The organism is Streptomyces sp. NPDC019937 (assembly GCF_040631655.1).
Taxonomy (GTDB): Bacteria; Actinomycetota; Actinomycetes; order Streptomycetales; family Streptomycetaceae; genus Streptomyces.
In genome coordinates, this window is sequence record NZ_JBEYAL010000018.1 from 111,656 (window position 1) to 167,709 (window position 56,054).

Consider the following 56,054-nt stretch of genomic DNA (forward strand, 5'->3'; position numbering starts at 1 on the left):
CGCCGAGAGCCCGTACGTCACCCGGCTGGTCCTGGCCGCCTTCCTGCCCACCGATCAGACGCGGCCTCAGACGCGGTCGAACGGCTCGGCGTAGGCGAACGGCCCCTTGAGGGTGGGCTGATACGCGGTCAGGGGGCGGACCTGGAAGTAGTCGCCCCAGGCCGGGTCCGGGGCGCTGATGCCGTACGCGGCCGCCGGGCGGAAGCCGAAGCGGCCGTAGTACGCGGGGCTGCCGAGGAGGGCCACCAGGGACTCGCCGAACGCGTCGGCCGCACCCAGGACCGCGTGCATCAGCGCCAGGCCCACGCCCCGGTGCTGGTGGGCGGGGTGGACGCTGAGGGGGCCGAGCCCGAGAGCGAGATCCGGGCCGACGTGGCCGCGGGTGCACACCACATGGCCGACCACCTCACCGCGATCGTCGGCCGCGACGAACGACAGGGCCGGTAACCAGGCGTCGCAGGTGCGGAGTTCATCGAGGAGGGTGACCTCGACCGGGACCGCGGCCTCCGATTTGCCGAACGCCGCCGCCGTGACGTCGCGGATACCGGCGATGTCGGAGGGGGTTTCTCGTCGGATCAGCATCGGCACAGGATGCGTGTCCATCGGTGGTCGGGGCAAGCACATTTGTGCGGTGCGGAACTTCCCCGGGCATCTCAGCTCGCCCGGGCGCGGGCGTCGAGGGCGCGTTCGGCCCGGACGTACGTCACGTCGTGATCGGCGAGGACGTTCGCGGCGACGCCGGGGCGGGCGAGGAGGGCGAGCAGCAGGTGTTCGTCGCCGATGTGCTTGTCGCCGCGGCCGAGCGCGATCCGCAGCGACCGTTCGAGCACCGACTTGGCCTCGGGGTCGAAACGGCCGCGGGAGCGGCGGCGGCGCGGGGCGGCGGCCAGGGCGCCGACGCCGTGTTCCTCCTCCACGCGGGAGACGATCGCGTCCACATCGATGCCGAGCCCCGCCAGCGCCTCCGCGTCGGCCTGCGAGATGCCGCCGCGGCGGCGGACGTCGGCGAGGGCGCGTTCGATCGAGGCGCGCCGCGCGGTGGCGCCCAGGGTGGCCAGGACGTCGGCGGCCGGGCTGTCCGTACGGTCCGCGCGCTCCGTACGGTCCAGGAGTGCGAGCAGCAGCTCGGGCTCGCCGACCGTGGCGCCGCCCGTCGCGTCCGCCCGCCGTACGGCTCCGCGGACGACCTCGCGGGCACTGGTGGTGAGCCTCTCGAACATCAACGCCTCCCATGCTTCTTGTGAACCGCCTGGCGGCTGACGCCCAGTTCGGCCGCGATCTCCTGCCACGACCAGCCCTTGGCGCGGGCGCTGCGCACCTGTACGGCCTCCAGCTGCTCCAGCAGCCGGCGCAGCGCGGCGACGGCGCGCAGTCCGACGCGGGGGTCCCGGTCGCCGGCGCGTGCGGCGAGATCCGTTGCTTCGGTCATGCCGTCAATGTATGTTGACACTCGGATGGCGTCAACCCTGATTGACAACCGTGGCGGTAATTGGTTCGACGCGGCATCGGCGGCTCCGGCAACCTCTCGCCATGGACCCCCACCACTGGCCCCTCTACGGGCTCCGCCTCCGCACCCCGCGCCTCGAACTGCGACTTCCCGACATCCCCCGCACCGACGAGCTGGCCGCCGTCGCCGCGAGCGGGGTGCACGATCCGGCGGAGATGCCGTTCAGCGTGCCGTGGTCCGACGCCGCCCCGGAGGAGCGCGGGCGGGCGACGTTCCAGCATGTGCTGCGCACGATCGCCGAGTGGCGGCCGGAGGACTGGACGCTGAGCCTCGCCGTGCTGCACGAGGGCACGGTGATCGGACGGCAGGACCTGCTCGCGGCCGACTTCGCGGTGACGCGGGAAGCGGAGACCGGCTCCTGGCTCGGCACCGCCCACCAGGGGCGGGGCTTCGGGACGGAGATGCGGGCGGCGGTGGCGCACCTGGCGTTCGCCGGGCTGGGGGCGCGCAGCCTCACCTCGGGCGCGTTCGTGGAGAACGGGCGCTCGCTCGGCGTCTCGCGCCGCCTCGGCTACCGCCCTGACGGCCTGCGGACGCTCGCCGTACGGGGCGAGGCCCGGACGCTCCAGCGGCTGCGGCTGGACCGCGCGGCCTGGGAGGAGCGGCGCACCGTGCCCGTCGAGGTGCGGGGGCTGGAGCCGTGCCGGGAGATGTTCGGCGCGGCCCCAGCCCCCGAGCGCCCCTGATGCGATGATGCATGGCCCGATTTACGGTGGTTCGAGGGGGCCGCGACGACCCGTGGAGGTGGCATCACATGGCGGGCAAGTTCGAAATCTATGAGGACAAGCGCGGCAAGCACCGCTTCCGTCTGAAAGCGGGCAACGGCGAGATCATCGCGGTCGGCGAATCGTATGACTCCAGGTCCGCGGCCCAGAAAGGCGTCGAGTCGGTCAAGAAGAACGCGCCCTCGGCCGAGGTCAAGGAGATCCCGACCGAAAAGGCGTAGGACCGTGCGCACGGCCCGCGAAGCCGCGGGAAGCGCGGCGGGGCCGCGGTAGCCGCGCCGTACGGCCGACGGCGTCCGTACGGCGCTCGCTACGCTCCCGTGCGTGACCGAACCCCCGATATCCCAGGCTTGGACGGCGGCTCGCGCCCGGCTCCGGCGGGTCCGCACCGCAACCGCGCGCTCCTGGTCGCATCCCCGGCTGAGGTGGCCCAAGCGCGTCGTGGCGGCCCTCGCGGGGTGTCTGCTGCTGTCCCTGCTCGCCGCCGGGATCGCGCTGCGGGTGAACTACGCGGGCGATCCGGAGCCCGGCACCCGCACCCGCGGCCGGGACGCGGTGTGGCTCGGCCACGCCTGGGTGGACGGCCGCAACGGCGACGCCGAACTGGCCTCCCTGGCCCGGCGGATACGCGGCACCGGCATCCGCGACCTCTACGTCCACACGGGCCCGCTACGGCACGACGGCGCCCTGCCCGCGCAGCGCTACCCGCGCGCCGGGTGGCTGCTGAAGGCCGTCCACCGCGAACTGCCCGGCGTCCGCGTACAGGCGTGGCTCGGCGACGTCCTGGCCACCGAGGGCCCGACCGGGCTGCGGCTCACCGACCCGCACAGCCGGGCCCACGTGGTGCGCTCCGCCCGCCAGGTGCTCGACGCGGGCTTCGACGGCGTCCACTTCGACTTGGAGCCGCTGCACTCCGGCGACCGCGACTACCTCACCCTCCTCGACGACCTCCACGCCCTCACCCGCGCTCGCCGCGCCCCGCTCTCCGTCGCCGCCCACCAGATCGACCCGCTGCCCGCCCTGCACTCGGTGGCGGGCTTCTTCACCGGCCACCCCAAGTGGTGGTCACAGGCGTTCTTCGGACAGGTGGCGCGGCGGGTCGACCAGATCGCGGTCATGTCGTACGACACGTCGACGCCGCTGGAGAGCCTGTACGGCGGCTACGTGGCCCAGCAGACGGAACTCGCCCTCCAGGCCACCCCACCGGGAACCGACCTCCTGATGGGCCTGCCCGGCTACCACACCAACAACTGGACCCACCACGCCTGGGCCGAAACCGTCCCCGCCGCCCTCCGCGGCACCCGCCTCGGCCTCGGCCGCGAGGACCGCCGGCGGCAGCGGTTCGGGGTGGCCCTGTACGTGGACTTCGCCGCCACCCCCGCGGACTGGGCGGCGTACCGCGAGGATTGGGGCACGCCGGAGGCGGACTGAGGGCCCTAGAACGCCGCCCGGGTGGCGGCCAGGAGGCGGGACGTGTCGTCGGGGCAGATCATGAGGGCGCGGCCGACCGTTTCGAGGACCGCGCGCTCGGCGGGGCGGTAGGGGCCGTCGGCCACGGCGATGCGGGCGCCCTGGAGGAGGATCGCCTCGCGGCCGGTGGGGGCGAGGTGGGGGGCCAGGGGTTCCAGGGCCTCGTGCAGTTCGATGGCCAGCGTCGTACCGCAGGGGTCGAGGCCGTCGCGCTCGCCGGTGGCGGCGCCGGGCAGGCGGCCAGTGTCGGCGGCGAGCGCCTCGATGAGCGCGAGGAGCTGGCCCTCGTCGCAGTCGGCGAACCCTGCGGCGCGCACGGCGGAGACCGCCACCTGCCGCACCGCCGTGGCCTCGGTGCCGCCCGCGGCGAGGACCGCGAGGGCGACGGTGTGCACGGCGTCGCGCAGCATCGCGGAGAAGCGGGTGGTGGTGGGGTGGTCCAGGGCTTCGGTGCCGAACCGGGTCGCGCAGGCGGCGCATTCGACGACCGGCGCGACCGCCCCTCGGGGCAGCAGCGGCAGGCCGAGCACCACGATGCGGCGGCGGCCGGTGCGGCGGCGGTAGTTGCGGTCGCCTCCGCAGTCGGGACAGAAGAACTCACCATCGCCGACCGTCCGCCACAGGGTGCGGACGCCTACCACACACCGGTCCCGGTCACGGTGGGCTCGCGCGTGCACCACGTCACACCTCCATAACGCTTCGGCCACGTTGCCGCGTTGACGTGATGCTAGCCACATCCATGATGTGCCGTCAGTACCCCGAACGGAGACAACAGGCCAAACACGAGGCCCCGCCCACCTCTCGCGGCGAACGGGGCCCCTTGTGGGTGACAGGGTCAGTGGGTGTTCACCGCCGTGCGCGGTTGACCGCCGAGACGACGGCCTTGAGGGAGGCGCGCACGATGTTGGCGTCGACGCCAACGCCCCACAGCACCTTGCCGTCGATCGCGCATTCGATGTACGCGGCGGCCTGGGCGGCCGCGCCCTCGCTCAGGGTGTGCTCGGAGTAGTCCAGCAGCCGTACGTCGATGTCGATGGCGGCCAGCGCGTTGAAGAAGGCGGCCAGCGGGCCGTTGCCCGTGCCGGTCAGGACGGTCTCGGCGCCGTCCACGACGGCCTCGACGGTGAGCGCGTCGGTGCCCTCGCTGGTGGTGGAGGTCTGGGCGGTGCGCAGCGCGATCCGGCCCCACTGGTTGTCTTCCGTCGGCAGGTACTCGTCCTGGAAGGTCGCCCAGATCTGGGCCGGGGTGACCTCGCCGCCGTCGGCGTCGGTCTTGGCCTGAATCGTCTTGGAGAACTCGATCTGCATGCGGCGCGGCAGATCCAGGTTGTGGTCGTTCCGCAGGACATAGGCGATACCGCCCTTGCCGGACTGCGAGTTGACCCGGATGACGGCCTCGTAGGAGCGGCCGACGTCCTTGGGGTCGATGGGCAGGTACGGGACGGCCCATTCGATGTCGTCGACCGTCTTGCCCTGCTCGGCCGCGCCGGCCTCCATCGCCTCGAACCCCTTCTTGATGGCGTCCTGGTGGGAGCCGGAGAAGGCGGTGTAGACCAGGTCGCCCGCGTAGGGGTGGCGCGGGTGGATCTGCATCTGGTTGCAGTACTCGGCGGTGCGGCGGATCTCGTCGATCTGCGAGAAGTCGATCTGCGGGTCGACGCCCTGGGAGAACAGGTTCATGCCCAGGGTCACCAGGTCGACGTTGCCGGTGCGCTCGCCCTGCCCGAACAGGCAGCCCTCGATGCGGTCCGCCCCGGCCATGATCGCCAGTTCGGCGGCGGCGACGGCCGTGCCGCGGTCGTTGTGCGGGTGCACGGACAGGCAGATGTGCTCGCGGCGGGACAGGTTCCGCGACATCCACTCGAACCGGTCGGCGTGGGTGGAGGGCGTCGAGCGCTCGACGGTCGCGGGCAGGTTGAGGATGATCTCGCGGCCGGCCTCGGGCTGCCAGACGTCCATGACGCCCTCGCAGACCTCCAGCGCGAAGTCCAGCTCGGTGTCGGTGAAGATCTCCGGGCTGTACTGGTAGCCGAAGACCGTGTCGTCGCCCAGGATCTTGTCGGCGTACTCGACCACCAGCCGGGTGCCGTCCACCGCGATCTGCTTGACCTGCTCACGCGTGCCGCGGAAGACGACGCGGCGGAAGGTGGGCGCGGTGGCGTTGTACAGGTGCACGGTGGCCTTGTGCGCGCCGCGCAGCGACTCGACGGTGCGCTCGATCAGCTCTTCGCGGGCCTGGGTGAGGACGGAGATCGTCACGTCCTCGGGGATCGCGCCCTCCTCGATGATCGACCGCACGAAGTCGAAGTCGGTCTGCCCGGAGGAGGGGAAGCCGACCTCGATCTCCTTGTACCCCATGCGGACCAGCAGGTCGAACATCTCGCGCTTGCGCACCGGGGACATCGGGTCGATCAGCGCCTGGTTGCCGTCCCGCAGGTCGGTGGACAGCCAGCGCGGCGCGGCGGTGATGCGGTTGTCCGGCCAGGTGCGGTCGGGGATGTCGACGGCCTCGTACGGGCCGTACTTGTGGATCGGCATGCCCGAGGGCCGCTGGGTGACGGTCGCGGCGGTGATGGGGGTGGGACGGCCTACGGCGCGCTGACCGGGATTGTCGGACGTGCTCATGATGCGTGGGCTCCTCTGATGTCCGCTCGGACGAAAGTCCATGGGGCGGCCGACGGGGCGTAATCACCGCAACACCGAACTCCGCGGGGAGGGGGTCGGCCTACGACTACAGGCCCTCGCCGCGGCAGCTAAGAAGAAGCAGCCCGAAACGCATGATGTCCAGAAGCGTAACCGAGACGCGCGCGGCGTGAGGCCCCGTATCACTATGCGGACCACGGCATCCCGCGCGGAGGAATGGCCATCAACCACTCGATTTCATCAATCATGACCGCAAGGCGTGACAAGCAGTGGACACAGTGCGACATTGCCTGGATGGATGTCAACGCGAACTCCCGCAGCCGCGGTGTCTTCTGCACGATCGTGCCGCCGCATGTCCTCGACAAGCTGTCCCAGGCCGAGGACTCCGCCCTCGCCGACCCCGCCCGCCGCACCCTGGAGCGGGACGCCCTGGAGCGCACGCGCCGCCGGATCACCACCGTCCGCGGGATCGCCGCCCCCACCCTGGAGGGCGCGCCCTCCGACCGGCCCCAGCGCACGATCTACGACTCCCAGCACCAGGACGCGCTGCCGGGCAAGAAGGTGCGCGGCGAGGGCGACACGGCCACCTCGGACGACTCGGTGACCCGCGCCTACAACGGGCTGGGCGCGACCTTCGAGCTGTTCCTCAAGGCCTACGGCCGCCACTCGATCGACGACGCGGGCCTCGCGCTGGACGCGAGCGTCCACTACAGCGAGGACTACAACAACGCCTTCTGGAACGGCGAGCAGATGGTCTTCGGCGACGGTGACGGCGAGGTCTTCCTCGACTTCACCATCCCCGTGGACGTCATGGCCCACGAGCTGACCCACGGCGTCACCCAGTACACCGCCAACCTGGAGTACTTCGGCCAGTCCGGGGCGCTCAACGAGTCGATGTCCGACGTCTTCGGCTCGCTCGTCAAGCAGCACGTGCTGGGCCAGAGCGCCGACGAGGCCGACTGGCTGATCGGGGCCGGGCTGCTGGCGGAGCGGGTCACCGGGGTGGCCCTGCGCTCGATGAAGGCCCCCGGCACGGCGTACGACGACGACGTCCTCGGCAAGGACCCGCAGCCGGCCACGATGGACGACTACGTGCGCACCTCACGTGACAACGGCGGCGTCCACATCAACTCCGGCATCCCCAACCACGCCTTCTACCTCGCCGCCACGGCACTCGGCGGCAACGCGTGGGAGAAGGCCGGGCGGATCTGGTACGACGTGCTGACCGGCGGCGAGCTGTCGCAGGAGGCGCAGTTCGCCGACTTCGCCCGGCTCACGGTGGCCGCGGCGCAGGCCCGCTACGGCGACGGCGAGGAGCGGGACGCGGTGCGGGGGGCCTGGGAAGGCGTCGGAATCACCGATCTGGACGCGCGCTGATCCTCACCCTCGGGGTACTGATGGACCTATGCGTATCTCCGTGACCCGCTCCGGCGGATTCGCCGGAATCGAGCGCCGGGCCGATCTGGACACCACCGGACGGCCCGACGCCACCCATCTGTCCGCCCTGGCCCACCAGGCCGTCGAATCCGGCGCCCCGGAGGCCACGCGCGGTGTCCCGGACGGCTTCCACTACGAGATCACGGTGGACGGCCGCACGGTCCACGCCGCGGACCCTCACCTCAGCGACGCCCAGCGCGAGCTGGTGCGGACGGTGCTGAAGGAGGGCACGTAGCGCGCGGGCCCTTGAAGCCCCGCTCTCAGAAGCCCAGCCGTCGCAGCTGCTTCGGGTCGCGCTGCCAGTCCTTGGCGACCTTCACATGAAGGTCCAGGAAGACCGGCGTCCCGAGCAGGGCCTCGATGTGCTTGCGGGACTTGGAGCCGACGTCCTTCAGGCGGCGGCCCTTCGGGCCGATGATGATGCCCTTCTGGCTGGGGCGCTCGATGTAGAGGTTGGCGTGGATGTCCAGCAGCGGCTTGTCCGCCGGGCGGTCCTCGCGCGGCAGCATCTCCTCCACCACCACCGCGATGGAGTGCGGCAGCTCGTCCCGTACGCCCTCCAGCGCCGCCTCGCGGATCAGCTCGGCGACCATCACCTGCTCCGGCTCGTCGGTGAGGTCGCCCTCGGGGTAGAGCGCCGGGCCCTCGGGGAGCAGCGGGACGAGCAGATCGGCCAGCAGGCCCACTTGGCCGGCCCCTCTCCCACCACCACCCTCATCCGAGGGACTGCGTCCCGCCCTCTCTTTTTCCGCGCCCACGGCCGAGACCGGGACGATCTCGGCCCACTCGATGCCCAGTTCCTTGCCGAGCCGGTCGATGGCCAGGAGCTGCTGGGCCAGTTGCTCGGACTCGACCAGGTCGGTCTTGGTGACGATCGCGACCTTGGGCGTCTTCTTGATCCCGGCCAGCTCGGCGGCGATGAAGCGGTCGCCGGGGCCCAGCTTCTGGTCGGCGGGCAGGCAGAAGCCGATGACGTCGACCTCGGCCCAGGTGGTCCGTACGACGTCGTTCAGCCGCTCGCCGAGCAGGGTGCGCGGCTTGTGCAGACCGGGGGTGTCCACGAGCACCAGCTGTGCGTCGGGGCGGTGCACGATGCCGCGCACGGTGTGCCGGGTGGTCTGCGGGCGGTTGGAGGTGATCGCGACCTTCGTCCCCACCAGCGCGTTGGTCAGGGTCGACTTGCCCGCGTTGGGGCGGCCGACGAAGCAGGCGAAACCCGAGCGGTGCGGGGTCTCCCGCTGCTCGGTCGGGGACGGAGTACCGGCAGTCATGGCCACCATTCTCCCCGATGCCCCGCCCCGCTCCGACCAGCAGTCCGCCCGCCCCGCCCCCGGGCCGGTGCATCAGACGGGCAGCGTGGTGCGCAGGGTGCCGTCGGTGCCCGCCAGCAGGAGGGGGGTGCCGGCCCCGCCGAGGTCGCGTACGGCCGCGCGGTCCTCGTCCGAGGCGGTCTCCGCCTCGGTCACCACGGCCGCGGCCTCCAGCGACTTCGCGCCGCTGGCGACCGCCATCGCGACGGCGGTGCGCACCGCGCTGAGGCGGAGCGAGTCGAGGGCGACGGTGCCGGCGACGTACGTACGACCCGTCTCGTCGCGTACGGCGGCGCCCTCCGCGACGCCGTTGCGGGCCCGCGCGGAGCGGGCCAGCGTGATGATCTTGCGGTCTTCGGGGTCCAGCTGCGCTGCATCGCTCATACGGATGAGCATAGGACGGGGCGCTGACAGTGCGCTGACCGGGCGTGACACCGGTTGTGCGGCTCGCGGGCGCGCATGGGCCCGCGCCGGGCCGCAGTGGCGACGGCCCGGCGCGGGGGTACGGGTTCCGCTACGGGAGCAGCGGCACCGGCTGGAACGTCAGCGAGGCCGACGCCGTGGCCGGGCTGAGGCCGGGGGCGCCCGCGAACGAGGCGGTGTAGGTGTTGGCGGTCAGCACCGTCGGCGGGACGGTGACGTTGGTCAGCGTCGCCGTGCCGGAGGCGTTGGTGACGGCGCTGCCCAGGGTGATCGGGCCGAGCGCGGTGTTGGCCCTGAAGGTGATGGTCTGGCCGGGGACGGGGTTGTTGAACTGGTCCTTGAGAGTGGCGCTGAGGGTCGGGATGACGAGCTGGCCGTTGAACCGCAGCCGGATGACCGCCGGGGTGGCGGTCAGGGTCGTGGTCGCCCCGCCGGACACGGTCTGGGTGAGCGACCCCGTCGACGGGCTGTAGCAGCCGTCACCGCTGTAGGTGGCGGTGACGGTGTGCGAGCCGGTGGTGAGCGCGTTGGTGGTCACGGTCGCCTGTCCGGCCCCGTTGAGCGTTCCGGTCAGGGTCGGGCCGCCGCTGATCACGAACGTGACGGTGCCGGTCGGGGTGCCGGTCCCCGGCGCCACCGGGGCCACGGTGGCGGTGAAGGCCACCGTCTGGCCAGGGGCGGAGGGGTTGGGGGTGGAGGTGACCGTGGTGGTGGTGCTGGTCGTGTTCACCGTGGCCGTACCGGTGGCCGTCGACCCCGCGACGCCGGTGCTTCCCGCGTACGTGGCGGTGACCGTGTGCGTCCCCACGCCGAGCCCGGTGGTGGTCACACAGGCCTGACCGCTCGCGTTGAGTGTTCCGGTCAGGGTGGGGCCACCGCTGATCGCGAAGGTGACGGTGCCGGTCGGGGTGCAGGTGCCCGGGGACGCGACCGTCACCTGGGCGCAGAGCGTCACCGACTGGGCGCACACGGCCGGGTTGGGCGTGATCGTCAACGCCGTCGAGGAGGTGGCCTGGTTGACGGTGACCGAGCCGGTGCCCGTGGAGGGCGCGACGCCGCCGCCTCCCCCGTAGGTCGCCGTCACGGTGTGGGTGCCGACGGGGATGGCGCTGGTGGAGACGCAGGCCTGGCCGGTGGCGCCGACCGTGGCCGTGAGGGTCGGGCCGCCCGAGATCACGAAGGTCACCGTGCCGGTCGGGGCGCAGGTGCCCGGCGGCACGGTCGCCACCTGGGCGCAGATCGTCACCGGCTGACCGCAGACCGAGGGGGAGGGCGTCACGGACACCGTGGTGGTGGACGACGCCGGGTTCACCGTGACCGGGGTCGAGGCGGTCGAGCCCGCGACGCCGGAGTCCCCCGCGTAGGTGGCCGTGACCGTGTGCGTGCCGACCGGGATGGCGCCGGTGGTCACGCAGGCCATGCCGGTGCCGTCCAGGGTCGCCGTGAGCGTCGGACCGCCCGAGATCACGAACGTCACGGTCCCGGTCGGGACGCACGTGCTGGGCGGAGCCACCGTCACCTGGGCGCAGATGGTGACCGCCTCACCGCATACGGACGGGCTCGGCGACACCGACAGCGACAGCGCGGACGTGCCCTGGAGGACGGTGACCGTCCCGGTGCCCGAGGAGCCCGCGACGCCGGTGTCGCCCGCGTACGTGGCGGTCACCGTGTGCGTGCCGACGGGGATGGCGCTGGTGGTCACGCACGCCTGACCGGTGCCGTTCACCGTCGCCGTCAGCGTCGGACCGCCCGCGACCACGAAGGTCACCGTGCCGGTCGGCATGCAGGTGCCGGGTGCCACGGTCGTCACCTGCGCGCACAGGGTCACCGGCTCACCGCACACGGTGGGCAGGGAGGAGAGAACCGTGGTGGTCGACGCTGCCTGGCCCACCGTCACGGTCGTGGTCCCCGTGGAGCCCGCCACGCCGGTGTTGCCCCCGTAGGTGGCCGTGACGGTGTGCGTCCCCACCGGGATGGCACTGGTCGTCACGCACGCCTGGCCGCTCGCGTCGAGCGTCCCGGTCAGCGTCGGACCGCCCGCGACCACGAACGTCACCGTACCGGTCGGCGTACAGGTGCTGGGCGCTCCGGTCGTCACCTGCGCGCACAGGGTCACCGGCTCACCGCACACCGACGTGGCGGGGGACACTGTGACGGTCGTGGTCGACGTTCCCTGGCCGACCGTGACCGTTCCCGTGCCCGTCGAGCCCACGACGTTGGTGTTGCCCCCGTAGGTGGCCGTGACGGTGTGCGTCCCCACCGGGATGGCACTGGTCGTCACGCACGCCTGGCCGCTCGCGTCGAGCGTCCCGGTCAGCGTCGGACCGCCCGCGACCACGAACGTCACCGTACCGGTCGGCGTACAGGTGCCGGGCGCCACGGTCGCCACCTGCGCGCACAGGGTCACCGGCTCACCGCACACCGGCGCGGCGGGGGACACCGTGACGGTCGTGGTCGAGGACGCCGGGTTGATGGTGAGCGGCGTCAAGGGCGAGTTGGACGCGGCGAAGTTGGTGTCGCCGTTGTAGAACGCGGCGACCTGGTGAGTGCCCACGCTCAGGGCGGGGACGGTGACGGAGGCGTTCCCGGAGGCGTCGAGGGTCCCGGTCAGCGTGGGCCCGTCCGCGCTGATGATGAAGGTGACCGTACCGGTGGGTGTGCCGCTGCCCGGGGGCACCGCCGCCACGTTGGCGGTCAGCGTCACGGTCTCTCCACAGACGGGCGTCGGCGGGGTGACGGTGACGGTGGTGATGGTCGCCGCCTGGTTGACCTGCTGGATGGTCGTGCCGGACGAATTGTCCAGCGGGTCGGTGGCGTTGACGAAGTTCGCCGTGACCACATGGGAGCCGACGGCGAGCGACGAGTCGGTCACGCTGGCCGTGCCGGAGTCGGGCCCGGTGGGGGTGAGCGTCACGGGGCCGATGGTCGGTCCGCCGGTGATGACGAAGGTCACGTCACCGAACGGAGCGGTGCCGGCGGTGATGCCGGTGACGGTGGCGGTGTAGGTGACGGATTGGCCGAAAACGGAGGGATTCGGTGTGGAGGTCACCGTGGTGGTGGACATGGAGACGGCCGCCCTTCCTGTTCTCAGGGGGAGGTGAGCCGCCCGGCTCCGCGCGGCGTGTACGCCGCGCGGAGCCATGGCCTCTGTCCGGGGGTGCCCATACGGCCGGCCTGCCTACGTCGGAACGACAAGCCGACTGTCCCCCGACAGGGGTATGGGCGGCCCACCGGTCGGTATCTGCAAGTAAGCCGGTGCCTACGGCATATGGGCCAGACCGCAGAGGGGGAATGCATCCGTATGGCGCAGCGCGACCCCGCGCTTGGCGGCGCCGCCCCGCGCGGGCGTGATACGGGGCGCCCCCGCGCCCCCGGACGCCCCGCCCTCGCCCCCGGGGGCCCTACGACTCGGCCGCCGCCGTCTCCCGCACCGGCTCCACCAGCACCGTCACGATGCGGTTGCGGCGGCCCGCCGGGGATTCGGCGGTCAGCCGCAGCGCCTTCAGGGCCGGGTCGGTGCCGCCCTCGGGGATGTCGACCTGGGCCGTGGCGCCCGCGATCGGCACCCGGCCGAGCGACTTGGCGAGCAGCCCGCCCACCGTCTCGACGTCCTCGTCCTCCAGGGCCGTGCCGTACAGCTCGCCGAGGTCGCCGAGGCCGAGCCGGGCGGTGACCCGGTGGGTGCCGTCGCCGAGGTCCTCGACGGGCGGCAGTTCGCGGTCGTACTCGTCGGTGATCTCGCCGACGATCTCCTCGAGGATGTCCTCGATGGTGACGATTCCGGCCGTGCCGCCGTACTCGTCGATCACCACGGCCACATGGTTGCGCTCCTGCTGCATCTCGCGCAGCAGGTCGCCCGCGTTCTTGGTGTCGGGGACGAAGGCGGCGGGCCGCATGGCGGTGGAGACCAGCTCGGACTCGGACTCCCGGTTGATGTGCGTCTTGCGGACCAGGTCCTTCAGATAGACGATCCCGACGATGTCGTCCTCGTTCTCCCCGGTGACCGGGATCCGGGAGAAGCCGGAGCGCAGCGCGAGGGTGAGCGCCTGCCGGATGGTCTTGAAGCGCTCGATGGCCACCAGGTCGGTGCGCGGCACCATCACCTCGCGCACCAGGGTGTCGCCCAGCTCGAAGACGGAGTGCACCATGCGCCGCTCGTCGTCCTCGATCAGCGACTCCTGCTCGGCGAGGTCGACCAGCGCGCGCAGCTCGGCCTCGGAGGCGAACGGGCCCTTCCGGAAGCCCTTTCCGGGCGTGAGCGCGTTACCCAGGAGGATCAGCAGCGGCGGGATGGGGCCCATGATGCGGGCCAGCGGGATCAGCACATAGGCCGCGACGGTCGCGGTGTTGAGCGGATGCTGGGCGCCGATGGTGCGCGGTGAGACACCGACCGCCACGTACGACACCAGGACCATCACGCCGATCGCGACGGTCAGCGCCTTCCACGTCTCCGGGAAGGCGTGCACACAGGCGAACGTGACGACGGCGCCCGCCGCCACCTCGCACGCGACGCGCACCAGCAGCGCCACGTTGAGGTAGCGGGTGGGGTCCTCGGCGACCAGCATCAGCTTGGCGCTGCCCCGCCGCCCGTTGCGCACCGCTTCCTCGGCGCGGAACCGGGTGGTGCGGGCGAGGCCCGCCTCGGCACAGGCCGCCAGCCAGGCGACCACCACCAGCAGGACCGCCGCCGTGAGGAGCTGCCCGTTCATCGTGTGGTGGGGGCCGGGGAGGGCCCGGTCAGACCGTACTCGGCCCGCCAGCCGTCGATGATCGCCGCCTGGAGGCCGAACATCTCGGCGCGCTCGTCCGGCTCCTCGTGGTCGTAGCCGAGGAGATGGAGGACGCCGTGGACGGTGAGCAGTTGCAGCTCCTCGTCCATGGAGTGCCCGGTCGGCGCCTCCTCCCCCTGCTTCTTGGCCACGTCGGGGCAGAGCACGATGTCCCCGAGGAGGCCCTGCGGGGGCTCCTCGTCGTCCTTGACGGGCGGCCGCAGCTCGTCCATCGGGAAGGACATGACATCGGTCGGCCCCGGCAGGTCCATCCACTGGATGTGGAGCTGCTCCATGGCGTCGGCGTCGACGACGATCAGCGACAGCTCGGAGAGCGGGTGGATACGCATCCGGGCCAGGGCGTAGCGGGCGACGTCCAGGATCGCGCGCTCGTCGATGTCCGTACCGGATTCGTTGTTGACGTCGATCGCCATGGGGTGGTTCGTCTTTTCTCGGGGTTCTCGGAGTGCTCGGGTCTGCTCGGCCTGCTCGGGGAGGGTCACTGCCCGTTGCGGCTGTCGTACTGCTCGTACGCGTCGACGATACGGCCGACCAGCTTGTGCCGGACCACGTCCTTGCTGGTGAGCAGGGAGAAGTGGACGTCGTCGACGCCGTCCAGGATCTCCCGCACCTGGCGCAGACCGCTCTTGGTCCCGCCCGGGAGGTCGACCTGGGTGACGTCACCCGTGATCACGATCTTCGAGTCGAAGCCGAGCCGGGTGAGGAACATCTTCATCTGCTCGGGGTTCGTGTTCTGGGCCTCGTCGAGGATGATGAACGCGTCGTTCAGCGTGCGGCCGCGCATGTACGCCAGCGGGGCGACCTCGATCGTGCCCGCGGCCATCAGGCGCGGGATGGAGTCGGGGTCGAGCATGTCGTGCAGCGCGTCGTACAGGGGCCGCAGATACGGGTCGATCTTCTCGTAGAGCGTGCCCGGCAGGAAGCCGAGCCGCTCCCCCGCCTCGACCGCGGGCCGGGTCAGGATGATCCGGTTGACCTGCTTGGACTGCAGGGCCTGGACCGCCTTGGCCATGGCGAGATAGGTCTTGCCGGTACCGGCGGGGCCGATGCCGAAGACGACGGTGTGCTTGTCTATCGCGTCGACATAGCGCTTCTGGTTCAGCGTCTTGGGGCGGATGGTGCGGCCGCGGTTGGAGAGGATGTTCTGCGTGAGCACCTCGGCGGGCGTCTCGGCCGCCTCGCCCTCGCCGTTCTCGGCTGCGCGCAGCATGGAGATGGAGCGCTCCACCGCGTCCTCCGTCATCGGTTGACCGGTGCGGAGCACCAGCATCATCTCATCGAACAGACGCTGGACCAGGGCCACTTCCTCAGGGTCCCCGGCCGCGCTGACTTCGTTGCCCCGGACATGGATATCGGTCGACGGGAACGCCTTTTCGATCACACGCAGCAGCGAGTCACCGGACCCCAGGACCATGACCATCGGATGCTTGGTCGGGACCGTGAACTGCGCATGCGCCTGCGGTGCTGTGGTTGGTTGCGTCATGGGCTCGGCTCTACGGCCTGCTCCTACCTCCTGCGACAAGGGTTCTCGCTGCTCGACAACCTTGGGATACCAGGGTACGACGGGCCACCGACAACACCCGAGTGGTTTTGCTCCCTTCCGTTCATCACACCGGGCCCCGAACGCTTAAGTGCCTGGTACGGGGCACGGGTGTTCACGCCCGGCGGAAGCCGATCGTGGGGACCGCCCGGCGCAGGAGGCTCGGGCGGGCGGCGGTGGGCAGCAGACGGTCGAGGAAGGCATAGCGGCGCAGCGCGCTCGGGATCTGGTCGTCGTAGGAGCGGGCGTGCTGCCACCAGGCGCCGATCTCGCACCAGCCGGGCGCGGAGAGCGAGCCGCCGAACTCCTGGACGGACAGCGCGGCGGTCAGCCCGGCGAACGCGAGCCGGTCGGCGAGCGGCCACTCGGCGAGGGTGCCGGTGACGAAGCCCGCGACGAACACGTCCCCGGCGCCGGTCGGGTCCAGGGCCTCCACGGCGATCGCGGGCACCTCGGCGGTCTCGCCGGTGCGGCCGTCCACCGCGTACGCCCCCTCCGAGCCGAGGGTGACCACGGCGAGCGGCACCCGGTCGGCGAGGGCGCGGGCGGCGGCGCGCGGGCAGTCGGTGCGGGTGTAGGACATCGCCTCGGCCGCGTTGGGCAGGAACGCCTCGCAGTGCTCCAGGTCGGCGAGGTCCGCCGGGTCCCAGCGGCCGGTGTCGTCCCAGCCGACGTCCGCGAAGATCCGGCTGCCGTGCCGGGCGGCCTCGGCGACCCACTCCTCCCGGCGGCCGGGCACGAGGGAGGCGATGGCGGCCCGGGCCGGGGGCGGGCAGCTGGGCGCGGGCTCCTCGGGCGGCGGCGCCTCGTGGCCGTGGCTGACCATCGTGCGCTCCCCCTCGTACGCCATGGAGACGGTCACCGGGGAGTGCCAGCCGGGGATGGTGCGGGACAGCGACAGATCGATGCCCTCGCCACGCTCCAGCGCGTCCCGGCAGTAGTCGCCGTAGTGGTCGTCGCCGAAGGCGGCGGCGAGCGAGGTGCGCAGCCCCAGCCGGGCCAGCGCGGTGGCCATGTTGGCGACGCCGCCGGGGCTGGACCCCATGCCGCGGGCCCAGGACTCGGTGCCGCGGACGGGCGCGGAATCCAGGCCGGTGAAGATGATGTCGAGGAAGACGGTGCCGGTGAGATAGACGTCATAGCCCGGGTCGCCGGGGTCGCGGACGGCCGCCAGAGGGTCGAGCAGGGGGCGGCAGGGCGATGGCTGGTCAGCGTCGTGTGTCGTCACCGTGTGCTCCCAGGTAGGTCCGCTCTGTTCCGTTTCCGCCGTTCTGCGCCGCCGTTCCGTGCCGCCGTTCCGTGCCGCCGTTCCGTGCTGTGCCGCTGTCCGGTGCGACCGCGGCCGCCGGGACGGATGCGGCCAGTGTGCCCGATGGCACCCACCGCGCGGCGGGATGGCGGCCCTAACGCCGCTTCGGCACGGCCACGCTCATCAGGTCCTGGGCGACGGTCAGCTCCCCATCGAAGCCCGCCGCCCGCGCCTGGCGCTCGAACTCGGCCGGATCGCCGTAGCGCTGCGAGAAGTGCGTCAGCACCAGGTGGCGTACGCCCGCCCCGGCCGCGATCCGGGCCGCCTGCCCGGCCGTCAGATGGCCGTGCTCGGTGGCCAGCGGCTCGTCCTCGTCCAGGAACGTCGACTCGATCACCAGCAGATCGCAGCCCTGCGCCAGCCGTTCCGCCCCCTCGCACAGCCGGGTGTCCATGATGAACGCGAACCGCTGGCCGCGCCGGACCTCGCTGACCTCCTCCAGCGTGATGGTCCGCCCGTCCCGCAGAAACGCGCCCTCCCGCTGGAGCCTGCCGACCTCGGGCCCGCGCACCCCGTGCGCCGCGAGCCGCTCCGGCAGCATCCGGCGGCCGTCGGGCTCGACCAGGCGATAGCCGTAGGACTCGACCGGGTGCGAAAGCCGGACCGCCTCCAGGACGTACGCGGGGGTACGGGCGATCACCTCGCCGTCACCGCTGACCGGCCGCTCGGTCAGCCCCACCGTCTCGCGGTAGGCCGTGGCGTACCGCAGCCGGTCGAAGAAGCGCTGCCCGCTCGCCGGGTAGTGCGCGGTCACCGGATGGGGGACCCGGTCGAGGTTGATCCGCTGGATGACTCCGGCGAGCCCCAGCGAGTGGTCCCCATGGAAGTGGGTGACGCAGATCCGGTTGATGTCATGGGCGGCGACCCCGGCCCGCAGCATCTGCCGCTGCGTACCCTCGCCGGGGTCGAACAGCACGCCCTCGCCGTCCCAGCGCAGCAGATAGCCGTTGTGGTTGCGGTGCCGGGTCGGCACCTGGCTCGCGGTGCCGAGGACGACCAGTTCGCGCGCGGACAACGGGACTACCCGGGGGGCCAGTTGAGACCGCGGCCGCCCAGGACGTGGGCATGCGCGTGGAAGACGGTCTGACCGGCGCCCGAGCCCGTGTTGAACACCACCCGGAAACCGGTGCCGTCGATCTTCTCGTCGGCGGCGACCGCGCTCGTCTCGCACAGGATGTCCGCGGCGATCTGCGGCTCGGCGGCCGCCAGGGACGCGGCGTCCGGATAGTGCGCCTTGGGGATCACCAGGACATGCGTCGGGGCCTGGGGGTTGATGTCGCGGAAGGCGACGGTGGTGTCCGTCTCACGGACGACGGTCGCCGGCACCTCCCCCGAGACAATCTTGCAGAACAGGCAGTCGGCCTGCGGTTCTCCCGCCACCGGTGGCTCCTCACGGATCGTCGGCTGGATCATCGGCACTTACGGATCATCAAGGCTTTCGGACGGGATGCTACCGGGCCTCCCGCAGGGCGGCCCGCTCGAACCAGATGGTGATCAAGGGCGGCACCCATCCCGCGTGCGTGAGCACCTGGAGGACCACCCGGTCCGTCCACGGGACGGTCACGATCAGCACCGCGCACACCGTGCACCACACCGCCTCGTACAGCGAGACCTTCGCCCAGAACTCCCGCCGCACCAGCGACCAGACGCCCAGCTTGGCGCCCTGCGGCAGCTTGCGGTACGCGCGCCAGGCGCCCAGCGCCCAGACGACGCCCATCACGGCGAGCGCGTAGAGCCTGGTCCCGAGGGGCGCGGGCAGCGCGGACGGATCGTCCCCAGTGGGGAAGACCCGCGCGGCCAGCACGGCGATCAGCAGGCACAGCAGGGCGAGCCAGCGGGTGCCGCGCACCATCCTGAACAGCGTCCCCTCAAGTCCCTTGCGCAACCCCTGGTCGCCCGGGGCGGCGGCCAGCGCCCGGGCGTACCCCTCGGCGACCTCCGGAAGCTTGGCCTCCTTCGCGGCCGCCTTGCGGGTGGCCAGCTCCTGCAGCGCCCAGGCGTTGGACGGGTCGAGGCGCAGCACCTCGCGCACCGCCTGTTCGCACACATCGTGCCGCCCCATGGCCAGGGCGGCCTTCCACAGGGCGCGGTGCGTCGAGGTCTCCTCCGGGCCGAGCCGCACCGCGGTCACCGCCGCCTCGTACGACTGCGGCCAGCGGTCGGCCGGGTAGATGAGCGCCTCGGAAAGCGCCACGTACCCCATCCAGTGATCCGGGATGACGCGGATCGCCTCGCGGGCGGCGGCGACCGACTCGTCCGAGCGGCCGAGGCGGCGCAGGGCGAACGAGCGGAACCGGTGCGCGCTGAAGTCCTCCGGGGCGCGGCGCAGGGCCTCCTCGGTGGCGCGCAGGGCGTCCTCGAAGTCCCGGGTGCTGTTGTGGCACGCGGCCATCCGCACCCAGGCCCGGACGTCGTCCGGATCGGTGGCCAGACGGCGGGTCAGCAGCTCCTTGGCCTGATCGAACCGTTCGAGTTCGATCAGCGCGGCCGCCTGGGCCGTCAGCGGGTGCTCGGTGCCGGTCTCGCTCATGTACGTCCCCCGTTACGGGCCCTGTCGTTCCTGGCCCCGTCGTTCCTGGCCCCGTTGGGGGTCACAGCATGCGCTTCTGCTTGAGATAGGCCGGCAGATCGTCGTACGTACCGCCCTCGTTGGCGAACTGGGCCACGTTGCGCGCGGTGTCGAACCACGGGCGGGTCGAGGGCCGCACCTGCCCCAGCGCGGCCATCAGGTCGTCCTGGCCGATCATCCGGACCTGTCCGGTCCGTACGGAGTCCATCAGCGCCCGCTCGGCCGCCGTCTCGCACAGGTACTTCAGGTCCGCGCCGGAGAAGCCGTCGGTCCGCTTGGCCAGCTTGCGCACGTCGACGCCCGCGATCGGGCGGTCCTTCAGGTGGTGGCGGAGGATCGCCTCACGCGCGGGCTGGTCGGGCGGCAGCACCAGCAGGGTGCGGTCGAGGCGGCCGGGGCGGCGCAGCGCGCCGTCCACGTCCCAGGGGTGGTTGGTGGCGGCGAGCACGAACAGCCCCTCGTTGGCGTCCGCGTCGACCCCGTCCAGCTCGGCCAGGAGCTGATTGACGGTGGTGCGCAGCCCGCTGTGGCGGAGCTGGCTGCGCTTGGCGCCCAGGGCGTCCAGCTCGTCCAGGAAGAGCACGCAGGGGGCGCTGCGACGGGCGGTCTGGAACAGCTCGCGCATGTTCCGTTCGGAGTTCCCGATCCACATGTCGAGCACGTCGCTGATGCTGACCGACATGAAGTGGGCGCCCAGTTCGCCGGCCACGGCGCGCGCGATGTACGTCTTGCCGCAGCCGGGCGGCCCGTACATCAGCAGCCCGCCGCGCAGGCTCTTGCCGTACAGCTTGCGCAGCTCGGGGTTGCGCATGGGAGCGAGGAAGGCGGCGTCCAGGCGCTGTTTGACCTCGTCCATGCCGCCGATGTCGGCCAGGCGCACACCGGTGCGCTCCACCTCCCACGCGGAGGTTCCCCCGGGGTCGTCGGAGCCGTCGGCGGCCAGCGGCTGATGCGGCTCGGGGGCGTCAGGGGTGTCCGGCGTCTCGACGAAGCGTGGCGGGACGACATCCGCCAACTCGCCCTCGGCCCGCCGCCAGTCGTAGGAACCGCGCCCGGAGGAACCGCGCCCGGACGCGGGGCCGGGGGCGCCTCGCGGCGGCGCGGGCGGTGCCGCCGGGGCGGGAACGCGCGGGTCCGCCGGGGCGGGGGCGGGCGGGGTCGTGACGGCGCGCGCCATCAGGGCCTGCGCTTCGGCGTTCCCGGGGTCGCGCTGAAGGGCCGCCGCGGTCTGGGATATCGCGTCCTGCCCGAGCCCGCCCTCCAGCAACAGCCCGGCCAGGTGCAGCCGCAGGGGCACGTCGTCCGGGGCGGCGGCGACGGCCGCGCGGAGGCTCTGGATCAGCGGTGACTCGTCCGGTATGGCCCACAGCTTATGCGGGCCCTATTTACCGGGTGCGGTGGTCCTCCGGTCCCAGGGGTGGGTGGGCGTGGCCCCGTCCCCGGGGTGGGTGCGGGCCGGCGTGGGACTCCCGGTGTCGTCGCCGCCGTCGCACTCGCCGATGACGTTGGCCTCGAAGACCTTGGCTCCCGCGATCCTGCCGGTCAGATCGCCGCGCACACAGTGGTTCTTGCGCACATAGGTGACCCTGCCGCCGATGCCGATGGCCTTGTCGTCCTCGGTCCTGCCGCGGCAGTTCACGGTGGCGTCCGTGGTGCCCGAGTCACCGGTGCCGGAGGCCGAGGCCCCGGCGGTGGGGCGGGTCTTGAGGTCCGCGTTGCAGGTCAGCCAGCGCACCCCGACGCCGCCCCGCTCCAGGGCGGAGGTGCCGACCTTGTCCGTAGTGATCGATACGGCGATCGCGGTGACCCCGCCGTCCCTCGGCTCACAGCCCGTGGCCGCGACGGCCGCGGCCACCGCGGCCACGGCCGCCAGCAGCGGCCGTCCGCGCCGCACATGATGACTCAATACCCCCATAGGGGACAGGTTCCCATCGCGCGCGGCGAACCGGAAGACCATCGTCGGCCACGTGGCGGCACTAGCTCCAGCGGCCGGTGCGCCCCAAGAGCAGTGCGGCGGCGGCCGTTCCGGCCGTGGAGGTGCGCAGGACGCTCGGGCCCAGCCGGTACGGACGTGCGCCCGCCGCGGCGAAGGCGGCCAACTCCTCGGGCGAGACGCCCCCTTCGGGGCCCACGACGAGCACGATGTGGCCCTCGTGGGGCAGTCGGGCCGTGGCCAGGGGGTCGCTGCCCTCCTCGTGGAGGACGGCCGCGAGGTCGGCATCGGCGAGAAGTCGGGCAACCTCCTTGGTCGTCATCGCGTCCGCGACCTCCGGGAAGGTCAGCCGACGGGACTGCTTGCCCGCCTCGCGCGCGGTCGACCGCCACTTGCCGAGGGCCTTCTGCCCGCGCTCGCCCTTCCACTGGGTGATGCAGCGGGCGGCCGCCCACGGGACGATCGCGTCGACGCCCGTCTCGGTCATGGTCTCCACGGCCAGCTCGCCGCGGTCGCCCTTGGGCAGCGCCTGGACGACGGTGATCCGCGGGTTCGGCGCCGCCTCGTGGCGTACGCCGTCGACCTCGACCAGCAGCCGGTCCTTGCCCTCGACGGCCGCCACGGTGCCCGAGACGCCCGTACCGGCGCCGTCCGTGAGGACCACGGCCTCACCGGCCCGCAGCCGCTTCACCGACACCGCGTGCCGCCCCTCGGGGCCGTCGAGCGCGATACGGGCCCCTGTGGCCGCTCCCGCGAGGGAGTCGGCCACGAACACCGGCGCGGTCACGACACCACGCCTCGCGGGGCCTGGAGCCCGTGCGTGGCCCCCGCCGCGTCCAGTTCGACGGCCAGGGTCTCCACCAGCCGCGCGGCGGGCAGGTCGCGCGCCAGCCGGTGCCCCTGCCCGGCCCACAGCGCCATCGCCTGCTGATCGCCCTCCCGGGCCGCCGCCTTGCGCAGCCCGGAGGTGAGGTGGTGCAGCTGGGGGTAGGCGGCCGGGGCGTACGGGCCGTGGTCGCGGATGAACCGGTTGACCAGCCCGCGCGCCGGGCGGCCGGAGAAGGCCCGGGTCAGCTCGGTCCGGTCGAACCGCGGGTCGGTGATGGCCCCCTTGTGCAGCGCGTTCGCCCCCGACTCGGGGCAGACCAGGAACGCGGTGCCCAACTGCCCCGCGGCCGCGCCCGCCGCCAGCACCGCGGCGATCTGCGAACCGCGCATCAGCCCGCCCGCCGCGATGATCGGGATCCGCACCGTCTCGCGCACCAGCGCGACCAGCGACAGCAGTCCGAACACGGCTCCGGGGGCGTCGTCGGCCGGGTCGTTGCGGAAGCCGCCCTGGTGGCCACCGGCCTCCACGCCCTGGACGCAGACGGCGTCGGCGCCCGCCCACTGGGCGGTCTCCGCTTCCACGGCCGAGGTCACGGTGACGACGGTCCGGGTGCCCACCCGGGCGAACGCCTCCAGCACGGTGCGGGTGGGACAGCCGAAGGTGAACGAGACGACCGGGACCGGGTCGTTCAGCAGGATCGCCAGCTTGGCCTCGTACGCGTCGTCGGAGCCGGACTCGGGGTCGCCGAGCGCGGTCCGGTAGTGGGACGCCTCGCCCGCGAGGCGGTCGGCGTAGACCGCGACGGCGGCCGCGTCGCCGGGCGACTGCGGCATGAACAGGTTGACACCGAAGGGGCGGCCGGTCAGCCCGCGCAGCTGCTTGATCTCCTCGTGCATCGCCTCCGGTGTCTTGTAACCGGCGGCGAGGAAGCCGAGGCCTCCGGCCTCGCATACGGCGGCGGCGAGCTGCGGGCAGGAGGCCCCGCCCGCCATCGGAGCCTGCACGATCGGGTACCGGGCGAGATCGGTCAGCGCGGAGGACATGGCCACATGGTGCCATGTCCCCCGCGGCGATCCGTCACCGGATCAACGCCCGCCGAAAGCGTCGCGCGACGACGCCTGGCGTCCGTTGAACGCGTCCTTCAGGCGCGAGAACAGCCCCTGCTGCCCCGGCTTGGCTCCATCCCCCGGGGGACAACCCCCGGACCCCCGGCCGGGCGCCTAGCGTCCGTTGAACGCGTCCTTCAGGCGCGAGAACAGCCCCTGCTGCCCCGGCTTGAATTCCCCTGTCGGCCGCTCCTCACCGCGCAGCTTGGACAGCCGCCGCAGCAGCTCCTCCTGCTCCGGGTCGAGCTTGGTCGGCGTCGTCACCTCGACGTGCACGATCAGATCGCCCCGGCCGCCGCCGCGCAGATGGGTGACGCCGCGCTGGTGCAGCGGGACCGACTGGCCGGACTGGGTGCCGGGCCGGATGTCGATCTCCTCCATGCCGTCCAGCGTCTCCAGCGGCACCTTGGTGCCGAGGGCCGCCGCGGTCATCGGGATCGTCACCGTGCAGTGCATGTCGTCGCCGCGCCGCTGGAAGACCGGGTGCGGCACCTCGTGGATCTCCACGTACAGGTCTCCCGCCGGGCCGCCGCCCGGGCCGACCTCGCCCTCGCCCGCGAGCTGGATGCGGGTGCCGTTGTCCACACCGGCCGGGATCTTCACGGTCAGCGTGCGCCGCGAACGGATCCGGCCGTCGCCCGCGCACTCCGGGCACGGGGTCGGCACCACGGTGCCGAAGCCCTGGCACTGCGGGCACGGCCGCGAGGTCATGACCTGGCCGAGGAAGGACCGCGTCACCTGCGAGACCTCACCGCGGCCGCGGCACATGTCGCAGGTCTGCGCCGAGGTGCCCGGCGCCGCGCCCTCACCGCTACAGGTCGTGCACACCACGGCCGTGTCGACCTGGATGTCCTTGGTGGTGCCGAACGCGGCCTCGTTCAGCTCCACATCGAGGCGGATCATGGCGTCCTGGCCGCGCCGGGTCCGGGACCGCGGGCCGCGCTGCGAGGCGGTGCCGAAGAACGCGTCCATGATGTCGGAGAAGTTGCCGAAGCCCGCGCCGAACCCACCGGCGCCGCCGCCGGCCGAACCCGACGGGTCCCCGCCCAGGTCGTAGACCTGCTTCTTCTGCGGGTCCGACAAGACCTCGTAAGCGGCGTTGATCTCCTTGAACCGCTCCTGGGTCTTCGGATCCGGGTTCACGTCCGGGTGCAGCTCGCGTGCGAGCCGGCGGAATGCCTTCTTGATCTCGTCCTGCGAGGCATCGCGCTGCACGCCCAGGACTGCGTAGTAGTCCGTCGCCACTTACGACTCCGCCAGGATCTGTCCGACGTAACGTGCCACTGCGCGTACCGCTCCCATCGTTCCGGGGTAGTCCATGCGGGTCGGTCCGACCACGCCGAGTTTGGCGACGGCCTCGTCGCCCGAACCGTAGCCGACCGCGACGACCGAGGTGGAATTCAGCCCCTCGTGAGCATTCTCATGCCCGATGCGCACGGTCATACCCGAGTCTTTGGCCTCGCCGAGCAGCTTGAGGAGGACGACCTGCTCCTCAAGTGCCTCCAGCACGGGCCGGATCGTCAGGGGGAAATCATGCACGAAACGCGTGAGGTTCGCGGTGCCGCCGATCATCAGCCGCTCTTCGGTCTCCTCGACAAGCGTTTCGAGCAACGTCGCCAGCACGGTCGAGACCGTCCCCCGGTCCTCCTGCTCGAAGGACTCCGGAAGATCCTGCACCAATTGCGGCACATCCGCGAACCGCCGCCCCACCACCCGGCTGTTGAGCCGGGCCCGCAGGTCCGCCAGCGAGTCGTCGCTGATCGGAGCCGGGCAGTCCACCACGCGCTGCTCGACCCGCCCGGTGTCGGTGATCAGCACCAGCATCACCCGGGCCGTGGCCAGCGGCAGCAGCTCCACATGCCGCACCGTCGAACGGGTCAGCGACGGATACTGCACCACCGCGACCTGCCGGGTCAGCTGCGCCAGCAGCCGGACGGTGCGCCCCACCACGTCGTCGAGGTCGACGGCGCCGTCCAGGAAGTTCTGGATGGCGCGCCGCTCCGGGGTGGACAGCGGCTTCACTCCGGCCAGCTTGTCCACGAAGAGCCGGTAGCCCTTGTCCGTGGGGATGCGCCCGGCGCTGGTGTGCGGCTGGGCGATGAAGCCCTCGTCCTCCAGCGCGGCCATGTCGTTGCGCACCGTGGCCGGGGAGACCCCCAGCCGGTGCCGCTCGGTGAGCGCCTTGGAGCCCACCGGCTCCTCGGTGCCCACGTAGTCCTGGACAATGGCACGCAGCACCTCGAGTCTGCGTTCGCTGAGCACCCCGCGCACCTCCAGTCCAGCCGTGTCATCAGGTCGTCCGTCTGGCACTCAATGGTCACGAGTGCCAGAACCCCTCAGCCAGTGTACGGCGGGGTGCGGTGGCCACGGCAAGAGCCGCCCCCCGCCGGTGCCCCGGCCACACGTCACGCTATCGCTGTTGGAGCTAGCGTCTCGGTATGAAGACGTGTTGGGAAGAGGCCGGGTGGGAACAGCTCGCGCCCGATGTCGCCCGCCGCCGCCTGCCGGACTGGGACTGCACGGTCGGCGTGATCGTCGGCCGTACGGACGTCCTCGTGGTGGACACCGGCTCGACGCTGCGCGAGGGCGCGGCGCTGCGCGCCGAGATCACCCGGCTGACCGGCCGCCGGCCGACCCGGATCGCGCTCACCCACCCGCATTTCGACCATGTGCTGGGCACGGCCGCCTTCGCGGGCTGCGAGGGGTACGGGGCCACCGGTCTGGACGCCCTGCTGCGGCGCGACCGGGAGGTGCTGCGCGAGGACGCGGTACGGCACGGGGTGGCCCCCGGTGCCGCCACCGAGGCCGTCGATCACCTCGTACCGCCGCATCACGCGGTCTCCGGGGAGGTCAGCCTCGACCTGGGCGGCCGGTCCGTGCTGCTGGCGAACGTGGGCCCCGGGCACACCGCCCACGACCTGGCCGTTCTGGTGCCGGGCCGGCCGGAGGTGGTCTTCTGCGGCGATCTGGTCGAGGAGTCGGGCCCGCCGCAGGCCGGGCCCGACGCGATCCCCTCCCACTGGCCCGCCGCCCTCGACCGGCTGCTCGCCCTCGGCGGCGAGGACGCGCGGTACGTCCCCGGCCACGGGTCGGTCGTGGACGCGGCGTTCGTACGTGACCAACGCGACGAACTGGCCGCGCGCTTCGGCGTGTCACGCTGAGGCGCCGCGCTATCGTCATCCGGATGCACAGCCGACAGTACGACTCGGATCTGACCCCGCCCTGGAAGCGGCAGCAGCCCGCCCCCGAGGTCCCCGCCGACCCGGATCTGGTGGTCGAGGAGGTCACCACGGGGTTCTGTGGTGCCGTGATCCGCTGTGAGAAGACCGCCCAAGGGCCCACGGTCACCCTGGAGGACCGCTTCGGCAAGCATCGTGTCTTCCCCATGGAGCCGCGCGGCTTCCTGCTGGAGGGCCGCGTCGTCACCCTCGTACGCCCGCGCGCGACGGCCCCAGGCGCGCCGCGGCGCACGGCCTCCGGCTCGGTCGCCGTCCCGGGCGCCCGCGCACGGGTCGCCCGCGCCGGGCGCATCTACGTGGAGGGCCGCCACGACGCTGAGCTGGTGGAGCGGGTCTGGGGCGACGACCTGCGCATCGAGGGCGTCGTCGTGGAGTACCTGGCGGGCGTCGACGACCTGCCCGCCATCGTCCGCGACTTCTCCCCCGGCCCGGACGCCCGCCTCGGCGTCCTGGTGGACCATCTGGTGGCCGGGTCCAAGGAGTCCCGGATCGCCGAGCAGATCACCGACGAGAACGTCCTGGTCGTCGGGCACCCCTTCATCGACGTGTGGGAGGCCGTGAAGCCGTCCTCGCTCGGCATTCCGGCCTGGCCGTCGGTGCCGCGCGGCCAGGACTGGAAGACGGGCGTCTGCCGGGCGCTGGGCTGGCCGGAGAACACGGGCGCGGCGTGGCAGCGGATCCTGTCCGCGGTCCACTCCTACAAGGACCTGCGGCCGGAGCTGCTGGGCAGGGTCGAGGAACTGATCGACTTCGTCACGGCGCCGTGACCGCGCCCTGACGGGGTCTTTCAGTCCACCACGTCCCGCACCACCGCGTCGGCCAGCAGGCGGCCCCTGAGCGTGAGCACGGCCCGGCCCCGCCGGTAGGGCTCCGGCTCCAGCAGGCCGTCCTCCAGCGCCCGCGCCGCGGCCGCCGCGCCGGCCGGGCGCAGCAGCTCCAGCGGGCACCCCTCGGCCAGCCGCAGCTCCAGCAGGATCCGCTCCACCCGGCGCTCCTCGCCGGACAGCAGCTCCCGCCCGGCGCCCGGTGAGCGGCCCTCCCCGATCGCCTGGGCGTACGCGCCGGGGTGCTTGACGTTCCACCACCGCACCCCGCCGACGTGGCTGTGCGCGCCGGGTCCGGCGCCCCACCAGTCGGCGCCGCGCCAGTACAGCTCGTTGTGGCGGCACCGGCCCTCGGGCGAGGTCGCCCAGTTGGAGACCTCGTACCAGGCGAAGCCCGCCGCCGACAGCGTCTCCTCGGCGATCAGATACCGGTCCGCGTGCGCGTCGTCGTCGGTCATCGGCACCTCGCCGCGCCGGATCCGGCGCGCCAGCTGGGTGCCCTCCTCGACGATCAGCGCGTACGCCGACACATGGTCCGGGCCCGCGCCGAGCGCCGCCTCCAGGGAGGCCCGCCAGTCGTCGTCGCTCTCGCCGGGGGTTCCGTAGATCAGGTCCAGGTTCACATGGTCGAACCCGGCGGCCCGGGCCTCCGCGACGCAGGCCTCGGGGCGCCCGGGGGTGTGGGTGCGGTCCAGCACCTTGAGGACGTGCTGCCGGGCGCTCTGCATCCCGAAGGACACCCGGTTGAACCCGGCCTCCCGCAGCGCCTCCAGATAGCGCGGATCGACCGATTCCGGATTGGCCTCGGTGGTGATCTCGGCGCCGTCCGCGAGGCCGAACTCGTCCCGGATGGCCCCGAGCATCCGCCCGAGGTCCTCGGCCGCGAGCAGCGTCGGCGTGCCCCCGCCGACGAACACGGTCTCGACCGGCCGCGGATCGTCCCCCAGCACCTTCCGCGCGAGCCGCACCTCCTCCGCGACCTGCTCGGCGTAGGTGTCCCGGGAGGCGAGCACCCCGCCGGAACCGCGCAGCTCGGCGGCGGTGTACGTGTTGAAGTCGCAGTACCCGCAGCGGGTGGCGCAGTAGGGCACGTGCAGATAGAACCCCAGCGGCCGCGCCGCCGCGCCGGCCAGCGCGCCGGGGGGCAGCGCGCCGTCCTGGGGCATGGGGTCGCCGTCGGGCAGTACGGAAGGCATACGCCCCATTGTCCGCCATGCCGCGGCGCGCCCCCGCCAGGCGTCCTACAGCGCCCTGAGCACCAGCATCGCCAGGTCGTCGTCCGGCGGCTCCACCGCGAACTCGTCCACCGCCCGCCGCACCCGCTCGGCGACCTCCCGCGCGCTCATCCCGGCGCAGCCCCCGAGCACCGCCGCGAGGCCGTCCTCGTCGTCGAACTGGCGGCTGCCGGAGCGGTGCTCGGTCACGCCGTCCGTCACGCACAGCAGCGTCTCGCCGGGCGCCAGATCGAACGTTTCACTCTCGTACGCGGCCTCGTCCACCACGCCGAGGAGTATCTGCGGCACGGCGACGGTTCGTACCGTTCCATCGGGCTGGAGGAGCAGCGGCAGCGGGTGGCCCGCGCTCGCCAGCGTGCACCGCACCACCGCCTCGCCGCCCTGCCGCAGCGGCACCAGCTCGCCGTACAGGACCGACAGGAAGCGCGCCGAGCCGCCGCCCGGCGGCAGGCCCGCGCCGCCCGGGTCGACGCCACCGGCCGCCTCGACGGCCTCGCCGACGGCCTCCTCGCCCAGCAGCTGGTTGAGGCGGTCGAGGACCTCCCCCACGCCGTAGCCCTCGCGGGCCAGCAGCCGCAGCCAGGGCCGCACCAGGCCGGTCACCACGGCCGCTTCAGGACCGTTTCCGCAGACGTCGCCGAGCACGAAGCACCAGCGCCCGTCCCCGGCCGGGAAGACGTCGTAGAAGTCGCCTCCGGCCGAGATGTCGCCGGTCGGCTCGTACACGACGGCCGACTCGACGCCGGGGATCCGGGCGATCCCGGACGGCAGCAGCCCGCGCTGGAGCACCCGGCTGATGGTGGCCTGGCGGGTGTAGCGCCGGGCGGAGGCGAGGGCGAGCGCGACGCGGCGCGTGAAGTCCTCGATCAGGCCGACCACTTCGTCCGGCATGCGGACGAGCCCGGCCCGTCCGAGCAGCAGCGTGCCCAGCGCGCGCCCGCCCGCGATCAGCCGGCAGGCGAGCGCGGCGCCGCCGGGCCCGTACGCCGCGGGGTCGGCGGGCCACGGCCAGTCCAGCGCCCCGCCGCGCGCGGTGGCGGGCAGCTGGGGCGGTTCCTTCTCCAGCACCTGCCGCAGCCCCTCCATGCGGCTCTCGCTGGCGTGCCAGACCCGGGCCAGCCGCGGCGGCCCGCTGCCGGTGTCGAGCCAGATCGCGCACCAGTCGGCGAGCCGGGGCACCAGCAGCTGTCCGGCGAGGGAGGTGACCATCTCCTCGTCGAACTGCCCGGCGAGCAGGTCGGACGCCTCGGCGAGGAAGGACAGCGCCCCGTGCCGGGTCCACTCGGGATCGGCGCGGCGGGCGGGCGTCCGGCGGGGCGCGGGGGCGACGATCTCGGTCCCGCGCGAGGCCCACTGGGGCGCGAGGTCCCCGGCCGCGGGCTCCTCGGGCACCGGCGGCTCGGCGGCGGCCGAGACCGACACCTGGAACCACACGGTCTTGCTGGCCCGCCGGTACGTCGTCCCCCACGCTTCGGCGATCTCGGCCACCAGCCGCAGCCCGTGGCCGCCGGCGCACTCCGCGCCGTCCCCGTCGGGCGGCGGATCGCCGCGCAGCACCCGGGTGGGGTGGTGGTCGGTCACCTCCACGATGAGGGAGGGCGGTTCGCCCTCGTGGCTCGACACGTCGAGCGCGCAGCACACCTCGACCGCGGTGCCTGCGTGCACCACGGCGTTGGTGACCAGTTCGCTCACCAGCAGGACGGCCTCGTCCGCGACCCGGTCGGTGATCCGGTCCGCGGCCGGTACGTCGAGCGCGATCCACTCGGCGAGCGCGGCACGCACGAACCGGCGTGCCGCGGAGGCCGCGAGCGGACTGCCGGGCAGGCTCGCTCGGGCCGAGGCGCTGGTACGGACGGGGCCGAATCCCCCGACCGGCAGAGCCACCCCGCCTGCGGATGCAGACGGGGTGGAAGATGACGTCCCCACTGTGCGGCTCCTGAGAAGCTCCGTCATATGCGCCGTATCCGGCACGGACAGAGTGACAGACGGACCGCACTTATATGCACCGAGTCACGCAAGTTAACTGTGTTGAGGGGAAAAATCGTGCGTACGCCGGGCCTGTTCCGGTAAGGGACTCCCGGGCCGGACCCGGGGTGGGACCTCCGTCGGAGGCTGCCGTCGGGGACGTCCGTCAGGCCTCGCGCGTACCGGCGTACATGTCCTCGATCAGGGCCTTGTACTCCCGTTCCACCACCGGACGCTTCATCTTCAGACTGGGCGTCAGCTCGCCGTGCTCCACGTCCAGATCACGCGGCAGCAGCCGGAACTTCTTGATCGTCTGCCACCGTTGCAGTCCCTCGTTGAGCCGCCGCACATAGCCGTCGATCAACTCCCGCACCGCCTCGGTGTCCACGACCTCGGCGTAGGACTTCCCCGCCAGACCGTTCTCCTCCGCCCAGCCCATGATGGTCGGTTCGTCGAGGGCGATCAGCGCGGTGCAGTAGTTGCGGTCGGAGCCGTGCACCAGGATGTTGGAGACGAACGGGCACACGGCCTTGAACTGGCCCTCGACCTCCGCCGGGGCGACGTACTTCCCGCCCGAGGTCTTGATCAGGTCCTTCTTGCGGTCGGTGATCCGCAGATAGCCGTCGGGCGACAGCTCGCCGATGTCGCCGGTGTGGAACCAGCCGTCGGACTCCAGCGCCTGCGCGGTCAGCTCGGGCAGCCCGTGGTAGCCCTGCATGACGCCGGGGCCGCGCAGCAGCACCTCGCCGTCGTCGGCGAACCGCACCTCCGTGCCCGGGAACGCCTTGCCGACCGTACCGGTGCGGTAGTCCGGCGGGTTGAGGAAGCTGGCGGCGCTGGACTCGGTGAGCCCGTACCCCTCCAGGATGTTGATCCCGGCGCCCGCGAAGAAGTAGCCGATGTCGGGGGCCAGCGCGGCCGACCCGGACACCGCGGCGCGCAGCCGCCCGCCGAACGCCTCGCGCAGCTTGGCGTAGACGAGCTTGTCGGCGGCGGCGTGCTGGGCCTTGAGGCCGAACGGCACGGACGGGGTGCCGGTGCGGCGGAAGTTGTCCTGGGAGATCTTGGCGTACTCGCGGGCGACCCCGGCCGCCCACTGGAAGATCTTGTACTTGGCGGCGCCGCCCTCGCGGGCCTTCTGCGCCACCCCGTTGTAGACCTTCTCGAAGATCCGCGGCACCGCGCACATGTAGGTGGGCCGGACCACCGGCAGATTCTCGATGATCTTGTCGACCCGGCCGTCCACCGCGGTGGTGTGCCCGACGTAGATCTGCCCCGCCGTCAGCACCTTGCCGAAGACATGCGCGAGCGGCAGCCACAGGTACTGCATGTCGTCGGGGTAGAGCAGGCCCTCCTGGGTACCGATCGCGATGGCCATGTAGGACCAGGAGTCATGCGCCAGCCGTACGCCCTTGGGGCGGCCGGTCGTACCGGAGGTGTAGATGAGCGTCGCCAGCTGATCGGCGCGCAGCGCGTCGGTCCGCTCCCGTACGGCGTCGGGCTGCTCGTCCAGATGCGCCGCACCGCGCTTCTCCAGCTCGGCCAGGGACAGCACCCACCCCTCCGGGTCGTCCCCGGCGGGTGTCGCGTCCTCGGCCTCGATCACCACCACATGGGCGAGATCGGGCAGCTCGTCGCGCTTCTCGCGGACCTTGGCGAGCTGGGCGGCGTTCTCGGCGATCAGGACCCGGCTGCCGGAGTCGGCGAGGATGAAGGCGGTCTCCTCGGCGTTGGTGCTCGGGTAGACCGTGGTGGTCGCCGCGCCCGCGCACAGCACGCCGAGATCGCCGAGGATCCATTCGACGCGGGTCGAGGAGGCGAGCGCAACCCGCTCCTCGGGGCGGATGCCGAGGGCGATCAGCCCGGCGGCGATGGCGAAGACCCGGTCCGCGCTCTCGCGCCAGGTCAGCGGGCGCCACTCGTCGGGTCCCCGGCCGGAGGCGGGTGGCACGGGATAGCGGTACGCCTCCCGGTCCGGTGTCGCCTCGACGCGCTGGAGGAAGTGCGTCGCCAGGGACGGCGGCCGGTTCTGGAGCAGATTCTGGGTGTCGGTCACGGCATCCTCCGGGGCCCGCCTCAGTGCTTGGTGACTCGCGAGTAACCTTCGCGTGGCGATCAGCGTAAGGGCCGAAACCGTACTGCGTAAGGGGTTCCGGGCCACGTAGTTCAAATGAGGGGCGCGTTCAGAATCGAGCGTTCGGAATCGAGCGTCACACGACTACGGGCCCGGCGCCTCCTGCGCACCGGGCCCGCCGCTCACTCCTACTTCTTCCCCTTGCTGTCGCCGCCGCCCTCGTCGGAGGACAGCACGGCGATGAAGGCCTCCTGCGGCACCTCCACGCTGCCGACCATCTTCATCCGCTTCTTGCCCTCCTTCTGCTTCTCCAGCAGCTTCCGCTTACGGGAGATGTCACCGCCGTAGCACTTGGCGAGGACGTCCTTGCGGATGGCCCGGACGGTCTCGCGGGCGATGACCCGGGAGCCGATGGCGGCCTGGATCGGCACCTCGAAGCTCTGCCGCGGGATCAGCTCGCGCAGCTTGGCGACCAGCCGCACGCCGTACGCGTACGCCTTGTCCTTGTGGGTGATCGCGGAGAAGGCGTCGACCTTGTCGCCGTGCAGCAGGATGTCGACCTTGACCAGGTCGGAGGCCTGCTCGCCGGTGGGCTCGTAGTCCAGCGAGGCGTAGCCGCGGGTCTTGGACTTCAGCTGGTCGAAGAAGTCGAAGACGACCTCGGCGAGCGGGAGCGTGTAGCGGATCTCGACGCGGTCCTCGGAGAGGTAGTCCATGCCGAGCAGCACGCCCCGGCGGTTCTGGCACAGCTCCATGATCGCGCCGATGAACTCGCTGGGGGCGAGGATCGTGCCCCGCACGACCGGCTCGTGCACCTTGTCGACCTTGCCCACGGGGAACTCGCTGGGGTTGGTCACCGTGTGCACGGCGCCGTCCTCCATGTCCACCCGGTAGATCACGTTGGGCGCGGTGGCGATCAGGTCGAGGTTGAACTCGCGCTCCAGGCGCTCACGGATGACCTCCAGGTGCAGCAGCCCGAGGAAGCCGACCCGGAAGCCGAAGCCGAGGGCGGCGGAGGTCTCCGGCTCGTAGACCAGCGCGGCGTCGTTGAGCTGGAGCTTGTCCAGGGCCTCGCGCAGCACCGGGTAGTCCGAGCCGTCCAGCGGATACAGGCCCGAGAACACCATCGGCTTGGGGTCCTTGTAGCCGCCCAGCGCCTCCTCGGCGCCCTTGGTGAACTGGGTGATCGTATCGCCGACCTTGGACTGGCGGACGTCCTTCACACCGGTGATCAGATAGCCCACCTCGCCCACCGACAGCCCGTCGCAGACCGTCATCTCGGGTGAGTTGGTGCCGATCTCCAGCAGCTCGTGGGCGGCGCCGGTGGACATCATCCTGATGCGCTCACGCTTGCTGAGCGTGCCGTCCACGACCTTCACGTACGTCACGACACCGCGGTACGCGTCATAGACGGAGTCGAAGATCATCGCGCGGGCGGGCGCGTCCTTGACCCCGACCGGCGGCGGGACCAGCCGCACCACCGTGTCCAGCAGCTCGTCCACGCCCTCGCCGGTCTTGGCGGAGACCTTGAGCACGTCGGAGGTGTCGCAGCCGATCAGGTGCGCCAGCTCGGCGGCGTACTTCTCGGGCTGGGCGGCCGGGAGGTCGATCTTGTTGAGGACCGGGATGATCGTGAGGTCGTGCTCCATCGCCAGGTAGAGGTTGGCGAGGGTCTGGGCCTCGATGCCCTGGGCCGCGTCGACCAGCAGGATGCAGCCCTCACAGGCCGCCAGCGACCGCGAGACCTCATAGGTGAAGTCCACGTGGCCAGGGGTGTCGATCATGTTGAGCACATGGGTGACCGGCTCCGGCTTCCCCTGCTCCTCGGTCAGCGCCCAGGGCAGCCGGACCGCCTGGGACTTGATCGTGATGCCGCGCTCGCGCTCGATGTCCATGCGGTCGAGGTACTGCGCGCGCATCTGTCGCTGCTCGACCACACCGGTCAGCTGAAGCATGCGGTCGGCAAGCGTCGACTTGCCGTGGTCGATGTGCGCGATGATGCAGAAGTTACGGATCAGAGCCGGGTCGGTACGGCTCGGCTCCGGCACATTGGTAGGGGTCGCGGGCACGCAGCGTCCTGTGTCTAGGCGGGACTCGGTGTTCTCAGTTTCTCCATGGTCCCATGAACGGCGACCGCTTCCGGGTTTGGGAGGCCACCAGCGCTGCTGGTAATCTGGCGGACTGTGTCTTACGCGCTCCTCTCGCGCGGGGCACGAACGCACGACAGACAGCGAAAACCGACGAACCTGCGAAGGCTCTTTACGTGGCGAACATCAAGTCCCAGATCAAGCGGAACAAGACGAACGAGAAGGCGCGCCTGCGCAACAAGGCCGTCAAGTCCGAGCTGAAGACCGCCATCCGCCGGACCCGCGAGGCCGTGGCCGCCGGTGACGCCGAGAAGGCCACCGCTGCCGCCCGGACCGCCGCGCGCAAGCTCGACAAGGCCGTCAGCAAGGGCGTGCTCCACAAGAACAACGCCGCCAACAAGAAGTCGGCGCTCGCGCAGCAGCTCTCCGCCCTCAAGGGCTGACGCTTCCGGGCCGCCCGTACGGGTGACCCACCGGGGCGCTCCGTCGCCCCCACCCCACCGTGGGGAACATCCGAGCCCTCTACCTCGGATCACGGACAGCCTTCGTAGTACGCCACGCTACGTTCAATGCCCCCGGGCCCACTCCGGGGGCATTGCTGTATCCGGATCCCCCTGTGCGGCGGGGGGATTTCGGTGTTTCTTCGGGTATGTTCACGTCATGTCGATACCGGGGGAGACACCCAATCCGTACGGGCCGCCGCAGCCATCTCAGCCGCCGCTCCCGTCACAGCAGAACCCTCAGCCCCAGCCGTCGTCCGGCTCCTACGGGCAGCCGCCGCAGCCTCCGCCGCACGCCCCGGCGTACGCGCAGCCGACCATGCCGGGCGTGCAGGTGGGCGGCGGGTACGGGGCGTACGCCGCGCCCGCCCCGATACCGCCCGGCGGCGGTGGCGGAAACGGGAATGGGGGCGGGGGCGGGGGCGGAAAGGGCTGGCTGTGGGCGCTCGGCGGGGCCGTGGCCGCCTCGGCGGTCTGGGCGGGCGTGGTGTTCGCGACCGGAGGGTTCGGCGGCGAGCCGAAGGCCGACCTCGCGGGCTACGGCTACACGAGCAATCTGTGCTCCTCGACCGATCTCAAGGCCATCGAGGACGCCGGGTACGAGCAGAAGGACTCCAGCGGATCGACGAATCCGCGGCACAGCTCCACCCGGGACCCGGCGCTGGACTCGATGACCTGCCAGATCGACTTCGAGCCGAGCGACGCGTCCAGCGGCGACTACTCCTCGGCGTGGCTCTCCACGACGGCCGGTCTGCACCGCAAGTCCGACCCGGAGCCCGAGTTCGAGGCCCAGTACCGGCAGTACGAGGACCAGAAGACCTCCAGCTACACCTACAGGGTGAGCGAGGTGGACGGCCTCGGCGACGAGGCGTACGTCGTCACCCAGCAGAGCACCAGCAGCAGTGACACCGGGGCGTATGTGATCCTCGGCGTGCGGGAGGGCTGGACGACCTACCAGTCGACGTGGTCGGAGTACGTCTCCAGCTCATCGAGCGCCGACGCCATGTCGTCGTCGGAGGCCACCGAGATGCTGGAGAAGAGCGCCCGGGCGACCCTGGCGAAGCTGAAGGAGTAGGGCCGGGGTCCGCCGGCCGGAAACGCTAGGAACGACCCGCACGGGCGGCACGGGCAATGGTGACGACGGCCTTCTCCAGGGCGTATTCCGGATCGTCGCCGCCGCCCTTGACGCCCGCGTCGGCCTCGGCGACCGCGCGCAGCGCGATCGACACCCCGTCCGCGGACCAGCCGCGCATCTGCTGCCGCACCCGGTCGATCTTCCAGGGCGGCATGCCCAGCTCACGGGCCAGATCACCGGGGCGGGCTCCGCGCGGGGCGGAGGCGAGCTTGCCGATGGCGCGGACGCCCTGGGCCAGGGCGCTGGTGATCAGCACCGGAGCCACGCCGGTGGCCATGGCCCAGCGCAGCGCCTCCAGCGCCTCGGCCGCCCGCCCCTCGACGGCGCGGTCGGCGACGGTGAAGCTGGACGCCTCGGCGCGGCCCGTGTAGTAGCGGCCGACGACGGCCTCGTCGATCGTGCCCTCGACATCGGCGGTGAGCTGGGACACCGCGCTGGCCAGCTCGCGCAGATCGCTTCCGATGGCGTCCACCAGGGCCTGGCAGGCCTCCGGCGTGGCGGACCGGCCGCTGGTGCGGAACTCCGACCGGACGAACGCCAGCCGGTCGGCGGGCTTGGTCATCTTCGGGCACGCCACCTCGCGCGCCCCGGCCTTGCGGGCGGCGTCCAGCAGCCCCTTGCCCTTGGCCTGACCGGCGTGCAGCAGGACCAGGGTGATCTCCTCGGCGGGGGCACCGAGATAGCCCTTCACGTCCTTGATCGTGTCGGCCGACAGATCCTGGGCGCTGCGCACCACCACGACCTTGCGCTCCGCGAAGAGCGAGGGGCTGGTCAGCTCGGCGAGGGTGCCGGGCTGCAGCGCGTCGGGCGTGAGGTCGCGCACATCGGTGTCGGGGTCGGCCGCGCGCGCGGCCGCCACGACCTGCTGCACGGCGCGGTCGAGCAGCAGGTCCTCCTGGCCCACGGCAAGGGTCACCGGGGCGAGGGGATCGTCGGTCGTCGTCTTCCTGGCCATCGCGGTCCAGCATCCCACGGACCACCGACAGCCCGGTCTCCCGAGGCCCGGTCCCCGACGGTCCGGTCCCTCGACGGTCCGGGCCCCCGACGGTCCGGGCCCCCGACGGCCCGGTCTCGCGTATGGCCGACAATGTTCCGGTGATGGATGGAGGACCGAACGGCGTACGCCATGTGCTGGTGCTGCCCGACCGCGACGCGGCGGAGGAAGTGGCCGAGGCGCTGCCCGGGCGCTTCGGTGTCGCGGAGGAGCCCCAGCTGGTGCGGGACGCCCTGGCAGGTGAGGACGACGCCGAGGACGCCCAGTGGCTGGTGGTCGTGGAGGATCCGGCCGCGCGGCTGGACGGGGCCGCGCTGGACGCCTTCGCCGAGGAGTACGAGGGCTGGCTGGAGGCCGACTGAAGCCGGCCGTGGCCGCAACCGCCCGCCCCCCTCAACCGCTACCCGGTGACCAGCGCCAGCGCGAAGCCGTCGTACCCCTTCTCGCCGACCGTCTGCACCGCCGTCGCCGTCAGCCGCGGCTCCCGCGCGATCAGCTCCGTGAAGCGCCGTACGCCCTGGACGCGGGGGTCCGTGCTGGCGGGGTCGGCCACCTCCCCGTCCCGCACCACGTTGTCCCCGATGATGAGGCTGCCGGGCCGGGTGAGCCGCAGCGCCCAGGCCAGGTAGTCGGGGTTGCCGGGCTTGTCGGCGTCGATGAAGACCACGTCGAACGGGTCGTGCCCCTCCTCGGCCAGCCGGGGCAGCGACTCCAGCGCCCTGCCGGTGCGGATCTCGACGACGCCGCCCAGACCCGCCCGCTCCACATTGGCCCGCGCCACCTCCGCACACCGGGGGTCGGCCTCCAGCGAGACCAGCCGCCCGCCCTCGGGCAGCGCCCGGGCCAGCCAGATCGTGCTGTACCCGCCCAGGGTGCCGATCTCCAGGACGGTGCGCGCCCCCTGGATCCGGGCCAGCAGATGCAGCAGCTTCCCCTGATTGGGCGCCACCTGATGCGGCGGCAGCCCGGCGGCCGCGCTGTGCTCCAAGGCGGCGTCCAGGGCCGGATCCGACGGCGCCAGAAGGCCGTTGAAGTAGTCATCGACCTTGGTCCACTGTGCGAGCGACATGAGTGAGCTTCCCTTCGGAACCGACCGAGTCCGCTCCTGGAACCTACTGCCACCCTGCGAACCGGGCGTCTCCTTTTCCCACCGACCGCCGCCCGCAGCCGCGGGCCGGTCACCGCGATCGGCCCGTCCCGGTCGGTCCGCAGCACGGCGGTGCCCCGGGCCCTCAGGACCGCGACGGTGCGGGGTGACGGATGCCCGTACGGGTTGTCCGCGCCGCAGGAGATGAGGGCGAGACGCGGGCGCAGCCGCTGGATCAGCCGCGGGTCCTGGTAGGCCGAACCATGGTGCGCGACCTTGAGCACATCCACCGGGGGCAGGGCCGGATGTGCCGTCAGCAGGGCCTGCTGGGCGGGCGGTTCCAGGTCGCCGAGGAGCAGCAGGGTCAGCCCCGCCGTACGGACCAGAAGGGTCACACTCGCATCGTTCGGCCCCTCCTCGGCCGGGGTGGCGGCCGGGGCGCCGGGCCCGGGCCACAGCACCTCCCAGGACAGCGGGCCCAACCGGCGCCGCTCCCCGGGCCGGGCCGTCACCATGGGCACCCGTGCCGCCGCGGCCCCGCGCCGCACGGCCGCGGCCTGGCCGGGTGGCTCCGCCAGGCCGGTCGTCTCGATCGCCCCCACGGAGCGGCCGCGCAGCACCCCGGGCAGCCCGGCCACATGGTCGGCGTGGAAGTGGGTCAGGACGAGCAGCGGGATGCGGACCACACCCAGCGTCCGCAGACAGCGGTCCACGGCCCGTGGCTCGGGCCCGGCGTCCACGACGACGGCCGTGCCGGGCCCGGCGGCCAGGACCAGGGCGTCTCCCTGGCCCACGTCGCAGGCCACCATCCGCCAGCCGGGCGGGGGCCAGCCGGTGATGACCCGGGTCAGCGGCGCCGGGCGGACCACCGCGAGCAGCAGGAGCAGCGCACAGACCGCCCACAGCCACCGGTGCCGCAGCAGACGGCGCCCCAGGAGGACGGCGGCCAGAGTGACCGCCGCCAGCAGCAGCCCACCGGGCCAGCCACCCGGCCAGCCCGCCTCCGCGCCGGGAAGCCCCGCTCCGGTCCGGGCCACCCCGGCGATCCATTCGGCAGGCCAGCCCGCGGGCCAGGCGATCCACCGGGCGACCGGAAGCGCGAGCGGGGCCACCGCGAGCGCTGCGGAGCCGAGGACCATGGAGGGTCCCACCGCCGGCTCGGCGAGCAGATTGCAGGGGATCGCCACCAGGCTGACCCGCGCGGCCATCATCACCACCACCGGGGCGCACACCGCCTGCGCCGCCGCGGCGGCCGCCAGCATCTCCGCCGGACGGGGCGGCACCCCACGGCGCCGCAGGGCGGCGCTCCACCCCGGTGCGAAGGTGAGCAGCGCGCCGGTGGCCAGGACGGAGAGCAGGAACCCATAGCTCCGGGCCAGCCACGGGTCGTACAGCAGCAGCGCGAGGGCCGCGGCGGCCAGGGCCGGGAGCAGGGAGCGGCGGCGGCCGGTGCCGATGGCCAGCAGCGTGATCAGCCCGCAGACCGCCGCCCGCAGCACGCTGGGGTCGGGTCGGCAGACGATCACGAAGGCGAGCGTGAGCCCGCCGCCGAGCAGGGCCGTCGTGCGCAGCCGCATACCGAGCGCCGCGGCCAGCCCGCGCCGCTCGGCGCGCGCGGCGAGGTGCGGAGGGCCGGTCAGCAGAGCCAGCAGCAGGGTGAGGTTGCTGCCGGAGACGGCCAGCAGATGCGTCATGTCCGTGGCCCGGAACGCCTCGTCGAGGTCCGGCGGAACCCGTGAGGTGTCCCCCACGACCAGCCCCGGAAGCAGCGCCCGCGCGTCCGGGGACAACCCGTCGGTCGCCGTGCGGAGCCCGGCGCGCAACCGGCCCGCCAGCCGCTGGAGGGAGCTGGGCGCCCCGATGACGCGCGGTGGCCCGCCACCGCCGCGCACCACCGCTGCGATACGGTTCCCGTCGCGCAGCGGCGGCGCCAGACGGCCGTGCACCCGCAGCCGCGTGGACGGCAGCAGCCGCAGCCACACCGCCCGCTGGCGGGCCTCCGGACGGACCGTCACCAGCACCGGGGCCCAGGTGTCCGTCGTCGTGCCGTCAGGCCCGGTGATCCCGGTGGCCTCCGCCTCGACCACCACCGACACGGGCGCGAGCGCGGCCCCGCGCACCCGGGGGCGGCTGAGCCTCGGGTCCCCCGTGACCGTCACCTCGACGGTCGCCTCGGCGAACTCCCCGGCCAGCGCCGGGACCGGGCCCCGCCGCACATCCGCCGCGTGCAGCGCGGCGACCGCTCCCGCCGTGGCCCCGCACAGCAGGACCGCGGCCACGGCCCCCGCCGTCCGCCTCCGGTCCCGCCCCATGGCCGCCCGGCGCCGGCGGGTCACGAACAGCAGGACGGCCGCCGCCAGGCAGGCTCCCGCGCAGACCACGGCCACCGTGCGGCCCGGTGTGCCCAGAGCGATCGCCGCCGCGGCCCAGGCGGCCAGCGCGGGTGGCACCAGGCGGAGGTCCGCCGGGCCCTCCTGGCGGGGGTCGGACGCCCCGCGCGGTGAGGCGGCGGCCGCGTGCACCGGGGCGCGGGGACGCGCCGTCCGTACGGGCGTCATGGCTGAACCAGCGGGCGGAGATCGGCGAACCGGCGGTCGCCGATGCCGTTGACCTCGCGGAGTTCGTCGATGGAGCGGAAACCGCCGTGCTGGGTGCGGTAGTCGAGGATGTGCCGGGCCAGGACCGGGCCGACCCCCGGCAGGGTGTCGAGCTGTTCCGCGGTCGCCGAGTTGAGGCTGAGCACGCCGCCGCCCGGAGCGCCCGGTGCCCCGGGGCCGGGGCCGGATCCGGGGGCGGGTGCGGCGGCCGGACCGGCGGGGGCGGGTCCCGCGGGGGCCTGATGCGCCGGGGCGCCGACCACGATCTGCTCCCCGTCCACCAAGGGCCGGGCCCGGTTCAGTCCGCTCGTGTCCGCGCCCGGCCGCGCCCCGCCCGCCGCCTCGATCGCGTCGGCGACCCTCGCCCCGGGCGGCAGGTGACGCAGCCCCGGGCGGCGGACCTTGCCCGTCACATCGACCACGACCGAGCGGCCGGACGCACCGGCGGCCGGACGCGCCCCGGTCGTCGGTCCGGACATCGGACCGGACATCGGACCGGAGTGGGGGGCCGCCGCACGCGCCGGTTCGGGTTCGGGCGCCCGCACGGTCTGGGGGCGGCCGCTCCAGAAGTGGTGGACCGCGAAGGCCAGCGCGGCGACGAGGGCGACCGCCAGCGCGGCGACGGTCCGCAACTCCATGCCGCAGCGCAGTTGGAGCCACAGCGGAAGGCGTTCACGCAACGCCGGCAGCATCCGGTCGCGGCGGCGGAGCGCCTGGCCGCCGCCGGTGGCGGTCTTCTCCTCCGCGCCCCCTCCGTCCGCGGTCGCCTCCTCGTCCATGGCCTCGTCCACCGTCGTCTCGTGCTTGGCCACAGCCGGAGCCGCAGCCACAGTCACAGCCGCCGCCACAGCGGCAGCCGGAGTGGGGTCCGCCGGGGTCGGACTTCGCGGGGAGTGCGCGCCGGGGGCCGGGGCCCGGCTCCCGGGGACGGTGGGGGCGATGAGGGCGGTCGCCTCGCGCGGGAGGGGGAGGAGAGCGGCCGCGCGGGCATTGCGCGGAGACGGCGCGGGGCGGGCCTGACGGCAGGTGGCCCGGGGGTGATCGCCCGGGCGGGGCGCGGCGAGGCGGTGCCGGCCGCGGCCCGGCGGCCGGTTCGTAACGGTGCGTGATCGTGTCCTCATGCCACCCGACGGTAGGCACCTTCGCCCGACCCCGCTGATCAGTCCCGATTCCCGGGGATAACCCACGGAATGTGGAAAACCCCGTCACCCGGAAGAGTCAGCCACTGGACGAGCAGCCGCTACCGCGGAGAGACCACCGCACCCAACAACCCCGGTCCGGTGTGTGCCCCGATCACCGCGCCCACCTCGCTCACGTACAGCTCCGCGAGCCCCGGCACCCGCTCCCGCAGCCGCTCGGCGAGGGCGGTCGCGCGCTCTCCCGCCGCGAGGTGCTGGACGGCGATGTCGACCGGGCTCCGGCCCGCCCGCTCCACCACGATCTCCTCGAGCCGGGCGATGGCCTTGGACGCGGTGCGGACCTTCTCCCGCAGCTCGATCCGGCCCTCGTCGAGCTGGAGCAGCGGTTTGACCGCGAGCGCGGAGCCGAGGAGGGCCTGGGCCGCGCCGATGCGGCCGCCTCGACGCAGGTAGTCGAGGGTGTCGACGTAGAAGTAGGCGGAGGTGCCGTCGGCCCGCTTCTGGGCCGCCGCGACGGCCTCGTCCAGCGTGCCGCCGCCCTCCGCGGTCTCGGCCGCCGCCAGCGCGCAGAAGCCGAGCGCCATCGCGACCATGCCGCTGTCCACCACCCGTACCGGCACGGGCGCGTCCTGCGCGGCGAGCACCGCCGCGTCGTAGGTGCCGGAGATCTCGGCGGACAGATGCAGCGAGACGATGCCGGTCGCGCCCTCCGCCGCGGCCGCGCGGTAGGCGTCCGCGAAGGTCTCGGGGCTGGGCCGGGACGTGGTCACGGGCTTGCGCTTCTGCAGGGCCTCCGCGAGCGACAGGGCCGAGATCTCGGTCCCCTCCTCCAGCGCCCGGTCTCCGAGCACCACCGTCAGCGGCACGGCGGTGATGCGATGCCGCTCCATCGCCTCCTGCGGCAGGTAAGCCGTTGAATCGGTCACGATCGCGACATGGCGGGACATGACTGGGAGATTATCCGGGGAAGCCCCGGGCCGACAGCGCGACCCCACCGGTGATCACCGACCCTATCGGTAAGCCCGTGTTCAGGCGGTGTTCTCGGGGCGGGGGGACTCCTGCCAGGACTTCTGCCAGGAGTACGGCCGCGATCGGGGCGTGCTCTCCAGGGAGGGCGGTTCCGGCCGGGGCGCGGACTCGCCCACGGGCGCCGACTCCGGCTCCGGCTTCCGCTCCGGCTCCGGCGCCGATGAGGGCCGCGGGCTCGCCTCGGGCCGGGGCTCTTCCACCGTCCAGTGCCGCAGCGCCCCCGCCTCCATCTCGATCTCGCGCCCCAGCGCGTCCAGCTCGTCGTGGGCGAACCGCTGCGCCCGCTCCCGCACCGCCCAGCGCAGCGAGTCCGCGGAGTGCGTGATCCGCTCCGTACGCTCCCTCAGCTCGGGGAGCAGGGCGCCGAGGCGGGTCTTGTCCGGCTCCCGCTCCAGCCGCTTCAGATCGTCGTCCAGCTCGTGGCCGTGCGCGCTGAGCCGCTGGAACAGGTTCAACGACTCCGCCACGGAGCGGTCTTGGCCCGCGACCGCGCGCAGGGCCTGCTCGGTGGCGGACATCGACGTACGCAGCGACAGCCGCAGCTCGGCCAGCTCACCGGAGGCGCCCGGCCGGGCGAACTGGCGGGCCCGGAGCCGGGTGTCCTCGACCGTGCGGCGGGCCTGCTCCACGGTGCGGTCGAGGCCGCGCTTGGCCGTCCGCACCACCCGCACCGTGACATAGGTACCCGTCACGATGAACATGACGAAAAGCAGCAACAGGATCCAGATGGCTTCCATGTGCGCTCCTTCGGGCGGCGGTCACCGCGGTGGCTGCTGTCCTCCCAGCGTAAACGGACCGGGCGGGCCCGGGGTTCCTGACGAACCCCCAGCCCGCCCGCGCGGAAGCTCCCGGAGCCGTCAGGCCGGGACGATGTTCACCAGCTTCGGCGCCCGCACGATCACCTTGCGGATGCCCGCGCCGTTCAGCGCCGCGACCACCGCCGGGTCGCCCAGGGCCTGCGCCTCCAGCTCCTCGTCGGAGACCGACGGGGCGACCTCCAGCCGGGCCTTGACCTTGCCCTTGACCTGGACCACACAGGTCACCGTCTCGTCCACGACGTACGCCGGGTCGGCGACCGGGAAGGGCTCGTGGACGACCGAGGACTCGTGGCCCAGCTTGCGCCACAGCTCCTCGGCGATGTGCGGGGCCAGCGGCGCGATCAGCAGCACCAGCCGCTCGGCGACCGAGCGCGGCACCTCGCGCACCTTGGTGACGTGGTTGTTCAGCTCGGTGATCTTGGCGATGGCGGTGTTGAAGCGCAGGCCCACCATGTCCTGCCGGACCCCGTCGATCGCCTTGTGCAGGGCGCGCAGCGTGTCCTCGTCGGGCTCCGCGTCCACGACGGTGACCTCGCCGGTCGCCTCGTCCACGACGTTGCGCCACAGCCGCTGCAGCAGCCGGTACTGGCCGACGACCGCGCGGGTGTCCCAGGGGCGCGAGACGTCCAGCGGGCCCATGGCCATCTCGTACAGGCGCAGCGTGTCGGCCCCGTACTCGGCGCAGATCTCGTCCGGCGTGACGGCGTTCTTCAGGGACTTGCCCATCTTGCCCAGCAGCCGGGTGACCTTCTCGCCCTGGTACCAGTACGCCCCGTCGCGCTCCTCGACCTCGGCGGCCGGGACGGCGATGCCGCGGCTGTCCCGGTAGACGTACGCCTGGATCATGCCCTGGTTGTAGAGCTTGTGGAACGGCTCGACCGACGAGACGTGGCCCAGGTCGAACAGCACCTTGGACCAGAAGCGGGCGTACAGCAGGTGCAGCACGGCGTGCTCGGCGCCGCCGACGTACAGGTCGACGCCGCCGTGCGGCTGACCGTCGCGCGGGCCCATCCAGTAGCGCTCGGTGCCGGGGTCGACCAGCCGCTCGCCGTTGTGCGGGTCCAGGTAGCGCAGCTCGTACCAGCAGGAGCCGGCCCAGTTGGGCATGGTGTTGGTCTCGCGGCGGAACGGGCGCGGGCCGCGTCCGTCGCCCAGGTCCAGCACCACGTTGACCCACTCCTCGTTCCGGGACAGCGGGGTCTCCGGGGAGGTGTCGGCGTCGTCGGGGTCGAAGGTGCGCGGCGAGTAGTCCTCGACCTCGGGCAGCTCCAGCGGCAGCATCGACTCGGGCAGCGCGTGCGCCACGCCGTCCTCGTCGTAGATGATCGGGAAGGGCTCGCCCCAGTAGCGCTGACGGCTGAACAGCCAGTCGCGCAAGCGGAAGTTGACGGTGCCCTCGCCGATGGAGCGGGCCTCCAGCCATGCGGTGATCCGGGCCTTGGCCTCGGTCACGCCCAGGCCGTCCAGGGAGACGCCCTCACCCGCCGAATTGACGATCTTGGCGTCGTACGAGCTGAACGCGTCGTCCCAGGTCGACGGGTCGGTGCCGCGGCCGTCCGAGGGCTCGACGACGCAGCGCATCGGCAGCTCGAAGGCGCGGGCGAAGGCGAAGTCACGGCTGTCGTGCGCCGGAACTGCCATGATCGCGCCGGTGCCGTAGCCCATCAGGACGTAGTCGGCGATGAAGACCGGCACCCGGTCGCCGCTGACCGGGTTGACCGCGTACGCACCGGTGAAGACGCCGGTCTTGTCCTTGGCCTCGGCCTGCCGCTCGACATCCGACTTGGCCGCGGCCTGCTTGCGGTACGCGGCGACGGCCTCGGCCGGGGTGGCGTGCCCGCCGGTCCACACGTCGTGGGCGCCCTCGGGCCAGGCGGCCGGGACGATGGAGTCGACCAGGTCGTGCTCGGGCGCCAGCACCATGTAGGTCGCGCCGAACAGGGTGTCCTGGCGGGTGGTGAAGACCGTGATCTTCGCGTCGGGGTGGTCCTGCACCGGGAAGTCGACCCGGGCGCCCTCGCTGCGGCCGATCCAGTTGCGCTGCTGCAGCTTGATGGCCTCGGGCCAGTCCAGCGCGTCCAGGTCCTCCAGCAGCCGGTCCGCGTAGGCGGTGATCCGCATGTTCCACTGGCGCAGCTTGGCCTTGAAGACCGGGAAGTTGCCGCGCTCGGAGCGGCCGTCGGCGGTGACCTCCTCGTTGGCCAGCACGGTGCCCAGGCCGGGACACCAGTTGACGGGCGCGTCCGAGGCGTACGCCAGGCGGTAGCCGCCCAGGACATCCGCCCGCTCGGGCTCGGTCAGCTCGCCCCAGGGGCGCCCGTCGGGGGTGGCGCGCTCACCGGAGGCGAACTGCTCGACCAGGGTGTCGATCGGGCGCGCCTTGTCCGCCTGCGGGTCGTACCAGGAGTTGAAGATCTGCAGGAAGATCCACTGGGTCCACTTGTAGTAGTCCGGGTCGATCGTGGCGAAGGAGCGGCGCGGGTCGTGTCCCAGGCCCAGGCGGCGCAGCTGGCGCCGCATGTTGTCGATGTTGGCCTCGGTGCTGACCCGGGGGTGGGTGCCGGTCTGCACCGCGTACTGCTCGGCGGGCAGGCCGAAGGCGTCGAAGCCCAGGGTGTGCAGGACGTTGTGGCCCGTCATGCGGTGGTAGCGGGCGTACACGTCGGTGGCGATGTAGCCCAGCGGATGGCCCACGTGCAGCCCCGCCCCCGAGGGGTACGGGAACATGTCCATGACGAACTTCTTCGGCCGGGCGACGACCTCGGCGTCACCGGTCAGGTCGCCGCCCGGGTTGGGCGCGTCATACGTGCCGTTCGCGTCCCAGAAATCCTGCCAGCGGGCCTCGATGTCAGCGGCCAGCGCGGCCGTGTAGCGGTGCGGCGCGGCCACCTCGGCCGCGGCATTGGTCTCGCTCATGATCCTCAAAGCTCCATTGGTCGTCTCTGCCCGCGGTACAGGCCGATTCCCTCTTGTCCGGTGAAACAAAAAGGCCCCTCGCACAGGAGGGGACGCCGCGCCGATGCCGACCGGAGATGATCGCGGTCGGTACTGATCAGCGCGGCCCGCTAAGCAGAAGGCGTACGGCACGCATGGGGTCAGGTTACCGCAGGGCACCGACGGGCCGCAGCGAGGTGACTCGGGAGCGGGGAAACGAGAAACGGGCCGTCCGTATCGGACGACCCGCTCTCGCGATTGTGGAGCTAAGGAGAATTGAACTCCTGACCTCCTGCATGCCATGCAGGCGCTCTACCAACTGAGCTATAGCCCCAGGTCTTGCTCCGCCCGGTTCCCCTCGGCGGCATCGCCTACATTACACGGACGCCCCGGGCTTTAGCCAAATCGATTGCCGCGGCCCCCGTGACCGGCCCGTCCTCATGCCGCTTCACGCCGTCGCGAACGAGTAGAAACGCTTCAGCGTGCAGTGCTCTTCGAGGAGCCGACCGTAGATCGGCTCGCCCTCCAGCTCCCGGTACGTCTCGATCGGGTCGCCCTTGATGATCAGCGCCTGGGCGCACTCCGCGCACCAGTACTGGTAGTCGGAGTTGAGGGGCTCCATGTCGCGGACGATGGGCGTGCCACCGCCGCACCAGTCACATTTCCGGCTGTGTGCTCCCATGTCACTCAGCTCCAGCTGTGGCCGCAGGCCGTACACACGTAGGAAACACCGCCGTTGTCGCCGAGTACCTGAGCCACATTGCCGGAACCGCAGGACGGGCATTCGATGCCCTCCCGAGCCGTCTCGGAAAGGTCCTCGAACGCGTCGAGGATGCTGGTCGGCATCCCACCCGTCCCTCCCCATCGGACTATCGGCCCTGCGCCCCCGCCGGCTGTCCGATTCTGCCACGGGGCGACACCCAGGTCAGCGGAGATGCAACAGACGCCTCACCAGACTCACAAGCGCCCCGCGCGCACCGCCACTTCCGCCGAGGCTCGCGCGCTCGGTGCGGTGTCGTCCAACCTACCCAGGAAGATCGCACCGAACCCAGCCGCCCCGGGGACGGGCCGAGTTGAGCCGACGTCAACAGGGGGCGGGCACCGGAGGTTTGGACCGTGCGAAAAAGCGGCGATCCCGCCTCCCGGTGAGGGAGACGGGATCGCCGCCATCTGTGGAGCTAAGGAGAATTGAACTCCTGACCTCCTGCATGCCATGCAGGCGCTCTACCAACTGAGCTATAGCCCCGCTGCTCTCCGCGCCGCTGCGCTTCGAACAAGTAGGAGCTTAGCCGGTGACCAGCCGGAAAAGGAAATCGAGCCGGGAGGTGACCCCGGGGCCGGGCCGGAAGGCCCTTCCCGGCCGTCCTGACCGGCAAGCCACCCCCTAGGCGTCGTCGCCGAGGACGGGCTCGGGGAGGGATCCGGCGTTGTGCTCCAGCAGCCGCCAGCCGCGCGCGCCCTCGCCCAGCACCGACCAGCAGCAGTTCGAGAGGCCGCCCAGGGCCTCCCAGGTGTGCGGCTCCAGGCCGAGCAGCCGCCCGATGGTGGTGCGGATCGTGCCGCCGTGACTGACCACCACGAGCGTGCCGCCGTCGGGCAGCTTCTCGGCGGCCTCCAGCACGACCGGCGCCGCCCGGTCGGCGACCTCGGACTCCAGCTCGCCGCCGCCGCGCCGCACCGGCTCGCCGCGCTTCCACGCCGCGTACTGCTCGCCGAACCGCTCGATGATCTCTTCGTGCGTGAGCCCCTGCCACTCACCGGCAAAGGTCTCCCGCAGCCCCGCGTAGTGGTCGACCGTGAGCCCGGTCACGGCCGCCAGCTCGGCGGCGGTCGCCATGACCCGCTTGAGGTCGGAGGCGACGATCGCGTCCGGCCGCAGCCCGGCCAGCAGCCGGGCCGCGCGGTGGGCCTGCGCGACACCGGTGTCGGTCAGCTCGATGTCCAGGGAGCCCTGGAAGCGGCGCTCGATGTTCCAGGCCGTCTGGCCGTGCCGCCACAGGACTATGCGGCGGCCGCGGCCGCTCATGGTGCCGTTCAGCTCAGCTCACCCCCCGCACCGCCGTCCGGGCCCTGCGCCTGCGCGTACTCCTCCGCCTTGCCGCGGGTGGCCTCGGCGTCGGCCGGCAGCTCCAGCTGCGGGCAGTCCTTCCACAGCCGCTCCAGGGCGTAGAAGACCCGCTCCTCGCTGTGCTGGACGTGCACCACGATGTCCACGTAGTCCAGGAGCACCCAGCGGGCCTCACGGTCGCCCTCGCGGCGCACCGGCTTGGCGCCGAGGTCCTTGTTCAGCCGCTCCTCGATCTCGTCGACGATCGACTTGACCTGGCGGTCGTTGGGCGCCGAGGCCAGCAGGAAGGCGTCGGTGATCGAGAGCACGTCGCTGACGTCGTACGCGATGATGTCGTGCGCGAGCTTGTCGGCGGCCGCCTGGGCGGCGGCGTTGATGAGCTCGATGGAGCGGTCCGTGGCGGTCACAGGCGAGGCTTTCCGGTCGGTGGGGACCCTCAGGGTCTGGGCAACCCCAAGGGTCTCACGCCCCACCGTCACGACTCCCGGCCATTCCCCCCATGACCGCGGTGACTCTCCCGACTCTCGCGCGGCCGCGCTGCGGCGGCCGCGGTCAGCCCTGGGGGTCGTAGTCCGCGCCGAGGACCACCGTCACATCCGCGTTGGCGGCGCCCTTGCCCTTGGTGACCGAGGTCGCGGGCAGTCCGAGGGTCTTGGCGACCTCCTTCGCCTGCCCGGCCTGCCCGGCGTCCGCGTACGTCACCCGGGAGGTCTGCCGCGGAGCGCCGCCCTCGGTGGCGGCGACGACCGTGAAACCGCCGTTGACCAGCGCGACCCGGGCGGCACCCGAGGCGTCCTTGCCGCCGCCGGCGCTGGTCACGCTCACCCGTGCCGCGGAGCCCGGGTCGGTGTTCTTGACCGTGCCGCCGAGGACGTCCTTGACCACCCGGTCCGTCGCGCGGGCGCTGAGCGTGCCGTCGCCCTGGACCGGCAGCATCATCGTGTCGTAGTCGCCGCCCTTGGCCTGCCCGGCGAGCCGCGCCAGCGAGGCGCCGAGCTGCTGCTCGGACAGCGACGGGTCGGGGATCTGCGCCAGCTGCTCGACGGTCTTGGTGGCGCCGCCCGTATCGCTGGAGACCTTCTTCAAGGTGGCGTCCATGACCTGGCCGAACCGCGCGAGCTGCTTGGTCTGCGCCTCGCCCGGGGCCCGGTAGGTGGCGTACGCCACGGCCGCCTGACCGCTCAGGATCTGCTCCTTGCCCCGCTTGACCAGCGGGTCCTCGCCCTTCCGGGTGGCCGGCACCGTGGTGTCGGTGTCCAGGGTGATGCTGCCGACCAGCTCGACGAGGTTCTCCAGATAGGGCGTGTCCAGCCGCCAGGTGCCCTGGATCTTCGAGCCCAGCAGCGTGGACAGGGAGTCCCGGGTGGCGTCGGAGCCCTCGTCGGTCACCGACTTGCCGAGCGTGGTGGAGCCGCCGTCCTCGGTGGAGACGGACAGCGCGTTCGGCAGCAGGACGGTGGTGCCCTTCTTGGTGGTCTCGTTGTCCACCAGCAGCGCGGTGGAGGTACGGCCGCCCTTCAGCTCGCGCAGATGGACGACGATCACGTCCCGCTTCTGCGGGCCCGCGGCCGTCTGGGCGTCGCCGTCGGCGGAGAGCCCGGGCAGCATGCCCGCGTACCAGAGGTAGCCGGCCCCGCCCACGGCGGCGAGGACCAGCACCACGATGAGCGCGACGAACCGGTTGCGCCCCTTGCGGCGGCGCTCGTCGCGCCGCTCGGAGCGGGTCTCGGCGAACTTCAGCCAGTCGATGACGTCTTCGGAGTCCTCGTCGGGCTCCTCCACGAAGGAGAACTGCTCGGTGCGGTACTCCTCGCCCTTCGCGTCCGGGCCGGGCTTGCCCTTGCCGGGCCCCTCCGGGGCACCGGCCGGGGCGCCATGGGGCGGCTCCTCCCGGCCCAGCTCGGCCAGCTCCTCGTACGGGTTCGGCTCGTCGTCCTGAGCCGGAGCGGCCGGAGCCGCGGGCGCGGCCGGGGCGGGCGCGGCGTAGTCATAGCCCTGCTGCCCGTACTGCTCCTGCTGCGGATAGTGCTGCTGCTGTCCGTAGTACGGGTCGTACTGCTGCGCCTGCGGATACTGCGCCGGGGCCTGCCGCGCCTGCTGGACCTGGCCGTACGGGTCGTAGCCGTAGCCGTACCCGTCCTGCTGCTGTCCCTGCTGCTGCCCGTAGTACGACGACGGGTCGTAACCCTGCTGCGCCCCCTGGGACTGGTACACCGGCTGCCCATAGGCGTCGTAGCCGACGATCTGCGGCTCCTGGGCGTACGGATCCCGCGCGTACGGGTCGTACGGGTCCTGTCCGTCGTTCACCGGTACCCCTTCAGCAGTCGTGCCGGTACAGCTCTCGCTTGTCGATGTACCGCACCACACCGTCCGGCACCAGGTACCAGACGGGCTCGCCGTGTGCGACACGCGCGCGGCAGTCCGACGACGAGATCGCCAGCGCCGGAACCTCGACCAGCGACACCCCGCCCTCCGGCAGCCCGGGGTCGGCCAGTATGTGCCCGGGCCTGGTCACCCCGATGAAGTGGGCGAGCGAGAACAGCACTTCGGCATCGCGCCAGGTGAGGATCTGGGCGAGCGCGTCCGCTCCGGTGATGAAGAACAGGTCCGCGTCACCGTTGAGCGCGCGCAGGTCCCGGAGCGTATCGGTCGTGTACGTCGCACCGCCGCGGTCGATGTCGATGCGGCTGACCGAGAACTGCGGGTTCGACGCGGTCGCGATGACCGTCATCAGATAGCGGTCCTCGGCCGGGGAAACCTTTTTGTGGCTCTTCTGCCACGGCTCCCCGGTCGGTACGAACACGACCTCGTCCAGGTGGAACTGCGACGCCACCTCGCTCGCCGCGACCAAGTGACCGTGGTGGATCGGGTCGAACGTCCCGCCCATCACACCGAGCCGCCGCTTGGCCGGCCCCTTCTCCTCTTCCATGCGTGCAGACCCTACTGGGCCCGGCCCGAAACCGGGGCCCGAAGAGGCAACGGCCCCGGTCAGCGGTCCCGGTTGAAGCGGGTGGTGATCCACAGCAGCAGGAACAGGATGACGAGAGCCGCGCCGCCGGTCATGAAGGGGCTGATGCTCGGGTGGGTGTCGACATGCTCACCGCCCTCGGCCGCGAGGGTGGTGAGGGCAGCATGTGCGGTGCTGAAAGCGCTCATCGCAGGCGTTACCTATCCGGGTCTCGGCGTCACGTCACGTCCGCCACATCGTATGCGAGCCGGATCGCGGGCCTGCTGCCAGTCCGCCCTTGGGCCCGCGGTCAGTCCTGTTTGTACCCGCGCAGCAGGAACCACGCGACCAGGATGGATCCCACGATGCCGACGACGATGACGGTGCGCAGCAGCGCTCCCGGTCCCTGGTCCTTGGAAGTGGCGGCGAGCACGGCGGTGAGTCCAGTCATATCGGGCATGTCTCCACGCTAGCCCCTCGCCGGGCAGGGCCTAAGGTGGGGTCCGCCAGGGGGACGGGCACCACCGGGTAGTACCGGGACGGTTCGGGGAAACAGTCCGTACGAGGGGGACAGATGAGCGACAGCCATACGCAGGGCACCGGTGGCGACGGGAGCGGCGCCGGAGAGGGACGTGAGCATGTGCCCAGCCGCGAGAGGCGGCGGTTTCCGGGCATTTCCTCGCGCGCGTACGAACATCCGGCCGACCGCTCGGCGCTGGTCGCGCTGCGCAAGCTGACCGGCTTCGACACCGTCTTCAAGGCGCTGAGCGGGCTGCTGCCCGAGCGCAGTCTGCGGCTGCTGTACCTGTCCGATTCGGTGCGGGTGAGCGACCGGCAGTTCGCGCACCTCCACGACATGCTGCGGGACGCCTGCTACATCCTGGACCTGGAGCGGGTCCCGGCGATGTACGTCACCCAGGACCCGAAGCCGAACGCGATGTGCATCGGCATGGACGCGCCGATCATCGTGCTGACCACCGGGCTGGTCGAGCTGCTCGACGAGCAGGAGATGCGGGCGGTCATCGGCCATGAGGTGGGCCACGCGCTGTCGGGGCACTCCGTCTACCGGACCATACTGCTGTTCCTGACCAACCTCGCGCTGAAGGTCGCCTGGATCCCGCTCGGCAATGTGGCGGTGCTGGCCCTGGTGACGGCGCTGCGCGAGTGGTTCCGCAAGTCGGAGCTGTCGGCGGACCGGGCGGGGCTGCTGGTCGGGCAGGATCCGCGGGCCTCGATGCGCGGGCTGATGAAGCTCGCGGGCGGCCACCATCTGCACGAGATGAACGTGGACGCCTTCCTGGAGCAGGCCGAGGAGTACGAGAACAGCGGTGATCTGCGGGACTCCGTCCTCAAGATCCTGAACATGCTGCCGCGCAGCCACCCGTTCACCACCGTGCGCGCCGCCGAGCTGAAGAAGTGGGCCGCGAGCCGGGACTTCCAGCGGCTCATGGACGGCCACTACCCGCGCCGCGACGAGGACAAGGACACCTCGGTCGGCGACTCCTTCCGGCAGTCCGCGGACCACTACGCGGAGTCGATCCGCACCAGCAAGGACCCGCTGATCGCGTTCGTACGGGACGTGGCGGGCGGTGCCGGGGACCTGGGCGGCAAGCTGCGCGACCGGTTCAGCGGCGGCGGCAGGCCCGGCGGGGACACCACCGAGGGCACGCCCCCGCGGGACGCCCAGGAGGGCCCCGGCGGGGATTCCGGCGGGGACTCCCGGGGGGACGGGCCGCCCACCCGCTAGGGGGTGTCTTGCCGATCAGGCCGGATCAGCGAGCGGCGTCTGGTGCGGTAGCTCGCAACCCGCGTGAGGAGAGCGCAGCGGCGCTGCGTGTGACGAGCGCGGGGCCGCGAGGTGCCGCCCGCCGCGGCAGCGGCTGATGTCACAGCGGCGTCGGGAGCCCGGCATGATCGGCGAGACACCCCCTAAGGGATGGTGTGCGTGCCCGGGGAGAGCACGCCGCAGAGGGAGACCGGGGTGCGGCCCGGGGCGTACGGGTCGGTGCCGGCCGGGGCGTCGTTCCGGACGCTCTGCCCGGCCGCCAGCGGCCGCAGATAGCCGGAGGCGTTCGCGGAGCACGCCTGCGGGCCCGCCAGCACCGAGCTGTGCACCAGCTCCACCCGGTGGTCGCGCAGATCCCCGCGGTCGAAGCGGAACCGGGTCTCACGGCGGACCGTGTACAGCGAGGCGTGGTCCGGGGCCCGCTCGTGGGCCCGCTGGACCGCGTAGACGAAGACGTGGTCGGCGCTGACCTCCAGGGTCGAGGGGGTGCGCTCGACGACCGTCAGCGAGCCGCGCACCCTCACCGGCGCGTCGGCCAGCGTCACCTCGGCCGGGTTGAAGCGGGTCAGCCAGCCGGTGGCCGCGTGGCGGCCGTCGTCGACCGGGTGTTCGAAGCTCTGGTCGAACTGGATCTGCTGGGCGGGATCGAGCAGCAGCCGCACCGCCTGCACCGGTCCGCCGGTGAGCACGGCCGGGTCGAGGGTGGACTTCACCACGTAGTCCTTGGCCGTGGTGAGCGCCGTCATCACCTGGCTCTCGGAGAAGCCCTGGGTGCGCCGGGCGGCGGGCAGGGTGATCCCCTCGGCACCGGTGCGGAACTCGGCGGCCGGGCTCTTCCGGAACAGCTCCGCGGGCCGCCCGCCGGGCACCTCACCGCGCGGCGAGAGCGGCACCACGCTGCTGCGCAGCGGCTCGACGGCCTGCGGCTCCGGCGGCTGGTACGGGTGGCGTACGCCCATGTAGACGGCCGCCGCGAAGGCGAAGGCGATCAGCAGGACGAGGACGACGGCCTGCCGCGACGCCCCGGCACGGGTCCAGGCGTGGCGGCTGCGCACCGCGCGCGAGTGATCGTCCATGCGCTCCTCGGCGGAGAGCTCCTGGAGCCGGGCAGCACGAACGAAGGACTCGTCGAATACGACGGAGCGGTACTCGTCCTCACCACCTCCCGGGACGCCCTCGGGTGTCCCCTCGGGAGGGTCTCCACGCCCGGTCATACCTCAAGAGTAGGTCGCCGGGGGCAGCGGTAAACGCGGTGGTACTCCACAACTTCACGCACCGTACGGAGGAAACGCCGCATACGGCGCGACGTGCTACGGGTACGCGACCGGGGAGGTGAGGGATGCCGGCACGAGGGACGGTGACGTCACGGGGAGCGCGGCACGACGGAGGCGGGCGGCACCTCGCGCTCGGCCGCCGTGGACGGCACACTGCCCGGCCGCCCCGCGGTCGTGCCGTCGACGCCGCTGGTGGCGGGCGGCGGGGCGGGGTCCTGGCGGTTGCCCGAGGTGCCCCGGTAGACCGCCGTGAAGGCCAGCGCGACCACCCCGATGCCCATCAGGACGGCCAGCAGCCAGGCCACCGGGCGGTGCCAGCGGGCATGGCCGCGATAGGGCCGCCCGGCGCTCCCGTAGCGCCCGTACGGGCCGTAGGCGCCGTCCAGCTCCCGGCGCGGGCCGAAGCGGCCGTCCGGGTCGGCATAGTCGTCGTACGGACCGTCCCCGAACTCGCCCTCCGGACCGTACGCGTCGTCGAACAGCTCGTCCTCGGGGGACATCCCGGCCCTGCCGCGCCGGGACGCCTCGGCCTCGGCACGGGCCTGCGCGGCGGCCAGCATCCGTTCGATGGCGGTGGGCTCATGGATGACGGCGGACCGCACGAAGTCCTCGTCGAAGACCACGGTGGCGAACTCGTCGTTCGCCTCTCCGTGGCTGCGCTCGTCGGGCTCGTCGCCGTCCGGGAACGGCTTGCCCCCCACGTCGTCCGGCACCCGTTCAGAGTAGACCGG

Annotated in this window: 53 protein-coding genes, 2 tRNA genes and 1 pseudogene (1 of these 56 cut by a window edge); 12 read left to right on the forward strand and 44 right to left on the reverse strand. The window is 72.3% G+C overall.

Annotated elements, in window-relative coordinates:
- Positions 1–94, forward strand: partial view of a serine hydrolase domain-containing protein gene (locus tag ABZ562_RS19955; RefSeq protein ID WP_361481119.1) — the 3' end only. It extends 1,223 nt beyond the left edge of the window; 94 of the gene's 1,317 nt are visible here — the last part of the coding sequence; its start codon lies off the left edge, out of view; it ends in the stop codon at positions 92–94.
- On the opposite strand, the gene ABZ562_RS19960 is transcribed toward ABZ562_RS19955, so the two are convergent.
- The 3 genes from ABZ562_RS19960 to ABZ562_RS19970 form a co-directional block, all read right to left on the reverse strand.
- Complete coding sequence (locus tag ABZ562_RS19960; protein ID WP_361481121.1) at positions 67–582, reverse strand: N-acetyltransferase; 516 nt, start codon at positions 580–582, stop codon at positions 67–69. The genes ABZ562_RS19955 and ABZ562_RS19960 overlap by 28 nt on opposite strands.
- 71 nt (positions 583–653) lie before the next feature.
- Positions 654–1,220, reverse strand: coding sequence for a Clp protease N-terminal domain-containing protein (locus ABZ562_RS19965; protein ID WP_361481124.1), 567 nt, complete (start codon positions 1,218–1,220; stop codon positions 654–656).
- A complete protein-coding gene (locus tag ABZ562_RS19970; RefSeq protein WP_055553048.1) occupies positions 1,220–1,429 on the reverse strand; it encodes a helix-turn-helix domain-containing protein in 210 nt (69 codons plus the stop codon). The genes ABZ562_RS19965 and ABZ562_RS19970 overlap by 1 nt, the downstream gene beginning before the upstream one ends.
- Before the next feature lie 101 nt (positions 1,430–1,530).
- Here ABZ562_RS19970 and ABZ562_RS19975 point away from each other — a divergent pair, with 101 nt between their 5' ends.
- From ABZ562_RS19975 to ABZ562_RS19985, 3 genes are all read left to right on the forward strand, one after another.
- Complete coding sequence (locus ABZ562_RS19975) at positions 1,531–2,193, forward strand: GNAT family protein (RefSeq protein WP_361481127.1); 663 nt, start codon at positions 1,531–1,533, stop codon at positions 2,191–2,193.
- 68 nt (positions 2,194–2,261) lie between these two features.
- Positions 2,262–2,453 (forward strand): YegP family protein, encoded by a 192-nt coding sequence (locus ABZ562_RS19980; RefSeq protein ID WP_361481130.1) that lies wholly within the window; start codon positions 2,262–2,264, stop codon positions 2,451–2,453.
- Between the two features lie 103 nt (positions 2,454–2,556).
- Positions 2,557–3,663: a hypothetical protein gene (locus ABZ562_RS19985; protein ID WP_361481133.1), complete on the forward strand. Its 1,107-nt coding sequence runs from the start codon at positions 2,557–2,559 to the stop codon at positions 3,661–3,663.
- Positions 3,664–3,668: 5 nt separating this feature from the next.
- Here ABZ562_RS19985 and ABZ562_RS19990 read toward each other — a convergent pair whose 3' ends face one another.
- Positions 3,669–4,382, reverse strand: coding sequence for a TerB family tellurite resistance protein (locus ABZ562_RS19990; RefSeq protein WP_361481136.1), 714 nt, complete (start codon positions 4,380–4,382; stop codon positions 3,669–3,671).
- A gap of 166 nt (positions 4,383–4,548) precedes the next feature.
- Positions 4,549–6,327 (reverse strand): 2-isopropylmalate synthase, encoded by a 1,779-nt coding sequence (leuA, locus tag ABZ562_RS19995; RefSeq protein ID WP_361481139.1) that lies wholly within the window; start codon positions 6,325–6,327, stop codon positions 4,549–4,551.
- A gap of 312 nt (positions 6,328–6,639) precedes the next feature.
- Between leuA and ABZ562_RS20000 the strand changes: the two genes are divergently transcribed.
- Positions 6,640–7,722: a M4 family metallopeptidase gene (locus tag ABZ562_RS20000; protein WP_361481142.1), complete on the forward strand. Its 1,083-nt coding sequence runs from the start codon at positions 6,640–6,642 to the stop codon at positions 7,720–7,722.
- A gap of 28 nt (positions 7,723–7,750) precedes the next feature.
- Positions 7,751–8,017: a protealysin inhibitor emfourin gene (locus ABZ562_RS20005; RefSeq protein ID WP_055553023.1), complete on the forward strand. Its 267-nt coding sequence runs from the start codon at positions 7,751–7,753 to the stop codon at positions 8,015–8,017.
- A gap of 25 nt (positions 8,018–8,042) precedes the next feature.
- On the opposite strand, the gene ABZ562_RS20010 is transcribed toward ABZ562_RS20005, so the two are convergent.
- From ABZ562_RS20010 to hrcA, 16 genes are all read right to left on the reverse strand, one after another.
- Entirely contained in the window at positions 8,043–9,053 is a 1,011-nt protein-coding gene (locus ABZ562_RS20010; RefSeq protein WP_361481146.1) for a GTPase Era, read from the reverse strand.
- A gap of 72 nt (positions 9,054–9,125) precedes the next feature.
- Entirely contained in the window at positions 9,126–9,476 is a 351-nt protein-coding gene (locus ABZ562_RS20015; protein WP_055553143.1) for a hypothetical protein, read from the reverse strand.
- Positions 9,477–9,606: 130 nt separating this feature from the next.
- Positions 9,607–12,579, reverse strand: coding sequence for an Ig-like domain-containing protein (locus ABZ562_RS20020; protein WP_361481150.1), 2,973 nt, complete (start codon positions 12,577–12,579; stop codon positions 9,607–9,609).
- Positions 12,580–12,916: 337 nt separating this feature from the next.
- Positions 12,917–14,224, reverse strand: a complete 1,308-nt coding sequence (locus tag ABZ562_RS20025) for a hemolysin family protein (protein WP_361481153.1) — start codon at positions 14,222–14,224, stop codon at positions 12,917–12,919.
- Positions 14,221–14,718, reverse strand: coding sequence for an rRNA maturation RNase YbeY (ybeY, locus tag ABZ562_RS20030; RefSeq protein WP_055553014.1), 498 nt, complete (start codon positions 14,716–14,718; stop codon positions 14,221–14,223). The genes ABZ562_RS20025 and ybeY overlap by 4 nt, the downstream gene beginning before the upstream one ends.
- 65 nt (positions 14,719–14,783) lie before the next feature.
- A complete protein-coding gene (locus tag ABZ562_RS20035; RefSeq protein ID WP_361481157.1) occupies positions 14,784–15,788 on the reverse strand; it encodes a PhoH family protein in 1,005 nt (334 codons plus the stop codon).
- Between the two features lie 172 nt (positions 15,789–15,960).
- Positions 15,961–17,073 (reverse strand): PfkB family carbohydrate kinase, encoded by a 1,113-nt coding sequence (locus tag ABZ562_RS20040; protein ID WP_361481160.1) that lies wholly within the window; start codon positions 17,071–17,073, stop codon positions 15,961–15,963.
- A gap of 175 nt (positions 17,074–17,248) precedes the next feature.
- The gene (locus ABZ562_RS20045; protein WP_361481163.1) at positions 17,249–18,169 is read right to left on the reverse strand and encodes a ribonuclease Z; all 921 of its coding nucleotides are present in this window, start codon (positions 18,167–18,169) and stop codon (positions 17,249–17,251) included.
- 5 nt (positions 18,170–18,174) lie between these two features.
- Positions 18,175–18,534 (reverse strand): histidine triad nucleotide-binding protein, encoded by a 360-nt coding sequence (locus tag ABZ562_RS20050; protein ID WP_361481166.1) that lies wholly within the window; start codon positions 18,532–18,534, stop codon positions 18,175–18,177.
- Between the two features lie 70 nt (positions 18,535–18,604).
- Positions 18,605–19,684, reverse strand: coding sequence for a tetratricopeptide repeat protein (locus tag ABZ562_RS20055; protein ID WP_361481169.1), 1,080 nt, complete (start codon positions 19,682–19,684; stop codon positions 18,605–18,607).
- A 61-nt stretch (positions 19,685–19,745) separates the two neighbouring features.
- Positions 19,746–21,083 carry an ATP-binding protein gene (locus ABZ562_RS20060; RefSeq protein ID WP_361481255.1) on the reverse strand — a complete coding sequence of 446 codons (1,338 nt, stop codon included), beginning with the start codon at positions 21,081–21,083 and terminating at the stop codon, positions 19,746–19,748.
- 21 nt (positions 21,084–21,104) lie between these two features.
- A complete protein-coding gene (locus ABZ562_RS20065) occupies positions 21,105–21,638 on the reverse strand; it encodes a hypothetical protein (protein ID WP_361481172.1) in 534 nt (177 codons plus the stop codon).
- Positions 21,639–21,699: 61 nt separating this feature from the next.
- The gene (locus tag ABZ562_RS20070) at positions 21,700–22,443 is read right to left on the reverse strand and encodes a 16S rRNA (uracil(1498)-N(3))-methyltransferase (RefSeq protein WP_361481175.1); all 744 of its coding nucleotides are present in this window, start codon (positions 22,441–22,443) and stop codon (positions 21,700–21,702) included.
- Positions 22,440–23,528, reverse strand: coding sequence for a nitronate monooxygenase (locus ABZ562_RS20075; protein ID WP_361481178.1), 1,089 nt, complete (start codon positions 23,526–23,528; stop codon positions 22,440–22,442). The genes ABZ562_RS20070 and ABZ562_RS20075 overlap by 4 nt, the downstream gene beginning before the upstream one ends.
- A 177-nt stretch (positions 23,529–23,705) precedes the next feature.
- On the reverse strand, positions 23,706–24,836 hold the full coding sequence (gene dnaJ / locus ABZ562_RS20080) for a molecular chaperone DnaJ (protein ID WP_361481181.1): 1,131 nt from the start codon (positions 24,834–24,836) through the stop codon (positions 23,706–23,708).
- The gene (gene hrcA, locus ABZ562_RS20085) at positions 24,837–25,853 is read right to left on the reverse strand and encodes a heat-inducible transcriptional repressor HrcA (RefSeq protein WP_361481184.1); all 1,017 of its coding nucleotides are present in this window, start codon (positions 25,851–25,853) and stop codon (positions 24,837–24,839) included.
- A 176-nt stretch (positions 25,854–26,029) separates the two neighbouring features.
- Here hrcA and ABZ562_RS20090 point away from each other — a divergent pair, with 176 nt between their 5' ends.
- Entirely contained in the window at positions 26,030–26,752 is a 723-nt protein-coding gene (locus ABZ562_RS20090; RefSeq protein WP_361481187.1) for an MBL fold metallo-hydrolase, read from the forward strand.
- Positions 26,753–26,775: 23 nt separating this feature from the next.
- On the forward strand, positions 26,776–27,597 hold the full coding sequence (locus tag ABZ562_RS20095; RefSeq protein WP_361481190.1) for a DUF3097 domain-containing protein: 822 nt from the start codon (positions 26,776–26,778) through the stop codon (positions 27,595–27,597).
- Between the two features lie 20 nt (positions 27,598–27,617).
- Here the strand turns inward: ABZ562_RS20095 and hemW are convergent, their stop codons facing one another.
- The 4 genes from hemW to lepA all read right to left on the reverse strand — a co-directional run bounded on the left by hemW (position 27,618) and on the right by lepA (position 34,997).
- Entirely contained in the window at positions 27,618–28,850 is a 1,233-nt protein-coding gene (gene hemW / locus ABZ562_RS20100; protein ID WP_361481193.1) for a radical SAM family heme chaperone HemW, read from the reverse strand.
- Positions 28,851–28,895: 45 nt separating this feature from the next.
- Positions 28,896–30,842 (reverse strand): ATP-binding SpoIIE family protein phosphatase, encoded by a 1,947-nt coding sequence (locus ABZ562_RS20105; RefSeq protein ID WP_361481196.1) that lies wholly within the window; start codon positions 30,840–30,842, stop codon positions 28,896–28,898.
- Between the two features lie 178 nt (positions 30,843–31,020).
- Entirely contained in the window at positions 31,021–32,910 is a 1,890-nt protein-coding gene (locus ABZ562_RS20110; RefSeq protein ID WP_361481199.1) for a long-chain fatty acid--CoA ligase, read from the reverse strand.
- A gap of 206 nt (positions 32,911–33,116) precedes the next feature.
- A complete protein-coding gene (gene lepA / locus ABZ562_RS20115; protein WP_361481202.1) occupies positions 33,117–34,997 on the reverse strand; it encodes a translation elongation factor 4 in 1,881 nt (626 codons plus the stop codon).
- Positions 34,998–35,191: 194 nt separating this feature from the next.
- Between lepA and rpsT the strand changes: the two genes are divergently transcribed.
- Together rpsT and ABZ562_RS20125 are read left to right on the forward strand one after the other, a co-directional pair.
- Positions 35,192–35,458 (forward strand): 30S ribosomal protein S20, encoded by a 267-nt coding sequence (rpsT, locus tag ABZ562_RS20120; RefSeq protein WP_361481205.1) that lies wholly within the window; start codon positions 35,192–35,194, stop codon positions 35,456–35,458.
- Positions 35,459–35,675: 217 nt separating this feature from the next.
- The gene (locus ABZ562_RS20125) at positions 35,676–36,590 is read left to right on the forward strand and encodes a hypothetical protein (protein ID WP_361481208.1); all 915 of its coding nucleotides are present in this window, start codon (positions 35,676–35,678) and stop codon (positions 36,588–36,590) included.
- Between the two features lie 25 nt (positions 36,591–36,615).
- Here the strand turns inward: ABZ562_RS20125 and holA are convergent, their stop codons facing one another.
- Positions 36,616–37,605 (reverse strand): DNA polymerase III subunit delta, encoded by a 990-nt coding sequence (holA, locus tag ABZ562_RS20130; RefSeq protein ID WP_361481211.1) that lies wholly within the window; start codon positions 37,603–37,605, stop codon positions 36,616–36,618.
- Between the two features lie 143 nt (positions 37,606–37,748).
- Between holA and ABZ562_RS20135 the strand changes: the two genes are divergently transcribed.
- A complete protein-coding gene (locus ABZ562_RS20135; RefSeq protein ID WP_361481258.1) occupies positions 37,749–38,006 on the forward strand; it encodes a hypothetical protein in 258 nt (85 codons plus the stop codon).
- A 38-nt stretch (positions 38,007–38,044) separates the two neighbouring features.
- Here ABZ562_RS20135 and ABZ562_RS20140 read toward each other — a convergent pair whose 3' ends face one another.
- From ABZ562_RS20140 to ABZ562_RS20215, 16 genes and pseudogenes are all read right to left on the reverse strand, one after another.
- Positions 38,045–38,713: an O-methyltransferase gene (locus ABZ562_RS20140; protein WP_361481214.1), complete on the reverse strand. Its 669-nt coding sequence runs from the start codon at positions 38,711–38,713 to the stop codon at positions 38,045–38,047.
- A gap of 104 nt (positions 38,714–38,817) precedes the next feature.
- Positions 38,818–41,289, reverse strand: a pseudogene (locus ABZ562_RS20145) (ComEC/Rec2 family competence protein); the annotation flags it as partial.
- Positions 41,286–42,140, reverse strand: coding sequence for a ComEA family DNA-binding protein (locus tag ABZ562_RS20150; protein ID WP_361481217.1), 855 nt, complete (start codon positions 42,138–42,140; stop codon positions 41,286–41,288). The pseudogene ABZ562_RS20145 and the gene ABZ562_RS20150, both read right to left, overlap by 4 nt.
- A gap of 428 nt (positions 42,141–42,568) precedes the next feature.
- Positions 42,569–43,414, reverse strand: coding sequence for a DegV family protein (locus ABZ562_RS20155; protein WP_361481220.1), 846 nt, complete (start codon positions 43,412–43,414; stop codon positions 42,569–42,571).
- Positions 43,415–43,495: 81 nt separating this feature from the next.
- Positions 43,496–44,233 carry a hypothetical protein gene (locus tag ABZ562_RS20160; RefSeq protein ID WP_361481223.1) on the reverse strand — a complete coding sequence of 246 codons (738 nt, stop codon included), beginning with the start codon at positions 44,231–44,233 and terminating at the stop codon, positions 43,496–43,498.
- Between the two features lie 120 nt (positions 44,234–44,353).
- Positions 44,354–47,230, reverse strand: a complete 2,877-nt coding sequence (leuS, locus tag ABZ562_RS20165; protein WP_361481226.1) for a leucine--tRNA ligase — start codon at positions 47,228–47,230, stop codon at positions 44,354–44,356.
- Positions 47,231–47,509: 279 nt separating this feature from the next.
- A tRNA-Ala gene (locus ABZ562_RS20170) sits at positions 47,510–47,582 on the reverse strand.
- A 114-nt stretch (positions 47,583–47,696) separates the two neighbouring features.
- Positions 47,697–47,930, reverse strand: a complete 234-nt coding sequence (locus ABZ562_RS20175) for a hypothetical protein (protein ID WP_009717962.1) — start codon at positions 47,928–47,930, stop codon at positions 47,697–47,699.
- A 5-nt stretch (positions 47,931–47,935) separates the two neighbouring features.
- Positions 47,936–48,094 (reverse strand): hypothetical protein, encoded by a 159-nt coding sequence (locus ABZ562_RS20180; RefSeq protein ID WP_179934253.1) that lies wholly within the window; start codon positions 48,092–48,094, stop codon positions 47,936–47,938.
- Between the two features lie 327 nt (positions 48,095–48,421).
- A tRNA-Ala gene (locus ABZ562_RS20185) sits at positions 48,422–48,494 on the reverse strand.
- Positions 48,495–48,632: 138 nt separating this feature from the next.
- Positions 48,633–49,286, reverse strand: a complete 654-nt coding sequence (locus ABZ562_RS20190; protein WP_361481261.1) for a histidine phosphatase family protein — start codon at positions 49,284–49,286, stop codon at positions 48,633–48,635.
- Complete coding sequence (rsfS, locus tag ABZ562_RS20195) at positions 49,283–49,723, reverse strand: ribosome silencing factor (RefSeq protein WP_055552914.1); 441 nt, start codon at positions 49,721–49,723, stop codon at positions 49,283–49,285. The genes ABZ562_RS20190 and rsfS overlap by 4 nt, the downstream gene beginning before the upstream one ends.
- A gap of 145 nt (positions 49,724–49,868) precedes the next feature.
- The gene (locus tag ABZ562_RS20200) at positions 49,869–51,623 is read right to left on the reverse strand and encodes a LytR C-terminal domain-containing protein (protein WP_361481230.1); all 1,755 of its coding nucleotides are present in this window, start codon (positions 51,621–51,623) and stop codon (positions 49,869–49,871) included.
- A gap of 10 nt (positions 51,624–51,633) precedes the next feature.
- Complete coding sequence (gene nadD, locus ABZ562_RS20205; RefSeq protein ID WP_055552909.1) at positions 51,634–52,245, reverse strand: nicotinate-nucleotide adenylyltransferase; 612 nt, start codon at positions 52,243–52,245, stop codon at positions 51,634–51,636.
- A gap of 59 nt (positions 52,246–52,304) precedes the next feature.
- Positions 52,305–52,472 carry a hypothetical protein gene (locus tag ABZ562_RS20210; protein WP_199830999.1) on the reverse strand — a complete coding sequence of 56 codons (168 nt, stop codon included), beginning with the start codon at positions 52,470–52,472 and terminating at the stop codon, positions 52,305–52,307.
- A gap of 101 nt (positions 52,473–52,573) precedes the next feature.
- The gene (locus ABZ562_RS20215; protein WP_361481267.1) at positions 52,574–52,723 is read right to left on the reverse strand and encodes a hypothetical protein; all 150 of its coding nucleotides are present in this window, start codon (positions 52,721–52,723) and stop codon (positions 52,574–52,576) included.
- 114 nt (positions 52,724–52,837) lie between these two features.
- Here ABZ562_RS20215 and ABZ562_RS20220 point away from each other — a divergent pair, with 114 nt between their 5' ends.
- Positions 52,838–54,010 (forward strand): M48 family metallopeptidase, encoded by a 1,173-nt coding sequence (locus ABZ562_RS20220; RefSeq protein WP_361481234.1) that lies wholly within the window; start codon positions 52,838–52,840, stop codon positions 54,008–54,010.
- A gap of 182 nt (positions 54,011–54,192) precedes the next feature.
- On the opposite strand, the gene ABZ562_RS20225 is transcribed toward ABZ562_RS20220, so the two are convergent.
- Together ABZ562_RS20225 and ABZ562_RS20230 are read right to left on the reverse strand one after the other, a co-directional pair.
- Entirely contained in the window at positions 54,193–55,263 is a 1,071-nt protein-coding gene (locus ABZ562_RS20225; protein WP_361481237.1) for a hypothetical protein, read from the reverse strand.
- A gap of 149 nt (positions 55,264–55,412) precedes the next feature.
- Entirely contained in the window at positions 55,413–56,036 is a 624-nt protein-coding gene (locus ABZ562_RS20230) for a hypothetical protein (protein ID WP_361481241.1), read from the reverse strand.
- Between the last annotated feature and the right edge of the window lie 18 nt (positions 56,037–56,054).

Bases quoted from the DNA above. Each gene is read 5' to 3' on its own strand.
- ABZ562_RS19965 (WP_361481124.1), bottom strand. From the start codon at position 1,220: ATGTTCGAGAGGCTCACCACCAGTGCCCGCGAGGTCGTCCGCGGAGCC.
- ABZ562_RS20095 (WP_361481190.1), top strand. From the start codon at position 26,776: ATGCACAGCCGACAGTACGACTCGGATCTGACCCCGCCCTGGAAGCGG.
- ABZ562_RS20010 (WP_361481146.1), bottom strand. From the start codon at position 9,053: ATGACTGCCGGTACTCCGTCCCCGACCGAGCAGCGGGAGACCCCGCAC.
- ABZ562_RS19960 (WP_361481121.1), bottom strand. From the start codon at position 582: ATGCTGATCCGACGAGAAACCCCCTCCGACATCGCCGGTATCCGCGAC.
- ABZ562_RS20055 (WP_361481169.1), bottom strand. From the start codon at position 19,684: ATGAGCGAGACCGGCACCGAGCACCCGCTGACGGCCCAGGCGGCCGCG.
- ABZ562_RS20005 (WP_055553023.1), top strand. From the start codon at position 7,751: ATGCGTATCTCCGTGACCCGCTCCGGCGGATTCGCCGGAATCGAGCGC.
- hemW (WP_361481193.1), bottom strand. From the start codon at position 28,850: ATGCCTTCCGTACTGCCCGACGGCGACCCCATGCCCCAGGACGGCGCG.
- ABZ562_RS19970 (WP_055553048.1), bottom strand. From the start codon at position 1,429: ATGACCGAAGCAACGGATCTCGCCGCACGCGCCGGCGACCGGGACCCC.
- leuA (WP_361481139.1), bottom strand. From the start codon at position 6,327: ATGAGCACGTCCGACAATCCCGGTCAGCGCGCCGTAGGCCGTCCCACC.
- ABZ562_RS20220 (WP_361481234.1), top strand. From the start codon at position 52,838: ATGAGCGACAGCCATACGCAGGGCACCGGTGGCGACGGGAGCGGCGCC.
- ybeY (WP_055553014.1), bottom strand. From the start codon at position 14,718: ATGGCGATCGACGTCAACAACGAATCCGGTACGGACATCGACGAGCGC.
- ABZ562_RS20135 (WP_361481258.1), top strand. From the start codon at position 37,749: ATGGATGGAGGACCGAACGGCGTACGCCATGTGCTGGTGCTGCCCGAC.
- holA (WP_361481211.1), bottom strand. From the start codon at position 37,605: ATGGCCAGGAAGACGACGACCGACGATCCCCTCGCCCCGGTGACCCTT.
- ABZ562_RS20025 (WP_361481153.1), bottom strand. From the start codon at position 14,224: ATGAACGGGCAGCTCCTCACGGCGGCGGTCCTGCTGGTGGTGGTCGCC.
- ABZ562_RS19975 (WP_361481127.1), top strand. From the start codon at position 1,531: ATGGACCCCCACCACTGGCCCCTCTACGGGCTCCGCCTCCGCACCCCG.
- ABZ562_RS20175 (WP_009717962.1), bottom strand. From the start codon at position 47,930: ATGGGAGCACACAGCCGGAAATGTGACTGGTGCGGCGGTGGCACGCCC.
- nadD (WP_055552909.1), bottom strand. From the start codon at position 52,245: ATGGAAGAGGAGAAGGGGCCGGCCAAGCGGCGGCTCGGTGTGATGGGC.
- ABZ562_RS20035 (WP_361481157.1), bottom strand. From the start codon at position 15,788: ATGACGCAACCAACCACAGCACCGCAGGCGCATGCGCAGTTCACGGTC.
- ABZ562_RS20160 (WP_361481223.1), bottom strand. From the start codon at position 44,233: ATGGAAGCCATCTGGATCCTGTTGCTGCTTTTCGTCATGTTCATCGTG.
- ABZ562_RS20000 (WP_361481142.1), top strand. From the start codon at position 6,640: ATGGATGTCAACGCGAACTCCCGCAGCCGCGGTGTCTTCTGCACGATC.
- ABZ562_RS20155 (WP_361481220.1), bottom strand. From the start codon at position 43,414: ATGTCCCGCCATGTCGCGATCGTGACCGATTCAACGGCTTACCTGCCG.
- ABZ562_RS20065 (WP_361481172.1), bottom strand. From the start codon at position 21,638: ATGGGGGTATTGAGTCATCATGTGCGGCGCGGACGGCCGCTGCTGGCG.
- ABZ562_RS20225 (WP_361481237.1), bottom strand. From the start codon at position 55,263: ATGACCGGGCGTGGAGACCCTCCCGAGGGGACACCCGAGGGCGTCCCG.
- ABZ562_RS20215 (WP_361481267.1), bottom strand. From the start codon at position 52,723: ATGCCCGATATGACTGGACTCACCGCCGTGCTCGCCGCCACTTCCAAG.
- leuS (WP_361481226.1), bottom strand. From the start codon at position 47,230: ATGAGCGAGACCAATGCCGCGGCCGAGGTGGCCGCGCCGCACCGCTAC.
- ABZ562_RS20020 (WP_361481150.1), bottom strand. From the start codon at position 12,579: ATGTCCACCACCACGGTGACCTCCACACCGAATCCCTCCGTTTTCGGC.
- ABZ562_RS19980 (WP_361481130.1), top strand. From the start codon at position 2,262: ATGGCGGGCAAGTTCGAAATCTATGAGGACAAGCGCGGCAAGCACCGC.
- ABZ562_RS20090 (WP_361481187.1), top strand. From the start codon at position 26,030: ATGAAGACGTGTTGGGAAGAGGCCGGGTGGGAACAGCTCGCGCCCGAT.
- ABZ562_RS20210 (WP_199830999.1), bottom strand. From the start codon at position 52,472: ATGAGCGCTTTCAGCACCGCACATGCTGCCCTCACCACCCTCGCGGCC.
- ABZ562_RS20125 (WP_361481208.1), top strand. From the start codon at position 35,676: ATGTCGATACCGGGGGAGACACCCAATCCGTACGGGCCGCCGCAGCCA.
- ABZ562_RS20140 (WP_361481214.1), bottom strand. From the start codon at position 38,713: ATGTCGCTCGCACAGTGGACCAAGGTCGATGACTACTTCAACGGCCTT.
- ABZ562_RS20180 (WP_179934253.1), bottom strand. From the start codon at position 48,094: ATGCCGACCAGCATCCTCGACGCGTTCGAGGACCTTTCCGAGACGGCT.
- ABZ562_RS20075 (WP_361481178.1), bottom strand. From the start codon at position 23,528: ATGTCCTCCGCGCTGACCGATCTCGCCCGGTACCCGATCGTGCAGGCT.
- ABZ562_RS20105 (WP_361481196.1), bottom strand. From the start codon at position 30,842: ATGACGGAGCTTCTCAGGAGCCGCACAGTGGGGACGTCATCTTCCACC.
- ABZ562_RS20015 (WP_055553143.1), bottom strand. From the start codon at position 9,476: ATGAGCGATGCAGCGCAGCTGGACCCCGAAGACCGCAAGATCATCACG.